The sequence below is a fragment of the Butyrivibrio proteoclasticus genome (assembly GCF_900115735.1).
GTDB classification, from domain to species: Bacteria; Bacillota; Clostridia; order Lachnospirales; family Lachnospiraceae; genus Butyrivibrio; species Butyrivibrio proteoclasticus_B.
Map to the genome: position 1 here is coordinate 230,686 of NZ_FOXO01000002.1, position 43,212 is coordinate 273,897.

Genomic DNA, 43,212 nt, shown 5'->3' on the forward strand with positions numbered 1-43,212 from the left:
TTCTGCAGAATAATTATAGATTAACCATGAGCCAGGCTTTATTTGCCTGGCTTTAATTTTCTTTATTGCGAGGTGTATTTTGGGGAGCAGAGAACTTGAAGAGAGAGTTATAAATTTAAAAGGCATTGGAGAAAAAACTGCAAAGCTTTTTGAAAAATGTGGTGTTTATACATGCGGAGATTTGATCAGGTATTATCCAAGAACATACGATATTTATGGAAATATTGTAAACGCGTGTGATATGAAGCCTGGCGAGGTTAATGCATGTAAACTTACAATTATTGGAAGTATTGTTAAGAGAAGAGTAAGAAATCTTTCAATCATTGCATTTGAAGCTGCTGATCAGACTGCCAGAGTAAAAATGACATATTTTAACGCTCCTTATCTTGCAAGTGTGTTAAAGCCAGGAACAAGTCATGTATTTAGAGGCACGGTTCAAAAAAAAGGAAATTTTCTTGCAATGGATCAGCCTAAAATGTATAAACTTGATGAGTATATGTCTCTTGTGGGACAGATGCAGCCTAGATATCCTTTGGTTAAGGGATTAACAAATAATATTGTAATAAAGGCGATGCATGAAGCTTTCAAAAGTACAGGAAAATTTGAAGAATATCTTCCGGAGGATATAATTAAAAGCCATAATCTTATAAGCTATAGTGAAGCAACGGTAGGCATCCATTTTCCTTCAAATGAGAAAGCACTTGAAAAAGCCAGAAGGCGACTTGCTTATGATGAGTTTTTGCTTTTTGTGCTTAAATTAAGACTGCTAAAAAAATCGCAGGAAATAATTAAGAATGTGTATCCTATGATTGATGTAGCGGACACAAAACGACTCTTAGAAAAACTTCCATATAAGCTTACTAATGCTCAGATGAGCGCCTGGGAAGATATAAAAAGTGATCTTTCGGGCGAAACGGTTATGAACAGGCTTATTCAGGGAGATGTGGGATCGGGAAAAACTATTATTTCTTTACTTGCTCTTTTGACGGCAGCTGCAAATGGATATCAAGGAGCTCTTATGGCACCTACTGAAGTTTTGGCTGCGCAGCATTATGAGAGCTTCATGGATATTATTAACAAATATGGTCTGAAGGCGTTAAAGCCTGTTCTTTTGACGGGAGCACTTTCTGCAAAGGAAAAGAAAGAAGCTCAAAGAAAGATAAGTGAGGGAGAGGTTAACTGCATAATAGGTACAAATGCACTTATTCAGGAGAAGGTGAATTATAAAAATCTTGCTCTTGTGGTTACGGATGAACAGCACAGATTCGGAGTTCGTCAGAGAGAATCACTGGCAGGAAAAGGCGATAAGGTACATGTTCTTTTGATGAGTGCCACTCCTATTCCTCGAACACTTGCAATCATTCTTTATGGTGATCTGCACATTTCAATAGTTAATGAAATGCCGGGTGGAAGAAAGCCAATAAAGAACTGTGTTGTAGGAACAGATTACAGACCTACAGCTTATAAGTTTATAAAAAGCCAGGTTGAAGCAGGACATCAGGCTTATGTGATTTGTCCGATGATTGAAGAGGGTGAACTTGATAACGTTGAAAATGTCACTGATTATACAGAAAAACTTAGGGCGGCTCTGCCATCAGGTATAAGAGTTGACATGCTTCACGGAAAAATGAAGCCGCTTGAAAAAGACAAAATAATGGATGCTTTTGCAAGGAAAGACATCGATGTTCTTGTCTCTACAACTGTTATAGAAGTTGGTATAAATGTTCCAAATGCCACAGTTATGATGATTGAGAATGCTGAGCGATTTGGACTTTCACAGCTTCATCAGCTTCGTGGAAGAGTAGGAAGAGGAGATGCACAGTCTTATTGCATTTTCCTTAACACCTCTGATTCGAAGGAAGCCAGGGAAAGACTTGATATTATGAATAAATCTAATGATGGTTTTAAAATTGCTGAAGAGGATTTAAGGCAAAGAGGTCCTGGCGATTTATTTGGCGTTCGACAAAGCGGTGATCTTAATTTTCGTGTTGGCGATATATATCATGACAGTGATCTTGTTAAAGAATCAGCAATGGATGCTGACAGAATTTTGGCAAAAGATCCAGACCTTGAGATGACACAACATAGTGTATTAAAAGAATTGCTGCGCACAAAATCGGCAAATTCAGTTGACTTTGCAACATTATAAAAGTAATATTATTCTAGTGTAATAGTAAGAAAATAGGAGGATTATCGGCTTTTTTGTCGGTAGAATATCTATATTATGTCTAAAATTGCAGTTGTTACAGATAGTAATAGTGGTGTAACTCAAAGTCAGGCCAATGAATTAGGGCTTTTTGTTGTTCCTATGCCGTTTATGATAAATGATCAGGATTTTTATGAAGATATAAATCTTACGCAGGAGCAATTTTATACCAAACTTGGCGAGGACGCTGCCGTTTCAACAAGCCAGCCAACTCCGGATTCACTTATGACTCTTTGGGATAAGGTTTTGCAGGATTATGACCAGATTATATATATTCCTATGAGCAGCGGACTTTCAGGTTCCTGCCAGAGTGCGTATATGATCGCACAGGAAGAATATGAGGGAAAGGTTTTTGTTGTTGATAACCAGAGAATATCTGTTACTCAAAGACAATCTGCTCTTGATGCACTTGAGATGGCAAAAGCCGGCTTATCAGCAGAAGAGATTGTCAAAAACCTTATGGATAATAAATTTGAGTCAAGTATATATATTATGCTTGATACTCTTTATTATCTAAAAAAAGGCGGAAGGATAACACCTGCTGCGGCAGCTCTTGGAACACTCCTTCGTTTAAAACCTGTTCTCCAGATACAGGGTGAGAAGCTTGATGCATTTGCTAAAGCTCGTACGACCAATCAGGGTAAAAACATAATGATAAATGCCATAAAGGCTGACATCGAAAACAGATTCGGTGGTATGGAGGCAAAAGATTTTTATATTGCATGTGCTTATACTAAGGATTTAGAAGCAGCTACAGCTTGGAAAAAAGAAGTAGAAGAAGCATTCCCTGGATTTGATATCCATATGGATCCGCTTTCTTTATCAGTTGCCTGCCACATTGGACCAGGGGCTTTGGCAGTAACTGTTACCAAAAAATTACATTTTTAGTTTGAATTTATATTATTAGAAAATAGTTTTGAAAAGGGGTTTTGAATGGCTGCATACGAACAATATGACGCTTCTAGTATTACTGTTTTGGAGGGCCTTGAGGCTGTAAGGAAGCGTCCTGGTATGTATATTGGCAGTGTTTCTACAAGAGGTCTTAATCATCTTGTTTATGAAATTGTAGATAACGCTGTCGATGAACATCTTGCAGGTTTCTGCACAAAAATCCATGTTACTTTAGAGGCTGATGGTTCAGCTACAGTTGAAGATAATGGTAGAGGTATTCCTGTAGGAATGCATGCTAAAGGCGTAACTGCTGAGCGTGTCGTTCTTACTACTCTTCATGCCGGTGGAAAATTTGATAATAATGCATATAAGACCAGCGGTGGTCTTCATGGTGTTGGCTCATCTGTTGTAAATGCTTTGTCAACAAGGATGAGCGTCAGAATTAAAAAAGATGGCTATATTTATGAAGACAGTTATGAGAGAGGTATTCCAACAACTAAGCTTGAGAATGGCCTTTTAGTTCCTGTTGGCACAACAAAAGAAAATGGAACTACTATAAACTTTTTGCCAGATGATACTATCTTTGAAAAAACAAGGTTCAAGGAAGATGATATTAAGTCAAGACTACATGAAACTGCTTATCTTAATCCTTCACTTACGATAGTTTTTCAAGATAAGCGACCTGGTGTAGAGGAGTATGTTGAATTCCATGAGCCTGACGGAATCACAGGATTTATCAAGGATATGAACAAGTCAAAAGAGGCTGTTCATGATGTTATATCTTTTTCTGGTGAAAGCGAAGGTGTAGAGGTTGAAGTAGCATTTCAGTATGTTAATGAATTCCATGAGGAAGTTCTTGGATTTTGTAATAATATCTATAATGCAGAAGGCGGTACACATCTAACCGGCTTTAAGACAATGTTTACCAATGTCATAAACCAGTATGCCAGAGAGCTTAACATATTAAAGGACAAAGACAATAACTTCACGGGTACCGATGTAAGAAACGGTATGACTGCTGTTGTTTCAATAAAGCATCCGGATCCAAGATTTGAAGGACAGACAAAGACAAAGCTTGATAATCAGGATGCAGCCAAGATTGTTTCCAAGATTACAGGCGAAGAAGTTACAAGGTTCTTTGACAGAAATATTGAAACATTAAAGGCGATAATTGCTTGCGCTGAAAAAGCTGCCAAAATCAGGAAAACAGAAGAAAAAGCTAAGACTAATATGCTTACAAAGCAGAAGTACTCATTTGATTCAAATGGTAAGCTTGCTAACTGTATCAGCAAGGATGCTTCTAAATGTGAGATATTCATAGTCGAGGGAGATTCTGCCGGTGGCAGCGCTAAAATGGCCCGAGATAGGAACTTCCAGGCAATATTACCTATTAGAGGAAAAATACTTAACGTTGAAAAAGCAAGTATTGATAAAGTCTTGGCTAATGCAGAGATAAAGACAATGATCAATGCCTTTGGCTGCGGATTTTCTGAAGGATACGGCAATGATTTTGATATAAACAAATTAAGATATGACAAAATTATTATCATGGCCGATGCCGATGTCGATGGTGAGCATATTTCTACGCTTCTTTTGACATTATTCTACAGATTTATGCCAGAGCTTATTTTCCAGGGACATGTTTATATTGCTATGCCTCCTCTTTATAAGGCTTTGCCTGCCAGAGGAAAAGAAGAATATCTCTATGATGACAGTGCGCTTGCAAAATACAGGAATACTCATAAGGGTTCTTTTACTCTCCAGAGATATAAAGGTCTTGGTGAGATGGATCCCGCTCAGCTTTGGGAGACAACACTTGATCCGGAAAAGAGATTATTAAAGCTTGTTGAGATTGAGGATGCTAAGATGGCATCTCAGATGACAGAGCTTCTTATGGGAATCGATGTGCCTCCAAGACGTGATTTTATACATCAGCATGCAACTGATGCTGAATTAGATATTTAAGGTTTGTTAGGGGAATAACAGTGGAAGATAGAATTATTAGAACCGAATACTCTGAAGTAATGCAGAAGTCTTTCATAGATTATGCCATGAGTGTCATAATCGCGAGAGCTCTTCCTGATATCAGGGATGGACTTAAGCCGGTTCAGAGAAGAACTTTATACGATATGTATGAACTGGGCATAAGATATGACAGACCATACAGAAAAAGTGCCAGAATTGTCGGCGATACCATGGGTAAGTATCATCCACATGGTGATAGCTCAATTTATGACTGCCTTGTCGTTATGACACAGGATTTCAAAAAGATGATTCCTCTTGTGGATGGTCATGGAAACTTTGGCAATATCGAAGGTGATGGCGCAGCTGCAATGCGTTACACAGAGGCAAGACTTTCGAAGGTTACTCAGGAGAATTTTCTTCAGGACCTTGATAAGGATGTAGTAGATTTTTTACCAAACTTTGATGAGACAGAAAGAGAACCATCAGTTCTTCCTGTAAAGATACCGAATTTTCTTATAAATGGTTCTGAAGGTATTGCGGTAGGTATGGCAACAAGCACACCTCCTCATAATCTTGCAGAAGTAATTGATGCTGAAATCGCATATATTCAGGATGATTCTTTAACTACAAAAGATCTCATGAAATATATCAAAGGACCTGATTTTCCTACCGGTGGTGTTGTAATTAATAAGGATGAACTTAGAAACATATATGAGACCGGTTCAGGTAAGATCAAGATCAGAGGTAAGGTTGAGACTGAGAAGGGCAAAAACGGCCACATAAATCTTGTTATTACAGAGATTCCTTACACAATGATCGGTGCCGGTATTGGTAAGTTTATGGCTGATGTAGCTGAACTTGCTGAAAAGAAAATCACAAATGATATTGTTGATATTTCTAACCAGTCCTCAAAAGAAGGTATCAGAATTGTAATTGAATTAAAAAAAGATACAGATGTAGAAAACTTTACAAATCTTCTTTACAAGAAGACTAAACTTGAAGATACTTTCGGCGTAAATATGCTTGCTATCGATAATGGCAGGCCAGAGACTATGTCACTTAAGGAAATCATGAGAGCATGTACTGATTTCCAGTTTGAAGTAGCAACCAGGAAGTATACAACGCTTCTTAAAAAAGAGCAGGAAAAGAAAGAAATACAGGAAGGTCTCATTAAAGCCTGCAATGTAATTGATCTTGTTATCGAAATTCTCAGAGGATCAAAGGACAGAAGCATGGCTAAGAACTGTCTTGTTAACGGTGTGACAGAGGGAATTAATTTCAAGTCAAGAGAATCAAAAGCAATGGCTTCACAGCTTATGTTTACTGAAGCACAGGCTGATGCAATCCTTGAAATGAGACTATATAAACTCATTGGACTTGAACTTGATGCACTTATTAAAGAGCATGAAGAGACTGTAGCTAATATTTTCAAGTATGAAGATATTCTTGAGAGCCATGATTCAATGTCTCTTGTAATACAAAATGATCTGAACAAGATAAAAAAAGAGTACCAGTCTCCCAGAAAGACTATCATAGATAACAGAGAAACAGCTGTTTATGAAGAAAAACCTGTTGAAGAGACTGATGTTGCATTTATTATGGACAGATTTGGATATGCAAAGACCATAGATGCCAACACCTATGAGAAGAACAAAGAGACAATCCAGGCTGAGTTTAAGTTCTCATTTATTATGAAAAATACAGGTAAGGTATGTTTCTTTACAAATGCTGGTAATTTGCATACTGTAAAGGCAATGGACCTTCCTCAGGGCAAAATGAGAGACAAGGGAATTCCTATTGATAATGTCAGCAATTTTGATACTTCAAAAGAAACCATAATCCTTGCTGCAAGTCAGTCTGAGCTTAATCTATACAGGTTGGTATTTACTACAAAACAGGCTATGATGAAGATTGTTGATGGTGGCGAATTTGATGTTTCAAAGAGAACAGTTGCTGCAACAAAGCTTATGGATGATGACGAAGTTGTAAATGTTGAAGTTATTCATACACAAAAGACTGTTATTCTTAGATCAAACGATGGCTATTTCCTCCGTTTCTATGTTGAAACGATTCCGGAGAAAAAGAAAGCTGCTGTTGGTGTCAGAGGAATGAGACTTGGAAAGAACGACTACATCAGAGATGTTTATTACCTTAACGATATGGAAGAAAAGATGATCGAACACAATGATAAAGAATTGCAGCTCGGACATCTCAAAGTTACAAGTAGAGATACAAAAGGAACAAAGGTGAGATTATGAGAGTAATTGCAGGTTCAGCTAGAAGATTACGATTAATAACTCCTGAAGGAAATGACACAAGACCTACACAGGACAGAATAAAAGAGACACTTTTCAATATGATACAGAATCAGGTTCCAGGAGCCGTATTTGTAGATCTTTTTTCAGGAAGCGGCGGAATTGGCATTGAAGCTCTCTCAAGAGGTGCCTCAAAGGCATACTTCATTGAAAATGCTAATTCAGCATACAAATGCATTATGGAGAACCTGAAAACTACTCATTTTGAGGATGTTTCAACTGTTCTTAAACAGGATGTTGTTCTGGGACTTAGGAATGTTCACGAAAAAGAAGTCGATATTATCTTTATTGATCCTCCTTATCATGAGGATCTTTATGAGAGAACATTATCTCAATTATCGAATATGGACTATGTAACTCCTAATACCATGATCATTGTAGAAAGTGCACTTGATTTGGATTTCTCATTTGCAAGTGATTATGGCTTTGAAGTTAGAAGAGAAAAAGAATACAAAACAAATAAACATGTATTTCTTTATAGAAAGGAGTAACTGTGAAGGTTGCAGTATATCCCGGAAGTTTCGATCCGGTTACTTACGGACATTTAGATATAATAAAGCGTGCATCGCAGATGTTTGATAAGGTTATAGTAGCTGTCATGTGCAATTCCGCTAAAACTCCATTGTTTACGCTGGATGAACGTGTTAAAATGATAATAGAGTCAGTAAGTGAGCTTAATAACGTATATGTAGAGTCTTTTAGTGGCTTACTTATAGACTATTGCAAGAAAGAGAATATTCATATCGTTATTCGTGGCCTTAGAGCTATAACAGATTTTGAGTATGAGCTTCAAATTGCACAGACCAATAAGGAGCTTTCTCATAACGAAGTTGATACTGTTTTCTTAACGACATCACTTCAGTATTCTTACCTTAGCAGCTCTGTTGTAAAAGAAGTTGCAAGCTATAATGGCGATATTACTCCATGTGTTCCGGATTTTGTCGCTGATACATTATATAAAAAGTATGGGTTCAGAAAATAAGTCAGGGGGAATCAAATAATGACTAGCAGAATTGAACAGTTGATTGACGAAATAGAGACTTATATCGACAACTGTAAACCTCAGCCTTTGTCACAGACCAAAATAATTGTTAACAAAGAGGAAATTGACGAGCTCCTTCGAGAACTCAGAAGTAAAACACCTGAGGAAATCAAAAAATATCAGAAAATCATCAGCAACAAAGAAGCTATTTTAAATGATGCAAGAAAAAAAGCTGAAGAAATCGTAAATCAGGCAACAATTAAAACTAATCAGCTTATAAATGAACATGAAATCATGCAGCAGGCTTACGCACAGGCTAATGAGGTCGTATCACAGGCTGCAATGCAGGCAAAAGAGATTCTTGATAACGCCATGATCGAAGCCAATAATATGAAGGGCGCTGCAGTTCAGTATACAGACCAGCTTTTGGCAGGAGTTGAGGATGTTATTGCACAATCTATTGATGCCACAAGTAGAAATAATGATGAGATAATAGATGCTGTTAAAAAACATAGCCTTGAAATTGTTAACTCAGTTTCACAGAGTAATGATAGTATTCTTTCGGCTCTCACACAGTATAGCGAGGTCATCAAGTCAAACAGAGCTGATCTTAAACAACCTGAGGTTTCCGGTAATGCTGGCTATGCGTCTCAGGATACAGTTGCCGGTGAGGCTGGTGATGCCAATTCATCTGAAGCAATCAACCTTGACATGCTTAACTGATAGAATATTATAAGCTGCCGCTTTTTGCGACAGCTTATTTGTTATTTCTATATATGGGGGATTTTATGAAAAAAAGTGTTTTTTCATTTATGTTGGCTAGTATAATTCTTATGGGGGCTATTTTATGTACTTCAACTTTTGAAGTTGAAGCGGCATCAGCACATGAAAAAGTTGTTATTGTTATAGATCCTGGACATGGCGGTACAGGAGAAAAAAACCTTGGTGCGCAGTATAATGGTTTTTCTGAAAAAGAATTAACAATGCAGGTTGCAACTGCTATGAAGGAAGAACTTGAAAAGTACGACAATGTTTCAGTATATTTAACAAGAACAACTGATACTTTTATATCCCTTGAAGATCGTGCTGCTACTGCCAAGAGATTAAATGCAGATTTTATGTTCAGCATACATTTTAATGCTTCATTAGAACATGAATTTTATGGCTCTGAAATCTGGACATCAGCCTTTGGTTCTTTTTACAAAAAAGGTGCTGAATTTGGGCAGATAATGTCTGATGAACTTGGAAATCTTGGCCTTTACCAGAGAGGTGTAAAGACAAAAATTGGCAAAACAGGCAAAGACTATTATGGAATAATAAGGCAAAGCGTTGCAAGAGACATTCCTTGTGTAATAATCGAGCATGCCTACCTTGATCACAGTTATGATCTGCCATTTCTTAATACTGCCGGATTCCTAAAGACACTTGGAGTAACAGATGCAACTGCGGTAGCCAAGTATTTTAAGCTTACTTCCAAGACTACAGGAGCTGACTATTCCAATTATAGTTTCAAAACTGTCAGCATCCCTAAAACTCGTTTGAGTCAGGATTTCACAGAGCCGGATTACTGCAAGGTTTCCTGTGTTTCTTATGACAGTAACAGCAGAAACGCCCTTATAGAGATGAGTACAAAGGATAGTCAGTCACCCGTAATATATTTTTCTTATAGTTATGACGGAGGCAAAACCTTCTCCATATTGCAGATGTGGGACAGGACAAAAGAGACGCAGTCCTTTAACATAAAGATTCCAAAGGGCGTAGTATCACCTACAATCGTGTGCAGAGCATATAATAATTATGAACTTTACAAAGAAAGTGAACCTGTTTTGGTAACAGGATATACCAATTAAAGAGAGAAAAAATTGAGATTAGATAAATTTTTGGGTGACCACAATATTGGTACCCGCAAACAAATTAAAGAATATGTAAAAAACGGAAGATGTTCAGTCAATGGTATACCTGCCAAAAAAGCAGACATTCATATTGACGAGAATGTAGATATTATTGCTTTTGATGGTGTGGAACTTACATTTAGTAAATTCCATTATTACATGCTTTATAAGCCTGAAGGAGTAGTGTCGGCCACAACTGATGGCAGAAATAAAACAGTTCTTGATCTGTTAAAAGATGAAAATGTAAAAGGCTTAAATCCTGCAGGACGTCTGGATATAGATACAGTGGGTCTGCTTCTTTTAACAGACGATGGAGTTCTTATTCACAGGCTTCTTTCCCCTAAAAAGCATGTTGATAAGACCTATGAAGTTCATCTTGAAAAAGAGATAAGTGATGAAGATATTGAGAAGCTTGAAAAAGGCGTAGACATAGGTGATGTAAAGGATAATGGAGAGCCATATCTTACTATGGAAGCAAAGGTCATCAGGAAAGAAACAGATGAAAATGGCAATCCCGTAGTAAACCTTATAATTCATGAAGGCCGTTTTCATCAGGTAAAAAGGATGATGGAAGCAGTAGGGAATAAGGTTGTTTTCTTAAAAAGAGTTACATTTGGCCCGCTTGTTCTTGATGAAACGCTTTTCCCCGGTCAATACAGGCCACTTACAGAAATTGAATTAAAAGAACTTGGAGTAGAATAATACAGGTAACATTATGAAACGTATTGATAAAGGTGAATTTGGTTATATTGAATACAGAAAAAAGGTTGCAATTATAAGAACAGCTATTTTTCTTGCAATTGTACTTATTGTTTTTTTTACAGGATTATTTGTATATCACAGTCAAAAGAGCATATTTAGTATTATTGCAGCAGTTCTTTGTCTTCCTACAGGATGGAGCGGCGTAAATCTCATTATGTTCATTAAAGCCAAAAGCTGCTCCCTTAAAGATTTCAAGATGATCGAGGAAAATAAAGGCGGTCTTTTGATTCATTATGATCAGATAATAACCTCATATGACAAAAATTATTACATAGCAGCTTCTACAGTGCTTGATAAGAATATATGTGCCCTTGCTGCAGATAAGGATATGGAAGAATCAGACTGTGAAAAACATATTAAAAAGATGATGGCAGGAAGCGGATATTCCAGTTACAGCATTAAAGTATTTACAGATACGGATAAGTTCTGTGACAGACTTCATCAGCTTGATAAACTCCGCGAAGAAAAGAAAATTGACCCTATTGCCATAGAGGATTCATGGGAGGCCGGAACTGTTCAGACACCTGCGGCAGTTCTTTTATCCATATCGCTATAATTGATTGTGAAAAATAGGTTTGAATCGGGTTATACAAAAAATAATGAAAGAAATAGTTATTGATAAAAATCAAGAAAGTAAAAGGCTTGATAGCTTTCTAAAGGCTTATCTGTCTGAAGCAACCGGCAGTTTTATTTATAAGATGCTGCGTAAAAAGAATATTACTTTAAATGACAAGAAAGCAGATGGAAAAGAAAAATTAAAAATCGGAGATTCAATAAAGATATACTTTTCGGATGAAACATTTGATAAGTTTGTGGGTAAGAACAAAGCCTCCCTTAATGAAGAAAAAAATTCTCCGTACGAGAAGCTTTTAGTTGAAATTGTTTATGAAGATGACAATGTAATATTTGTAAATAAACCTGCTGGTTTATTGTCTCAAAAAGCGGAAAAGAATGATATTAGCCTTAATGACTGGCTTATCTATTATCTTTTAAATAAAGGCTCTGTTACACAGGAGAGTCTTTTAACCTATAAGCCATCCATATGCAACCGTCTTGACAGGAATACATCAGGTCTTGTTATTTGTGCCAAGTCTTTATCCGGTGCAAGAGAAATGAACCAAATGCTAAAAGACAGAACCCTTGATAAATACTACAGAACGCTTGTATCCGGCAGAATTACTGATGGTATTAGACTAAAAGGATATCTATATAAAGATGAAGTCAAAAATAAAGTCTTTATTAAGGAAAATGATCCTAAAGATGATAAATATTCATACATTGAAACTGAGTATATTCCTTTAAAATATTATGAAAAAAACGATCTGACAATGCTTGAAGTTAAGCTTATCACCGGTAAACCACATCAGATAAGGGCTCATCTGTCAAGTATTGGTCATCCGCTTATCGGGGATATTAAATATGGCGGAAAAAAATATAATGGTATAAATTATCAGCTGCTGCACAGCTATAGGATTCATTTCCCGGATAATATGTCCGGAGAACTTGAATATCTCTCGGGGAGAGAATTTATTGCAAAACTGCCTTCTGTGTTTGAGGGTATCTAGGGGGAGAAACATGCCAACTTGGAAATCAAGGGGACTTCGAGGTTCGACATTAGAGGAACTTATAAACAGATCCAATGAAAGGTATCAGGAACTTGGTCTTGCTCTTATCCAGAAAATTCCTACACCTATCACACCCATTAACATTGATAAACAAACTCGTCACATCACACTGGCATATTTTGACCAGAAAAGTACCGTAGATTATATTGGAGTTGTTCAGGGCATTCCTGTTTGTTTTGATGCAAAGGAATGCGCTACAACTACTTTTGCTTTAGAGAACATTCATCCTCATCAGGTTGCTTTTATGCAGGATTTTGAGAAACAGGATGGTGTTGCTTTCTTTTTGATTTATTTTACAAGTCTAAACGAATTCTATTATTTACCCTATAGAAAATTAAAAGAATTTTGGGAAAGAGCTGAAAATGGTGGTAGGAAAAGCTTTCGCCATGATGAGCTTGATATTTCTTATGCAATACATTCACCAGGTGAATCCGGAATTTTAATTCCTTTTCTTGACACTCTCCAAAAAGATTTAGAGGAAAGGGAATAAATAATTGACATAAGCTAATATTGGATGTTAAACTCTTTACTATATTAGCATGCTAATAGATTAGCACTGCACCACACAAAAGTGAGAAGAATTATGAGCAAAGTTTTGTTACATACTCCTGATGGGGTAAGAGATATCTATGGTGAAGAATGTAGTGACAAGATAATAATTGCTGAGAAAATTCATAGTAAGATGAAGAGCTTTGGGTATCATGACATTGATACGCCTACATTTGAATACTTTGATGTATTTGCTGAAGAGATAAATAATAATGATGCAAAAGAGCTCTATAAGTTTTTTGATAAAGAAGGAAATACACTTGTACTTCGTCCCGACTTTACGCCTTCTATAGCGAGATGTGCCTCAAAAGTACTTCTTGAAAATGGTACTCCTGTAAGAGTTTGTTATGAGGGCAAGACTTTCTTGAATACTTCTAATCTGCAGGGAAAATTAAAAGAGAATTACAACATCGGTGTAGAGCTTATGAATGATGATTCTGTAATGGCTGATGCTGAGATGATAGCTCTTTTAGTGACCTGCCTTAAGAGCGCCGGACTTAGTGATTTTCAAATAAGTGTCGGTGATGCAGGATTTTATAAGGGGCTTTGTATAGAGGCTGGTATTGATCGGGAAACTGAAGAAGCTATCAGAGAACAGATTACTTCAAAGAACTATTTTGCAGCTGAGAGTCTTATGAATGAACGCAATATAGATTCAAAATATATCGATCAGATTCTTAAAGTATCAGAATTTATTGGCTCTGATGATGCTCTTGAGAAGGCAGAAAACATCGCCAATAACGAAATGTCACTGAATGCTGTACAGAGGCTTAAAAAACTCTATAAAGTTCTTACAAGCTATGGAGTTCAGAAATATATTTCTTTTGACCTTAGTGTACTTAGCAAATTTAACTACTATACAGGTGTGATATTTAGTGCTTACACATATGGTGCTCCGGATGCTATAGCAAAAGGCGGACGATATGATAATCTTCTTGGAAAATACGGAAAAGAGGCACCTGCCATCGGATTTGTGATCATACTTGACGATCTTATTTCTGCTTGTAAAAGACAGGGCATAGAATTTGAACATGAAGCATCTGCAATATCAGTTACTTATAACGAGAATAATTTTGATGATGCTCTAAAAAAAGCAACAGATCTTAGACAGCAGGGCAAAAATGTTTGTCTTTTGCATGAATAAATGGAGGCATTATGAGATATTTGACATTTGCCCTTGGGAAGGGAAGACTTGTAGACAGCACAATGGAAATACTGAATAAATGCGGTATTACCTGTGATGAAATCTTGGATAAAAAAACAAGAAAACTTATTTTTACGAATGAAGAATTAAAACTAAAATTCTTTTTGGCAAAAGGTCCTGATGTGCCAACTTACGTAGAATATGGTGCTGCTGATATAGGTATCGTTGGCGCAGATACCATCATGGAAGAAAAGAGAAGAGTTTACGAAGTACTTGATCTTGGCTTTGGAAAATGCAGGATGTGTGTATGCGGACCTGCAGAAGCCAAAAAGCTCCTTGAACACAGGGAACTGATAAGAGTAGCAAGCAAATACCCTGAGATCGCCAAAGACTATTTCTTTAATCAAAAACATCAGACTGTTGATATTATAAAACTCAATGGTTCTGTGGAGTTGGGGCCGATTGTTAATCTTAGTGACGTCATAGTTGATATCGTTGAGACAGGCTCAACTCTTAGAGAAAATGGACTTGAAGTACTTGAAGAAATATGCCCTTTATCAGCAAGAATGATTGTCAATCAGGTTAGCATGCAGATGGAAACCGACAGAATCAGGAAACTTATAAATGATATAAAGGAGAATCTCTGATATATGCGCACAGTAAAACTTACCAAAGAAACAAAGGATGAGCTTTTAGGAAATCTGTTAAAAAGAAATCCGGGAAGTTACACAGAATACGAAAATACAGTAAATGAGATTATCAGTAATGTAAGAGAAAATGGCGATAAAGCTCTTTTTGACTACACACTTAAGTTTGATAAATTTGATGTAAACAAAGAAACAATCAATGTTACAAGACAAGAAATAGAGGAAGCTTATAAAGAGCTTTCAGATGATTTTGTTGAAGTCATGAAAAAAAGCGCTGAAAATATTAGAGTTTTTCATGAAAAGCAAAAGCGAAATACATGGATTGATACAAAAGAAGACGGAAGTATTCTTGGTCAGAGAATTCTTCCGATTGAGATTTCCGGCGTATATGTCCCGGGCGGAAAAGCTGCTTATCCATCAAGCGTTCTAATGAATGTAGTACCTGCTAAAGTTGCCGGAGTTGAAAGAATCGTAATGTGCACTCCGCCTTCAAAGGATGGTAAAGTGAATGCCGGTACCCTTGTTGCAGCTGATATAGCAGGTGTTAATGAAATATATAAGGTTGGCGGTGCACAGGCTATCGCAGCTATGGCTTTTGGAACAGATTCAGTCCCAAAGGTAGATAAAATAACAGGACCGGGTAATATATTTGTAGCGCTTGCAAAAAAAGCATGTTTTGGCCATGTTTCCATTGATTCAATCGCAGGTCCAAGTGAGATTCTTGTATTGACAGATGAGACTGCAAATCCAAGATATGTTGCAGCAGATCTTTTATCGCAGGCCGAGCATGATGAGCTTGCAAGCAGCATACTTATCACAACATCTCAGAATATAGCAGATAAAGTATCAAAGGAAATTGATGAGTTTTTAAAAACACTATCCAGATCTGAAATAATCAAAAAATCTTTAGAAAACTATGGCTATATCTTTGTTGCAGATAATATGGATGATGCAATTGACGCTGCAAACGCTGTTGCATCCGAGCACCTTGAAATAATTACAAAGAATCCATTTGAAACTATGACAAAGATTAAAAATGCGGGTGCTATTTTTCTTGGGGAATACTCATCAGAACCGCTTGGAGACTATTTTGCAGGTCCTAATCACATTTTACCTACAAACAGAACTGCAAGATTTTTCTCCCCATTATCTGTTGATGATTTTATTAAAAAGACAAGCATCATTTCTTACTCAAAAGAAGGATTATATAAAGTTCACAATGGCATTGAGCTTTTTGCCAAAAAGGAAGGCCTTACAGCACATGCAAATTCGATTGCAGTAAGGTTCGAAAATTGCAAGTAAACTTTCTAAAATAAGTGTAAAATGCAAGATTAATAAATTGTTTATAATTAAATAACAATATTTTGTTAACGGTATTTAGGGAGCTACAAGTTATGGGAGAAAGAATTGCAAGTGTTATAAGGAAAACAAAAGAAACTGATATCAGCATAAAACTAAACATTGACGGAACGGGTGAGGCAAAAATAGAAACCGGGATAGGTTTTTTTGATCATATGCTGAAAGCTTTTGCTAAACATGGTCTCTTTGATTTGGAGGTAAAGGTTAAGGGCGATCTTGATGTTGATGGCCATCATACCGTGGAAGATACAGGAATTGCCCTTGGTCAGGCTCTTTTACAGGCTCTCGGAGATAAAAAAGGTATCAGACGTTATGGAAGCGAAATACTTCCAATGGATGAGTCCCTTGTTTTAGCTGCTGTTGACCTTTGTGGAAGACCATATTTGGCTATGGATGCAGCATTTACTGCTCCAATGGTTGGAGATTTCGATACACAGCTTGTAAATGAGTTTTTTTACGCAGTTTCGTATTCAGCAATGATGAATATTCATTTAAGAGTTTTAACCGGTAGTAATGACCATCATAAGATTGAAGCTATATTTAAGGCATTTGCAAAGGCTGTAGATACTGCGACAACAGTAGATCCAAGAATAACTGACGTTCTAAGCACAAAAGGAGCTTTATAATATGTCAAAGATAAGGAAGCTTATACCATGTATTTACCTTTATGATGAAAAAGCCGTAAAAGGCGTATCAGATAAAACTGTATTATTTGGCGATCCACTTGATCTTGTAAGTGTTTATAACGAGAAGGGCGTCAATACCATTTTTCTGTATGACCTTTCAAGAGGGATGGGCGATGAAGCCCATGAAAAGGCCCTTGATATAGTCAAAGCAATATGTAAAAAAGCTGATGGAAATGTGATAGGCGCCGGAAATATCAAGCGTATGGAAGATGTAAAAAAACTTCTTTATGCAGGATGTACAAAGGTTGCCATAAATCTTTCCGAGCAGAGCGAAGTTGAAAGTCTTTCTGAAAGTTCAGAGAAATTTGGCAAAGAGAAATTGTATGCAATATTCTCTGATAATGTGCAGACTAAAGCTAATAAAGAGCTCATTGAAAAATATACAACTGAACTAATATATTTTCCGGATTCAATAAATGATCTGGCTTCATCAGACATAGACTTTACAATATCCTATGTCATTGATGATTATGAAAAGAGCCTTGATGAATATAAAAAAGCTGTGACAAATGAAAATTTTGAGCTTTTTGCCCTTAAAGGAGCTCTTTTGTGGGATGATCTTAAAAAGAACTCTGATGGCATGGTTCCTGTAATTGTTCAGGATTATAAGACTGATCAGGTTCTTATGCTGGCATATATGAACGAAGAAGCTTATAATAAAACTCTCGAGACAGGAAAAATGACATATTTTAGCCGTAATCGAAATGAGTTATGGATTAAAGGAGAAACAAGTTCACATTATCAGTTTGTTAAGGCTTTGTATGCTGACTGTGACAAGGATACGCTTCTTGCAAGCGTTAAGCAGATCGGTGCAGCCTGCCACACAGGAAGCTATTCATGCTTTTTCAATGAAATAGCCAAGACTGATTATGATAAAAAGAATCCTCAAAAAGTCCTGAATGAAGTATTTGACGTAATAAAAGACAGAAAAATCAATCCAAGAGAGGGCTCTTATACGAATTATCTTTTTGATAAGGGTATTGATAAGATTCTTAAAAAAGTTGGCGAGGAGGCCACAGAGATAGTAATTGCAGCAAAAAATCCAAATGATAATGAAATAGTTTACGAAATGTCTGATTTCCTGTATCATATGATGGTCCTCATGGCTGAAAAAAATGTCAGCTGGGAGGATATAACTGACGAGTTGTCAAGAAGATAAGGAAAAGGTATGAACGAAAACTTAGCTCTAAACGATGAGACTTTGCTTGATCTTGAAAAGCCTGAGAGATACATAGGCAATGAAGTTAACAGCGTTTATAAAGACAAAAATGCTGTTGATATCAGGTTTGCAATGTGCTTCCCTGATGTTTACGAGATTGGCATGTCTCATCTTGGAATTCAAATTCTTTATGGAATGTTTAATTCCTATGAAGATGTATGGTGTGAAAGAGTCTATTCTCCATGGGTAGACGCTGACAAAGTCTTCAGGGAAAAGGACATTCCTCTTTTTGCGTTGGAATCACAGGATGAGATCAGAAAATTTGATTTTCTTGGATTTACTATCCAGTATGAAATGTGTTACACAAATATTTTACAGATACTGGATCTGTCAAAGATTCCTCTCCTCGCAAAAAACAGAGACTGGGACTATCCTATAGTGATTGGCGGTGGTCCATGTACTTATAATCCGGAGCCTATTACGGATTTCTTTGATATGTTCTATATAGGTGAAGGCGAAACAAAATACAGAGAGATCTTTGACCTCTATAAGAAGTCAAGAAAAGAGGGTATATCACGTCAGGAATTCTTGAGAAGATGTTCTCATATTTCCGGTATTTATGTGCCTTCTCTTTATGATGTCAAATACAAGGAAGATGGAACAATTCTTTCAATGACGCCTTGTTATGAAGACGTACCTGTACAGATAAACAAAGAGATGTGTCTCGATGTTTCAAATCAGTTCTATCCTACTAAGCCTGTTGTTCCATACATTAAGATAACGCAGGACAGAGTAGTACTAGAGATCATGCGTGGATGTATAAGAGGCTGCAGATTCTGTCAGGCCGGTCAGCTTTATAAACCTCTTCGTGAAAAAGATGTTGATCATTTAAAAGAACTTGCTCTTGAAGCATTAAGGAATACAGGGTATGAAGAAATTTCTCTAAGTTCCTTAAGTTCAAGTGATTATTCAAAGCTCCCTGAACTCATAGACTTTTTGATTAAATACTGTAACGAAAAGAAAGTTAATATATCACTTCCGTCTTTAAGAATTGATGCGTTCTCTCTTGATGTAATGAGTAAAGTTCAGGATGTTAAAAAAAGCAGTCTTACATTTGCGCCTGAAGCAGGAACACAGAGGATGCGTAATGTTATAAATAAAGGTCTTACTGAGGAAGATATATTAAGAGGATCTCACGAGGCATTTCTTGGCGGTTGGAATAAGGTTAAACTTTATTTCATGTTGGGACTTCCAACAGAAACCGATGAAGATATTCTGGGAATAGGTGACATCTGTAATAAAGTCGCTGTAGAGTATTTTGAGACAGTTCCAAAAGAAAACAGAAATGGAAGAACAATTGATATCGTAGCAAGTACATCATTCTTTGTTCCAAAGCCATTTACACCTTTCCAGTGGGCGCCAATGAATACAAAGGAAGAATTCCTTGATAAGGCAAATAAGACAAGAAAAGGTATCATGTCTCAGCTTAACCAGAAACATATCAAATATAACTGGCATGAAGCTGATGCAAGTATGATGGAAGGCGTGCTTGCAAGAGGCGACAGAAGGCTTAACGAAGTAATCTTGAAAGCATATAAAAAAGGCTGTGTTTTCGATGCATGGGGTGAATACTTCAAATTTGATACTTGGATGGAAGTCTTTGATGAGTGCAATATTGATCCATTTTTCTACACTACAAGAGAACGTGCAGAAGATGAAATTTTCCCTTGGGATATCTTAAACTGTGGAGTTTCAAAGGCTTTTCTTTTACGTGAATGGAAAACTGCCCTTGAAAATAAACCTTCATCTAACTGCAGACTTTCCTGCCTTGGCTGCGGAGCTGCATCTTACGGTGTAGGTGTTTGCACGGAGGGTCGATCATGAATAAATTACGTGTAAAATTCACCAAGCATGGTCCTATTAAATTTGTAGGACATCTGGATGTAATGAGATACTTCCAAAAAGCTATAAGAAGAGCTGAAATTGATATAAAGTATTCTGAGGGCTTTAGTCCTCACCAGCTTCTTTCTTTTGCTCAGCCCCTTAGCGTTGGCGTTACAAGCGACGGCGAGTATCTTGATATGACAGTTAACAGCATGGTTTCAGTAACAGATGTTATGGACAGATTAAATGCTGTTATGAATGAGGGAATTAAAATCATAGCTGTAGAAGAACTCGATGAGACTTCAGTTAAGGCCATGACTGACGTCTATGCAGCAAGATATATCGCTAAATTCAGAGAAACTTCAAAACCTGATTTTGATTGGATTTCGGAATTTGAAAAATATCTTTCAAAAGATACGCTTCCTGCAATGAAAAAGACAAAAAGCGGTTTTAAAGAAATCGATATGAAGCCTATGATATTCGATTATAAGTTTGATACTCAAAAGCAGGAAGTTATGCTTCTTCTAAGTATGAGCAGTGCAACCACATTGAAACCGGCTCTTTTATTCGAGGGATTTTTCAAGAGCATGGATAGAGAGTTTTCAGTATCAATGCTCTCACTTCATAGAATTGACATCTACAAGCTTGTTGAAAAAGATAATGAGAAGTATATTGAACCTTTTATCGTAACTGACAGTTCAGAGAGGTTTTATTTAAATGGCTGAAATTGTTATTTCAAAGTATCTTGATACTCCGCTTGTTACAGCATTTATAGATAATAAACTGGAATTCTTGGAATTCATAAGGCAGAGAGAGCTTCATAATATTTATCTTGGAAGAGTTGATCATATCGTAAAAAATATTGATGCAGCTTTTGTAAGATATAAAGATGATGAGATTGGATATCTGCCTTTAAAGAGTATCCTCCCTGTCTGCGTTATTAACAGAAAGCTTGGAGCTACGGATTCAGTAAAAGCCGGCGATGAAGTAATAGTTCAGGTTGAGGTTGAAAAAATAAAAACAAAAAAGCCAAAACTAACTACCTATTTATCTTTGGCAGGAAAGTACTCTGTCTTAACCCTTGGAAGAAAAGGCGTCGGAGCATCTTTAAAGCTCGACGACAAAATAAGAAAAACTCTTATTGATGATGTGAAGGAAGATTTTAACAGATTATCTTTTGACAGTTCTGAGGCATTTTATGATACTTCTTTTGGAATTATTATCAGGACAAATGCGGCCGATATTGATGGTGATAAGAATAAAGCAATATTAGATGATGCTTCTGAATGTATAAAACTAATGTCTCAAATTCTCTCTTTGGGTATGTGCAGAACAAACGGAAGTCTTTTATATTCAAAAGAACAGTCACTTTATGCTGAAAATGAAGATATGACAGTTCCTTTTATTGATAAAGCAAAGGCTTTTCTTAAGACAAGAGGAATCACAGATCCGGTTATTGTTAATGATACAGGAATACATGGAATAAATTCAAAAGTACAAGAATTAAGAAGTAATAAGGTATGGTTGAAAAGTGGCGCTTACCTTATAATTGAGCAGCTTGAAAGCTTCAATGCAATTGACGTTAATACAGGAAAAGCAATTTCAGGAAAAAAAGATATATCCAAAAAAGTAAATATTGAAGCGGCACAGGAAATAATGAGACAGATAAGACTTCGAAATCTTTCGGGCATGATCCTTATTGATTTCATCAATATGAAAGACGATGAAGATTACCATGAACTTATTGAACTTGTGAAAAGGCTTGCACGCCAGGATTATATACATACAGAGTTTATCGATGTTACAGGTCTTGGGATAATGGAATTAACAAGAAATAAAAACGATAAATCATTAAAAGAATTATTACTTGATGTTGAAAAAGCTGTTGACATTAGTAAACATCAATGTTAATATATTATGGTATGCCGCATAACTAGGCAGAAGTGGGTTTATCCCCGCCAAAGTTAGCGAGTTTTTTTGAAGAAGGAGGTAACTTATGTACGCAATTATTGTAACTGGTGGAAAGCAGTACAAAGTTTCCGAGGGCGATGAAATCAGAGTAGAGAAGCTTGATGTAGAGCCCGGAAAAGAAGTAACATTTGATAATGTTATTGCAGTAAACGATGACAAGACTCTTAAGGTTGCTGGCGATGTTAGCGGTGCTAAAGTCAGCGCTACAGTTGTTGAGCAGGGCCGTGGTAAAAAGGTTGTTGTTTACAAGTACAAGAGAAAGACTGGATACCATAAGAAAAATGGTCACAGACAGCCATTCACACTTGTTAAGATTGAAAAAATCTCTATGTAATTATTAAAAATTGGAATAATATGACTACTATTACAATAACCAAGACGTCAAGCGATAAATACAAATCGATCGAATGCAAAGGTCATGCAGGTTTTGCTGATTATGGCAACGATATTGTATGCGCTGCAGTTTCTGTTTTGACAATCAACCTTATCAATTCAATTGATAATTTTACTGAAGATGAGATAAGCGTTGTTCAGGATGAAGACAAAGGACTTATAAGGCTTAGTTTTAAGGATGAACCAAGTAATGATTCTGATTTATTATTAAGATCTTTTGAACTTGGTGTAGACAGCATATTCCAACAGTATGGAAAGAAATTTCTGAACATTAAATTTAGGAGGGAATAAGTCATGATGAATATGAACCTTCAATTTTTTGCTCACAAGAAGGGTGTTGGATCTACTAAGAACGGTAGAGACTCAGAGTCAAAGAGACTTGGAGCAAAAAGAGCTGACGGACAATTCGTAAAGGCCGGTAATATTTTATACAGACAGCGTGGAACACACATTCATCCTGGTGTAAATGTAGGAATCGGTAGCGATGATACATTATATGCACTTGTTGATGGTGTTCTTAGATTTGAGCGCAAGGGCAGAGATAAAAAGCAGGCTAGCGTTCATCCTGTAGAGAATAAGTAATTTTGCTTAAACGGGCTTCAAACAAATTTATGTTTGGAGCCTTCTTTTTGAGTAGAGCACTAAGTGAGGTTTTTTCGAACATAGTGCGAACCATACAAGTCAACTTGGCGAGGTTTTGACGAGCTTAGTTGAGCTTGTTTACCTTTTAAGGAGTTAGATTAATGCCAGTATTTGTAGATAAAGCCAAAATCTTTATACAGAGTGGTAAGGGCGGTGACGGGCATATCTCTTTTAGAAGAGAAAAATATGTACCAAATGGTGGCCCTGATGGCGGTGACGGTGGCAAAGGCGGAGACGTTATCTTTGTCATTGATGAGGGAATTAACACTCTTGCCGATTTCCATTATGGTGGAAAGTATAAGGCAGAGAATGGTCAGGATGGAAATAAGAGACGATGCCATGGTAAAAATGGTCAGGATCTTTATATAAAGGTTCCGGAAGGAACAGTAATAAAAGAAGCAGCTTCAGGAAAAGTTATCGCTGATATGAGTCTTGAAAACAGAGAGGTTGTTGTTCTAAGGGGCGGAAAAGGTGGCAATGGAAACATGCATTATGCTACTTCAACAATGCAGGCGCCTAAGTATGCTCAGCCGGGACAGCCTGCTCTTTCACTTGAAGTGCTTCTTGAGCTTAAGGTAATTGCAGACGTTGGACTTGTTGGCTTTCCAAATGTTGGTAAATCAACATTTTTGTCCAAGGTATCAAATGCAAAGCCTAAAATTGCGAATTATCATTTCACAACACTTTCACCAATGCTTGGTGTTGTTGATCTTAATGATGCAAGAGGTTTTGTGGTTGCGGATATTCCAGGACTTATTGAAGGTGCTTCAGAAGGTGCCGGCCTTGGACATGAGTTTCTCCGTCATATTGAGAGAACAAGAATGATGATTCATGTTGTAGATGCAGCATCAACTGAAGGCAGAGACCCTATCGAGGATATAGAAGCTATAAATGAAGAGCTTAAAAACTATAATGCAGATATAACAAATAAGCCACAGGTTATCGCTGCAAATAAGATAGATATGCTTCCTGATGGAGAACAGGCAGAGATAATCAATAAAATTCGTGAAAAGTACGAGCCTCTTGGTGTTAAAGTGTTTGCCACTTCAACCCTAACTGGAAAAGGAATTCAGGAACTGTTATACTATGTAAGTAGAACCCTTTCTGAGCTTCCTGAAAAATCTGTTGTCTTTGAGCAGGAATTCTTCCCTGAAACAATGATAAGAGATGCTGAGGATGCATTCACAGTATCTTATGATAAAGATACTGCAGAATATGTTATCGAGGGACCTAAGATTGAAAAGATGCTTGGTTATACGAACCTTGAGTCTGAGAAAGGCTTTGCTTTCTTCCAGAAGTTTCTTGCAGATAATGGAATTCTTGATGAACTTGAGAAGCTCCATATCGGTGAAGGCGATACTGTAAGAATGTATGGTTATAGTTTTGAATATTATAGAAATGCAGATACTCAGCCGGTATCTGAAGATGAGGATGAAGAATAATGACATTAACAAGTAAACAAAGAGCTTATTTAAAAAGCCTTGCAGCAGATCTCGATCCTGTTTTTCAGATCGGAAAAGCAACAGTTACTCCTGAAATAACAGATGCAATTGCTGAAACCTTTAATACTCATGAACTGATAAAGGTTACTGTACTTAAAAACTGTACAGAAGAAGTTAGTAATGTTGCTATTATGATCTCAGAGAGAACAAGATCTGAACTTGTTCAGGTTATTGGCAGAAAGTTCGTATTATACAAGCCTTTTAAAGACAATCCAAAGATCATACTTCCTAAAAACAAGAAAGCTTAATATTTCTAAACTTGTCGGAGGTTATTTATGGAAAGCAGAAAAATCGGAATACTTGGTGGTACTTTTGATCCCATTCACAATGCGCACTTGCTTTTAGGCGAGTCAGCAAGAGAGCAATTTGGGCTGGACAGAGTTATCTTTATTCCAAATAATCTTGCTCATTTGCCAAACAGAACTGAGGTCGCAAGCGGTGAGAACCGTTATCAGATGGTAAAAATGGCAATAAAGGATAACCCCTATTTTACCTGTTCAAGAATAGAAATTGATAAAGCTGGTGGTACTTATACGTATAACACCATACAGGAATTAAAACTGATGTATCCTGGGGATGAGCTATTTCTCATCCTTGGTGGCGATTCTGTTATCGGTATCGATAACTGGTATATGGCCAAAGAACTTCTTCAGTCATGTACGATACTTGCTGCTGTCAGAGAAGATGATGACCTGGCTGCTTTAGATAAAAAGCGTAAAGAACTTGGTGATATGTTCGGTGCCGATATAAGACTTCTTAAATTCAACAGAATAGACATTTCAGCAACAGAAATAAGAAATAGAGTTAGAACCGGCAGATCTATAAGATATATGGTTCCTGATGAAGTTATTGAATTCCTATGTATAAAAGGATTATACAAATGAAGACGATTGAAATAACTCAGAAATTAAGAAAAGAACTTTCCAAGGAATTAAAACCGGATAGATTTGATCATACTCTTGGTGTTGCATATACAGCAGCCAATATGGCATTTATCCATGGAGCTGATGTTGATAAAGCCCTGATTGCAGGTATGCTTCACGATTGTGCAAAATGTATGTCTCATGAAGAACAGATTAAAATATGCGAGAAAAATAAGATAGACATAACAGAAGTTGAGCGAAAAAATCATTCTCTATTACACGCCAAAGTAGGTATGTATCTTGCAAGAACAAAATATGATGTTTATGATACAGAAATCCTAAATGCAATTAGATGGCATACTACCGGCAGAGAAGATATGTCACTACTTGAAAAAATCATCTATATTGCCGATTTTATTGAACCAAACAGAAAACCACTGGAAGATATGGATATCATCAGGAAAGAGGCATTTACAGATTTAGACAGATGTCTTGCTCATATTCTTCATAATTCTGTTATATATCTTAAAACAATAGGCAAAGAGTGTGATGATGCCACTTTAAATGCATATCACTACTATAAAAAATATTACAAATGATCAGAGGTAATTATGGCAGATATTGAAATTTCAAAAAATATGGCAAAAATGGCTGTTGAAGCTCTCGAAGACAGAAAGGGAGAGGATGTTCACGTAATAGATATAAGTGAGATCTCAACTCTTGCAGACTACTTCATTATTGCCAGTGGTACAAACATCAATCAGGTACAGGCACTTGCAGACAATGTTCAGGAAGTTCTTGGAAGAGCGGGTTTTGATACCAAGAACGTAGAAGGATACGAATCCGGAAAGTGGATTCTTCTCGATTTTGGCGACATTATTGTTCACGTATTCGACAGTGAGAACCGCCTTTTCTACGACCTTGAGCGCATCTGGCGCGATGGTAAACTCATCGATTCTTCCACTCTCTAAAAATATACTTTTTCGCGAGTGGCATAAAATCCAAAAGTGCCTATAACTTCGTATAGATCTCGGAGTATTCGCAAAGACACAGTAAATATAAAATTATGCGCCTTGTTTTCTTTCATGATTATTCAAAACAGAAAACAAGGCTTTAATTTTATCTTAACTGTCTCTATTGCTCATACTAAATCGATCTATCCAAAGTTATGGGCACTTTTGGATTTTTTACGCAAGTTTAACAAAAGTTTAATTATGAATAAATTTATTATTTATATATATACATGTAAAATATATTTGTATATGAATCTACGTACAATAATGTTTATTAATACATTTATAAATGGAGGGTAAAAATGGGAACAGCTACAACTATTGGAAATAATGGAAAAAACAATTCGAGTGTAAAAAAAAGTATTGGAAAAACATTATTGATGTCTTTACTGCCTGTGATTATCATTGGAGTAGTTGCAATTATTCTTATTCTATCATTCAATGCTAAAGCTACAATTGAAGATGTATCTCTTATGGATCTTCAGGCTGAAACACAGACTAATGCTTACAATATAGGAACCGGATTCAGAATGCTGTTGGCAAAATTTGGTCAATATTGTGATACCATGGAACAGGTTCCTTTTGAAGATAAGGAAGCAATTCTAAAATATATTGAGCCCTCTACAAATTACACAATCATTAACAATACAGGAATTTACATTGGTTTTGAGGATGATACTTATATTTTTGCCAATCATACCATACAGGCTCCTGACTGGAAGCCTACACAAAGAGATTGGTATAAACTTGCACAAGGACATGAGACATTTATTGAATCTGACCCTTATGTTGATTCATCTACCGGGCAGCTTTGTGTCTCTTTTGTAAGACAGAACAGTTTTTATAATGGAATGGAAGGAGTTTGTGCTGTTGACGTTTTCCTTGGTGATATTCAGAATGAAGCATCAAAATATACTCCCATGAAAACAGGTAATTCTATGATACTTGCCGGGGATTACATTATCAGCTATGTTAATCAGGATTTAAATGGTAAAAAAATATCTGAATCAGGAAATGCTTTTCTATCTAGCGTTAAAGCATATATTGATTCCGGTAGTACTGCGGTTACAAAAATAAAAAATCCGTTAAGCGGAATTGAATATTATGTTTGCTACTATAATATTCAGGGTACAAGTTGGAATATGGTTTCTTCTGTTCCTGTAAATGATGTTTTGGCATCATCCAACAGATTTATGATTATTGCAATGGTTGCAATGATTGCATTGATTTTCATAATCACAGTTATTATTTTGATTACAATAAGCAGAGTTATTACTAAGCCTGTTAATAGTCTTTCTAATAGTATACTTAAAATTTCATCAGGGGATTTTACTACGCAGATGCCTCAAGATAAAGGTGATGAAATTGGTCTTATCAGCAAAGAAATGGAAAATTATGTTCAAGTAATGAATGATACAATTTCTAATATACAGGAGAGAGCGGAACAACTACAATTTGACTCAAACTCTTCAAAGGATGCTTCAAGTAAGATGACTGAAGGAGCTAATGAGCAGTCTAGATCGATGGAACAAATCCAGACAACAATGGATGATATTTCAAATGCAGTAGGAGAACTTGCTAATAATGCAACTATGCTTGCACAGTCAGTTGCAGAATTAACCGATAATGGAAATAAGACAAATGAGATAATGCTAAGTCTTGTAGATCAGGCTGAAGTTGGACAGAATGATATGAGCAATGTTCAGAAGAATATGGAAGTAATAACATCTTCCATGAGTGATATGAATGATGTGGTTTCTACAGTAGGAGATTCTGCAGATAAGATTACTGAAATAGTAGGGATGATTGATTCTATTTCTGAACAGACAAACCTTCTGTCACTTAATGCAAGTATTGAAGCTGCAAGAGCCGGAGAAGCCGGAAAAGGCTTTGCTGTTGTTGCTGATGAAATCGGTAAACTTGCTCAAAACAGCCAGGAAGCTGCTAAAGAAATCAGCAATATTATCGCAGAGATCACAAATCTTATTAAAGATCTTGCCGAGAAATCTCAGGCAAATATGGAGGCTATTACCAATAGTAGCGGAGCAGTTTCAAAAGCTGGAGATAGCTTTAGTAAGATCAATCAGGAGCTCAATAGTACAGCAGACACAATGCGCAACATGATTGGAATGATGGCAAATGTAAATGACATAGCATCAAGTGTTGCTGCTATATCTGAGCAACAGTCAGCTAGTTCTGAAGAAATAACAGCTACTGTAGCCAATTTGGCAGTAAGTGCTCAGGAGATTGCTGATGAATCAAAGGGTGTTGAGAATGTTGCAAATTCTGTATCTGATTCAGCTATATCCATAAATGAGCAGCTAAGCAGATTTACCATACGATAAGAAATGCAAAATTAATCGTGATTTAATAATAATTTCACTGATAAAATGTTACTATTAATTTACCTCTATACAGGATGTTTTTCTGTATATCATAAGAACAGAGCCGGAACATTCCCTTTATTGTTCCGGCTCTGATATTTGTGATAATCGTCAAAAAAAATATAATGTATGGTTATTTGTAGAAGCGCATTATTCCGAAGACTTTGCCGAGGATAGTGCAGTCATCTACTATGATGGGATCCATTGTGTCGTTTTCAGGCTGAAGACGAATGTGTCCATTCTCTTTGTAGAAGGTCTTGACTGTTGCAGAATCATCGATGAGAGCAACAACCTGATCACCGTTTTTAGCTGTATTGCAAACCTGAACAAATACCTGGTCACCATTAAAAATGCCGGCATTGATCATTGAATCACCCTTAACATTTAAAATAAAAGCATCTGATCCCTTAGGACACATACTTGCAGGAATAGGGATGTATGAATCAATATTCTCCTCTGCAAGAATTGGAGCACCTGCAGCTACCTGACCTATAACGGGAATGCTGACAATCTCAGTTCTGACCATGTTAAAACCATCATCGCAGATCTCAATTGCACGAGGCTTTGTAGGATCCCTTCTGATATATCCATTTTTTTCAAGTGTTTCCAAATGAGAGTGAACAGAAGAAGTAGACTTAAGATTAACTGCTGCGCAGATATCTCTTACTGAAGGTGGAAAGCCTCTTGAAAGAGTTTGCTCTTTAATATAATCCAGTATTTCCTGCTGTTTCTTTGAAATATTCCCTTTAACCATGTGGACCTCCCAAATTTTTTCTAGATTTAGTATAACAAACTTCATATACAAAAGCAAATGTTTGTTCGGAAAATTTGTTCGATTTTTGTTGACAAACAAATGTTTGGTTGCTACTATGTATTTAGAACAATTGTTCGTAACAAGTGTTCGTAGTGAGAATGGTTAGTAGTGTTGGTAGTGTTTGGGTTATGTATGTGAGGTGTAAAATGAGTGAAGCAATGATGGCTGCAGCAAGTCTTTATAATGATTCAAGATTTTTTAGTCCAAGTGAAGTACGAATCAGAGAAAATAAAAAGCGCAGAGCTAAGATCGTTCGAAGACAGTATATTACCCTTATAACAGTAATTTCTGCAATGATATTTGCATTTTTCTTCTTTACTTTTTCATTATTATCAGATGCTCAGTCAGACACTTTTGTTCCTGAGTACAAGTATTATAAGACTATAACAGTTCATACCGGGGATACTATCAGTGATATTGCTGTTAGATATTTTGACTCAGACAAATATAAAAATCTTGATCAATATATCAGTGAAATAGAAGATATCAACGGTCTTGGCGATACGTCTCTGGTGATGGCAGGAGAACAGCTTATTATTCCATACTATTCAACAGAATATAAATGATTGCGAAATAAAAAATTAAAATCAACAATATCAAATGATATTTATAACGCATTTACATTTTTCTTTTTACATAAAACCTCCAATAGTGTAATATATACTCATTGGGGGCTTTATGAAATTATCAAGTTTACTTTGCTATAATTCAATAGTTATTCAGTGCCATGACAATCCTGATGCAGATGCTATCTGTTCAGGATATGTTCTTTATAGATATTTTTCAGATAAAGGAAAAAATGTAAGATTTATTTATTCAGGTAATTTTGAAATTTCTAAGAGTAATCTTGTATATCTGATAGAAAGACTCCATATTCCAATTGAATATGTTACAAAGCTTAGTTCAAAGCCTGAGCTTCTTCTTATGGCTGATTGCCAGTATGGTGAGGGCAATGTTCATAAATTTTCAGCAAAAAACGTAGCGGTAATCGATCATCATCAGGTATCAACCACACTGCCAAAGCTTAATGAAGTAAGAAGTAATCTTGGTAGTTGTTGCACTGCTATATGGTATCTTCTTAAGCTTGAGGAAGAGGAAGACTTTTTTGATAAAAAGATAAATACAGCCCTTTATTATGGTCTGTACTCAGATACCAACGCATTTTCTGAAATATCTCATCCTTTGGATCGAGACATGATTGAAAGTCTGGACTATGACAAGAGCCTTATTTTAAAGCTTAAAAACATGAATCTTACGCTTCATGAGGCAAAGGTTGCTGGTGTTGCGATGCTTGGCATTGAATATCATGAAAAGGGAAAATATGCCATCTTGAAAAGCGATCCTTGTGATCCTAATATTTTAGGGCTTATAGGTGATTTTATCATTGCTATAGATTCTGTTGATGTTTGCATAGTTTACAGTATCTTATCATTTGGCGTAAAGTTTTCTGTTAGGAGCTGTTCTAAGGAAACAAGAGCAGATGAACTGGCTTCTTTCCTTGCAAATAAAATAGGTTCCGGTGGTGGCCATGTTGAAAAGGCCGGCGGTCTATTAAAAAATGAACTGATAAAAAAGCAGTATCCCGAGTATGTTGAAATAGAAGATATAGCAGCAAGGTATTCTATATCAAATATAATCAAAGAACGTCTTAATACATACTTTGATGATTGTGATATTATCTATGCAAAAAAAGCGTCGCTTGATCATAAAAGAATGAGAAAATATAGCTCTTTAAATCTTGTGGTTGGTGTAATTGATCCAAAAGAATTTGTGGCTCCGGGTTCTATGGCTATCATAAGAACCCTATCAGGGGATAAGAATATTGAAATAAAAAATAAGACAATGCTAGTTATTACTGAAAATGGTGATGTTGTTCCCATAACAAATGACAATTTTCTTAGCAGTTATACAAAAACAAGAAAAAAATTCAAACTGGTTACTGATTATAATCCTACAATAAAAATTGCTGATACCGGAAAAACATATAATTTAATGGATTATGTTAAACCATTTATATCAACCGACAAAATGAATATAAGAGCAAAAAAACTCACGAAAATGACAAAATTATTTACCTGTTGGGATAATGAAAAATATATGCTCGGCCAAAAGGGCGATTATATTGCTATAAGTGAAGATGATAAGCATAATATCTTTATTATTGATAAGAGCCAATTCAAAAAGACATACATTTCTGTGAAATGAAAAATCTTTATGACGTCTACAATACATCGGTATTTCAGCTGGTAAAAATATCGGTGTATTTTTTTGTTATTTTTTTACATTGAAGTAGCAAAGTAAATAATGTTAATATTTAAAAGCTACTATTTTGAATAATTAATTCAAAGAATTAGCAGTCAAACCAATCTGTTTTTGGGAGTTAAAATGGGGAATTACAGAAAAGCACATTACCGAACCAGAGATGGCCAAAGAATGAGCGCTTCTCAATATAAAAAAAGAAGAAAACTTGAAATATATTTTCATATTGCTTCTTTAGTTTTAATACTTGGTCTTGTAACTTCTGGCATTTGTTTTCTAGTATATAAGCTCAAGCATAAACCTGTTGAAAATACAGAAGTAGCGCAGGATGCAGCCACTACAGAGCTGACAATTGTAGACACAGTCGTTGAAGATGTAGAAATAGAAGAAGAGAATCCATATTTGAAAGTCTCAGAAGATGCTGATTCTTTTTTTGACGGATATAATGTTGATATTGATTCAGACACAGCTTATATATCAAGTGAGGAAGTTCAAAGCTCTTATGGTGTTCTGGTAAATCTGGATACAGGAAAAGCCGTTGCATCAAAGGATGGAAATGTTAGGATTAATCCGGCTTCTATGACTAAAATACTAACTATTTTGGTTGCTGCAGAACATATCGATTCCCTTGACGGAACATATACAATGACCCAGGAAATAGGTAACTATGTCTTTAGTAAGGATTGTAGTGCTGTAGGCCTAAAAGTCGGCGATGTACAGACTGTAAAAGACATGATGTATGGAACCATACTTCCATCAGGTGCGGATGCAGCTATGATGCTTGCAGAATATGTGGCAGGATCTCAGGAAGCTTTTGTTGAGCTAATGAATGAGAAACTTGAAGAACTTGGTCTATCAGATACAGCTCATTTTACTAATTGTATTGGTATATATGACGAGAATCATTACTGTACACTTACAGATATGGCAATGATCCTCAAAGCCGCTGAAGAAAATGACCTGTGTCATGAAGTATTAAATGCAAGAACCTATACAACATCGCCAACTTCTGAACATCCTGAGGGAATCACTATATCTAACTGGTTCATGAGAAGGATAGAAGATAAAGACATTCATGGCGAAATAATGGGCGCAAAGACTGGATTTGTCAATCAGTCCGGTTGCTGTGGTGCAAGCTACATGATTTCTAATGATGGCACTCACTATATCTGCGTGACTGCTGATGCATGGAGTTCATGGAGATGCATTTATGATCAGGTAGATATCTATCAAACATATACAAGTTAAAAGAAAGGGACTGTAGCTATAGATGATTAAATCACATCAATTAAATCATCATTAGTGCTACAGCCCCGTTTTTATTTATCATTTACTAAAATTTCATATTAATAGCGTCGTTAAAATGATAATATAGCAATAGGAGAAGTTTGCAATCAAGACTCAAATAAACCGGAGGCGGTATATGAAGGGTGTAAATACTAAAAAGATCATGTCTCTTGCTATCATTGGAAGCATTATAGTGGTTGCAATTATGATTATCGGAACGATTTGGACTGGACGAAGTGCAAGTTCAGGCGCCAGGAAGGCAGTTCGAAACGTAAGTATTTTATATCTTGAGGAGTTGGCTGGCAGAAGAGAACAGGTTTTGGCGTCAACTTTAAATGACTATATTAGTGACCTTGATGTGGCCATAGGACTTATGACTCCGGAGGACCTCTCAAGCACAGCAAATCTCCAGGCATATCAGCTTAGGATGAAACAGCTCTATGACCTTGAAAAATTTGCCTTTGTTGATGAAACAGGACTTATTTATACCTCCAGGGGGACCAGAACAGATATAGATCAGTATCATTTCGACTATCAGACTCTTTCCGGACCTGAAATCTCATTGAAGAATGAGGATGGTGACAACACAAAGGTCGTCATTGCAGTTCCCACGGATCGTCTTCCTTATGAGGGACATAACCTTGTTGCCTGCTTTATGGAGATGGACATGGAGCACATGCTCGCTAATCTTTCTTTTGAGTCAGGCTCCAACAATACCACCTTCTGTAATATTTACACTCCCGACGGATACTCGGTTGCCAATATGGTATTGGGGGGACTTGCCAGTGAGGATAACCTCTTATCCGCTTTTGAAGCCGCTGACATCGAAAATGACAGAACTGTAGAAGATCTCAGGAAAGATTTCGAAAACGGACATACCGGTGTAGTTTCTTTTACCTATAACGGTGTACAGGAGACCTTGTACTATGTTCCCGTACACAGGACAAACTGGATGCTGACATACCTTATCAGGGAGAGCGTTATCAGCCAGCAGATTGATGAGATATCAGAGGGTATCATAAAGAGGAGCCTGGTTCTTGCATTGTTGACTACCATTGTTCTTTCGGCTGTTTTTTTCATGATGCTGGTTCAGACCAGAAAAGCCACCAAGCTAGCCATGGAAAAAGAGACCTCGGAGGTTGTGCAGCAGGAACTTGAGGAGAGGATTGCCCTTCAGGATGAACTTCTTGAGCAGGAAAAGCAGAGGGCAAGGCTTGACAGGATGATCACAGCGCTTGCTTCCGACTACAGGAGCGTGTACTACGTAAATCTCAGCAAGGACAGTGCCACCTGCTTTAGCAATGATGATGCTCATGACAATATCCGCAAGGATGATGTTTTTGCCTTCTCTGAGGGCTTTACCGAGTATGCCAATAAATTCGTATCCGAGGACTATAGAGAGCAGTTCCTTGAGTTTATCAAGCCTGAGAATATCCGTAAAAGCTTAAAGGAAAGCCCTCTTATTGCCTTCAGATATCTGGTCAAAAAGGATGGAGTCGAGAGCTATGAAATGCTCAGAATGGCTGATGCCAGAACCGGCTCTGCGAGAAATGATGACTCAATAAATGCGATAGGTGTAGGATTTTCTGATATAGACGAGGAGATGAGGGACTCTCTTGCCAAGAATCAGGCTCTTTCAGATGCCCTCAAGACTGCTGAAGAGGCATCAAGAGCAAAGACTGTATTCTTATCAAGCATGAGCCATGAGATAAGAACGCCTATGAATGCCATCATAGGCCTTGATTCCCTTGCCCTCAATGAGCCGGATATTTCCGATACAACCAAGGATTATCTCGAAAAGATAGGAACCAGCGCACAGCATCTTCTTAGTCTTATAAACGATATTCTTGATATGTCCAGGATCGAGTCGGGACGTATGTCGCTTAAGAATGAGGAGTTTGCATTCTCCAAACTCATTGAGCAGATAAATGTAATATTCAGCGGACAGTGCCAGGAAAAAGGCCTTGAGTATAACTGCCACATTAAAGGACACTTAAATGACTATTACATCGGTGACAACACCAAGCTCAGACAGGTTCTTATCAATATTCTCGGAAACGCCGTGAAGTTTACCCCTGAGGGCGGAAGCGTTGAGTTTACCGTGGAAAAGACAGGTGGATTTGATGACAGGTCCACGATCCAGTTCAAGATAAAAGATACCGGAATAGGTATGAGCAAGGAATATCTGCCCAAGATATTCGATGCGTTTACTCAGGAAAATGCAGGAACTACCAACAAATATGGCAGTTCCGGCCTTGGAATGGCCATCACCAAGAGAATTGTCGAGATGATGAATGGCGAGATAAGCGTCGAGAGTGAAAAGAATGTTGGAACAACCTTCACTGTAAACGTAACATTAAGGGATTCTGAAAGGGTGCTGGCAGATGATAACGATGATCTCGAGGTTCATCCCGAGGACATGAAGGTTCTTGTCATAGATGATGACCCTCTTGCCTGCGATCAGGCGAGGCTTGTCATGAATCAGGCCGGAATTCATTCAGAGGCTGTCACGTCAGGAAGCGAAGCCATCAAGATGGTGAAACTCTCTCAGGCAAGACAGGAACCCTACAACCTTATAATTGTCGACTGGCAGATGCCTGAGATGGACGGTGTTGAGACAGCCAAAAACATCCGCTCGTTAATAGGTGCAGATACAGCTGTGATCATTCTTACAGCCTATAACTGGGATGATATATACGAAGAAGCCATGGACGCCGGTGTGGACAGCTTTATTGCAAAGCCTCTGTTTACCGAGAATCTCATAAACGAGTTTAAGAACGTACTTAAAAAGAAAAAGATAGCTGCGGAAAGTATCAGGAAAGCTGAGCTTGAAGGCAGGCGTGTGATTCTGGCTGAGGATATTGAGGTCAATGCCCAGATCATGATGAAGGTTCTTTCCATGAGAAAGATTGAGGCAGATCATGCAGTCAACGGAAAAGAGGCTGTTGAACTGTACAAGAACAAGCCAGAGGGCTACTACGATGCAATCCTCATGGATATGAGAATGCCTGAGATGGACGGCCTTACAGCCACCAGAAACATCAGAGCTCTGGGAAGGGAGGACTCTGCTTCTATACCTATTATTGCCCTGACAGCCAATGCCTTTGATGAGGATGTTCAGCTGAGCCTTCAGGCAGGACTCAATGCACATCTGAGTAAACCTGTTGAGCCGGCAGTTTTGTTTGAGACCCTGGAGAAACTTATAAAACCAGCTAGCGGAAATTTGTAATCATCTAAGTCCCTGAAGAAGTGATCTGGAGTCCTTCATTGCTGTATCAGAGGCTTTAGCGTAAATATTTGTTGTCTGAATGCTCTTATGGTTCATTTTTTTCTTAAGAAGCAGAATATTGTTATCACTTGCAGCATAAAAACTCATTGCAAAACTTGATCTTAATTTGTGAGGAGATATAATCCTTGCCTTTTCAGGAAGGCACACAGATACATATTTTTTTACCAAAATCTCTACAGCTCGTACTCCCAGGCGATTACCGGAAGTAGTAGTAAAAGCAGGGAATTTAAGATTATTTAGTCCAAATTTTGCCTTTTGTGATGAAAAATAGATTTCAAGATAATCCCTGCATTCATCAGAAAAATATACAATTTGAGTATCGCCACCTTTTCTGGTAACAATAACGCTGCAATCCTCGAGATTGTAGTCAATAATATCGGTATCAAGCATCTCAGAAACTCGAAGTCCTGTGTCAAGGAGCAAAATAAACATTGCTGAATCCCGATCTGCGTATATATAATGAACCTTAGCAACAGAATCATGTAGCTTGGTTCCATGGCGAACAGTATCGAGTAAAACTCGCTGTTCATCGTTTGTTAAATAAATAACATCCTTTTCAGGAATTTTAATTGTCTTAGTAGCGGCAATTGGATTACGTGAGACCTTGCCTGTAGCCACAAAAAAGCCATACATACTCGAAAGAGATGCACGTTTTCTTTTGACAGTCGATTCCTTATGATTACCGGATAAAGTCGTCAAAAAACGGTTTATATCAAGGATTTCAATATTGGCAATGTCATTTATGGTCAGATCCTTGATTTCTTTGTCACAATATGCTGGAAGGAAATTTACAATATATTCAAGATAAACTTTTATGTCACGACAATATTCAAGCTTGGTAGCATAATTTTCAACGCGGCCGAAGTTGTAAATAAAGTCACTTACAAAATCAGGCATTTCGCTTAACAGTTCATTGATCTTATCCGAATAATTGATCTTATTAGCTGGCATAAAAATAACCCCCGAACAAATAACTATCTAAATATATCTGATATAGCTATTATATCACAAGGTTCGCTTTTCGTAAAACTAGAATTTTGCGAAAAAGTCTATTCCTACCAAATTATCACTCCTCTTTCTCCATTTGATGAAATTACTCTGTTTAATGACTATATGACATGGCTGCAGAGTTTCGAACTTCGCCACCTGTTTTACGGCAAAGGGAAATGCGCATTGTCTGCAGGGATATTTTTGTGTACTTTGTGGGAGATACCATTTCTTTTAAGCTCATCAAGCAGACTCTGAATTATGATATCTTCCTCAAATCTTTGATGTACAGTTAGGAAAATCCTTCCTCCGACTGCTGCAACTTCAGTAAGCAAGGCATTGGCGCTTGGTACGTGAGTCCAGAATTCGGAGATATATTCTTCAACAGCTTTATACTTCCATTTTCCAACATAGCTTACCATATATGTGAAAAGCAAACGTCCTCCTGAGAGAGACCTTGCAAATACATCATATTTTTCAGCAAGAGTTGGAGCTGAATCAAGCATTAGACGGTTTCGGTTAGCAGAAAAAGTCATAGCTCCGGCTACCCGTTCAGAATCGCTCTGAATAAACGTCTTTCCACGGTAAACTGTGCATTGCCTGTCGAATGGCATGTTTCTTATTTTGTCGCTGTAATCAAGAAAAACCGTACTAACACAGTTGTGATGTGTGATTGTAGCTCCAAGCATAGGTCGTGCATTTATTATATATGAGCCCATGATTTTCTTATCCCGGTCAGGGTAAAGCGAATCTATCACTCTGGCATTTAAAAGAGCTATCATCGTTCCCGGGCTCGCATCGTTTGCGGATGTATACTTGAGAAAATCAGCTTCTGAGATCTCAATATCCATAAGGTTAAGATCTGCTGTATGAAACCCTGCATCTTTCTCCAGGGAGAATGCGGGCGTATATGAAGGTGTGGCAACATTTGACAGATCTATCTCGGGAAGGTAATCCATAGGGTCTATTGCTTCTTCAGGACGCACTTCATCCTCAAGTGTGCGAACGCCCCTGTGATCCGTTACACCATACCTTCTTGAGCAATACTCATAAAGCAAGGTTGAAAGGACCATATACATACCGGTCCCGTCAAGAAGGCCGTGATATATGTCAAGATAGATAAAATCGTCCCTATAGCATACAGCCCATACATGATAATTGGACTCTTCGCTGTTCAAGTTGATTCTTTTATTGTCATTTATAAGTGCAATTTCTTTGGGGTTATCCTCATAATATATCCGGTTTTCGTCCCTCTTCATCTGCAAGGATAGATAAGGATAGCGCTTTGAAGTATTTCTCACCGCTTCTGAAAGCATCTCACCGTTTATCTCATCTTTCATTCGCACACACAGTCTTACAGTGTAATCCATATTTAGTCCAAAGCTTCCATATACATGCAATACATCGCCGCGCGTCAATTCTTTCAATCTTTTGTCCTCCTATTCTCGTATTTACAAACTGAAATATGCGTTGTTAGAAAGTACTATCCGGAGTATCCAGCTCTATATATCCAATCTCATATTTGCCATCCCTGTATGTAATATTAAAGCCTAGGCTTGCACCACCTATTGGAAGAGGCTCAAAGCTACGTTATATTCCGATAGAACTATTGCATTTTATTCTGCTTCTGCCACTTTTCTTGAACTTGTTAAAATAGCAGTCGATTTAATAAGGCTGTACTGCCTTTATTGTAGTTTATTTAATAGTGGCAGTATTTTTTAGGCCTGTCTTTCTGCTTCTATCACATTTTTATAAATATAGGCAGTTTATTTTTTCTTAATTATTCTGCCTATATCGCAAACATATCAAAAGAAGCAGAATAACAACTCAAATTTCAACTGCCTATATCAATAAAACTCAAAATATAGGCAGAAATCATCCAGAATAATCAACTACCTATATCAGCATCACTCGGAATATAGGCAGAACCACAACCTAAAATTGAACTGCCACTAAATGAAACCTATTAGATAGAGGCAGTTTTACACCAGCTCAATTTGTACATAATCCTGAAAGTTAAGTGTTATCCTACATCATAGATTATTTTGTTACATTGTTTTCGCTGGAGAACTCTTTTTCATAAACACCTTATAGTCCAAGTAACACATAGCCATACCAATTACTCCCATTAAGACAGCAATTATGTATGGATTTACACCTGGATTTTTCGAAAGATCCGCTGTCATAATACCGACAAACAGTGGCACCCACATTACATTAACTAAAAATGCTCTCTCGTTCTTTTTCATACCCTCTTTTCCTCTACATAAAAACAATGTACATTTTCTCCAAAAATTCTAAAATTTGTCGATCATGAATGCCTTTATATATGATTATACTTCACATTTGCTTCACAACTCATTAAGTTTGTTTTAAGGATAAAAAACTATCATAAACATATCAGGAAGAACAAAACACCTTCCTGAACCCCCTCATAAGAACATAACTTTTTCATAACACACAGGCTGTGCCATATTGTTCACAGCCATCCTCCCTTAGACCCAGCCACCATACGGTGGCTTTTATATATTTGTTTCCGTCATAAATCTTTCCCAGTTATTTAACACACATTTTAGAATATATAGTGTATATTCTAATTATAGATACAAAATGTTGTAGTTTGATAGGCTGTACAAGGAGGTAGCCTATGAATATTGATGTTTTGTCACTTAGAACAAACATGAACGCAGCTGTTAACAACATCGAGCCTTCCACTAAGGATATGACGAGGAGATATACAGGCAGTTCCATCCTCGCTTCAATCTCATTTTCAGATATGCTTGAGAATGCCCTTAGAAATGAACTCTTAAAAGAAAGCTGATGATCAACCGCCTTTAAGAGGACACGGAGGAAATATCATTGCAGAGCGAGACTTATATACCAAGAACTTTTGGAAAGCCTGTTCCCAGGACCTATGATGCACTTCTCATAAATGGACACTACAAAGACCCCAGAGCCGTAAATGAACGGATTAAGAGCATCGTGTCAGCTTCACTAATCGTAATTTCAATAGCCCTGCCGGTGCTGTTGATCAATTAATAAGAGCATACACTTTATTTTAGGAACTGCATTAGTGGGCTAGAATGCATGAATTAATGCAAAGTAAAAAATGCGCCTGACAAAACAAGCGCATTTCTTATCTATAATAAAAATATAATACATATTCTTATTGGTTTCTGGCGTTTTCATCGAATACGTCACTGACTGTTTGAAACCAAGATGTAGGATCGTTTGGATTCATTCGTCCTACTGCTTCTTTTGCCAGTTGTTCAACTTTCTTCTGACGCTTCATCGCTTCAAAATATGCACTTGAATGGTGGGTACCATGTCCTCTACCACCAGTTACATTTTCGAGTTCTTCATCCACTAAATTTTTCTTATTATTTTCTGACATAATGAATCCTCCTTCGACTAAATATCATTTTCATTAACTATAGAAATGAAAAGAATCTGTGATAATAAATAACTGTAATCTACTATATAACCGTGCTACCTTCTTAAAAAATAGATATTCTTATTTTATTCCGCCTCTTTCATCGAACAAATCCACTACTGTTTGGAACCAAGACAAAGGGTCGTTTGGGTTAAGTCGTTTTTTGGCTTCTTCCACAAAGGCTTTCTTTTTTCGTTCTTCCGCTCTTGCCATCTTTGTGAATGGACCAGCACCAGGACGATGTCCTCCACCAGCAACCTCTTCAAGTTCCTCATCTGAAATTTTTTTTATGTTTTTATCAGCAATAACTGCACCTCATAAAGTCTATATCGACACCGAATTTACTTTGGTTAATAATTTATACGAACCAATTAATAAAATGGCAATTGGCGTCTTTAGCCATAAAACTTTTCATATTTGGATATCAAATGATGGCACTGAAGCCTGTGGTGCTGAGATATCCATTCCCATCCCAATCCCCATTCCCTGGGGCATGCTCATGGATGTAGCAGGGGAAATACCGCTGCCACCCATACCGGGCTTGGAGACGTTCTTTCCAAGTTCATGCTTTATCATATCTTTGAGGTATTCCATATTGGCCTTCATGATGGCCTTATCTTCTGAAGCCCTGTGTTTGCGCTTTAGTTCCTCCAGGTCCTCCTTGCTCATGTGAGGATTTACCACTTCCATGGTTTCAAGCATTTCCATAGCTTCTTCGAGCTCTTTAAGCTCTTCCTCACCAAACTCTGAGATCATCTCGTTGAGCTCTTTTAGCTCTTCTTCCGAAAAAGAGGCGCTGCCTTCCTGCATCTGTTCAAAGATACGGATTGTGCCTGTTTATTTACAGTTAATGCCTGTTTTATTGAGCAGAAGTACCCTCTCCTGTAACATCAAAGAAAAAATAAATGGAGAGGAAACTATGAAAAGAAAAATACGAAGCATTTTTGCTGCTGCCTTGTCAGTCATGGTCCTGTCAGGCTGCGGCAACAAAGCCCCAGAGCCTCAGGTCAGTCCTGCGGCCACAGAATACAAGTGGGAATTTGCCATGAAAAACACAGGTATCGATGAATTAAAAACTGAGTGTGACCAGAAGGGTTCAGTCGTATCCCTGGAGTATGACACTCCGGCTTATGCAGTCAATGATCTGCTGGGGCTTAATGAGACAATTCACAAAAAAATGAGTGTATATCTCCCTTACAACTATGACGAGTCACAAACGTACAATGTTCTTTACCTGCTCCACGGAACGGAAGGCGACGCAGATGGACCCATGGAAGATTTCTGGCTTGTACAGTGGGGTTCAGAAACCTTAAACGTACTGGACAACATGATAAAAAACGGACTTTGCGATCCCCTCATTGTTGTATGTCCCACCTACTATTCAATGGTAGACGGTCATGAACTTGGAGATAACGAAGCAAAGGCACTTGCTGAAAAGAGAAGCGACAGCTATATTTATACTTCCGAAGCTGAAGACGGCGGCGAAGTCGACAACTCTCAGAACATTTGGCCTGTATACTTCGGCCAGGAACTCAGAAACAATATCATCCCCACTGTAGAGAGCACATATAGTACTTATGCAAGGAAAGATGTATCGGAATCGAATCTTGTGGCAACAAGAGATCACAGAGCATTCGCAGGATTGTCAAGAGGTTCCATGACAGTTGCCCGTTCTGGCCTTACCGATAATGCTGATATCTTCGCATATTTTGGCAACTATTCCGGAATATGGCAGGAGTTTGAAACATTCAGGACAGCTCTTACACAAGATTATAAAGACTATCCTATTAAGTTCTGGTACAACGGAAACGGTAAGATGGACTTCGCAAAACCAAACCACGATGAATTCATGGATAAGGTAAAAGCTGAAATGCCCGATACCTTCACAGACGGAGAAAACTTCGCATATGTGGTTCTCAAGGATGGCGCGCACATATATAAGAGCTGGTTAGTGGATTTGTATAACTCACTACTGGTATTCTATAAATAATCACATATAAAAGATAAAAAGGGGCTGTCGCACTAAGTAATTAGTGCTCAGCTCCCTTTTTATGCCCAAAACACAAAAACCAGGCTTCGAAAAGCCTGGTTTTTGCTGTAAAATATGTTTATGCGACTAAACCAAATCTTACAAGGAGATTATACAGTATCTTCCTTGTATCATCAAATCAAACTTCCGCTAGACATAGAAATATCTATTCCATCTGATGATCCGGTACGCCTGGTTAGTGCATTTGTGGAGGAGATGAATCTTTCTGATCTTTATGAGACTTATGACAGAATCAGAAAGAGTCAGGCCTCACCGCGTC

At 37.3% G+C, this 43,212-nt stretch carries 44 protein-coding genes and 1 pseudogene (1 of these 45 only partly in view); 38 read left to right on the plus strand and 7 right to left on the minus strand.

The features are described 5' to 3' along the window. The 30 genes from BM146_RS02235 to BM146_RS02380 all read left to right on the plus strand — a co-directional run. A protein-coding gene (locus tag BM146_RS02235) for a DAK2 domain-containing protein (RefSeq protein WP_074883706.1) crosses the window boundary here: on the plus strand, window positions 1-13 show its end. The gene continues 1,772 nt to the left of window position 1, outside the view; the window shows 13 of its 1,785 coding nt (coding positions 1,773-1,785); its start codon lies beyond the left edge, outside the window; its stop codon occupies window positions 11-13. 66 nt (window positions 14-79) lie between these two features. Next, window positions 80-2,149 (plus strand): ATP-dependent DNA helicase RecG, encoded by a 2,070-nt coding sequence (gene recG / locus BM146_RS02240; RefSeq protein ID WP_074883709.1) that lies wholly within the window; start codon window positions 80-82, stop codon window positions 2,147-2,149. 75 nt (window positions 2,150-2,224) lie between these two features. Then, window positions 2,225-3,094 carry a DegV family protein gene (locus tag BM146_RS02245; RefSeq protein ID WP_074883712.1) on the plus strand — a complete coding sequence of 290 codons (870 nt, stop codon included), beginning with the start codon at window positions 2,225-2,227 and terminating at the stop codon, window positions 3,092-3,094. Window positions 3,095-3,139: 45 nt separating this feature from the next. Continuing rightward, entirely contained in the window at window positions 3,140-5,062 is a 1,923-nt protein-coding gene (locus BM146_RS02250) for a DNA gyrase/topoisomerase IV subunit B (protein WP_074883714.1), read from the plus strand. Window positions 5,063-5,121: 59 nt separating this feature from the next. Further along, window positions 5,122-7,320 (plus strand): DNA gyrase/topoisomerase IV subunit A, encoded by a 2,199-nt coding sequence (locus BM146_RS02255; RefSeq protein ID WP_074883882.1) that lies wholly within the window; start codon window positions 5,122-5,124, stop codon window positions 7,318-7,320. After that, window positions 7,317-7,868: a 16S rRNA (guanine(966)-N(2))-methyltransferase RsmD gene (rsmD, locus tag BM146_RS02260; RefSeq protein WP_074883717.1), complete on the plus strand. Its 552-nt coding sequence runs from the start codon at window positions 7,317-7,319 to the stop codon at window positions 7,866-7,868. Before BM146_RS02255 ends, rsmD begins: the two co-directional genes overlap by 4 nt. Window positions 7,869-7,870: 2 nt before the next feature. Continuing rightward, window positions 7,871-8,359 (plus strand): pantetheine-phosphate adenylyltransferase, encoded by a 489-nt coding sequence (gene coaD, locus BM146_RS02265; RefSeq protein ID WP_074883720.1) that lies wholly within the window; start codon window positions 7,871-7,873, stop codon window positions 8,357-8,359. Between the two features lie 18 nt (window positions 8,360-8,377). Continuing rightward, on the plus strand, window positions 8,378-9,082 hold the full coding sequence (locus tag BM146_RS02270) for an ATPase (protein WP_074883723.1): 705 nt from the start codon (window positions 8,378-8,380) through the stop codon (window positions 9,080-9,082). A gap of 65 nt (window positions 9,083-9,147) precedes the next feature. Then, window positions 9,148-10,209, plus strand: a complete 1,062-nt coding sequence (locus BM146_RS02275) for an N-acetylmuramoyl-L-alanine amidase family protein (RefSeq protein WP_074883726.1) — start codon at window positions 9,148-9,150, stop codon at window positions 10,207-10,209. A 12-nt stretch (window positions 10,210-10,221) separates the two neighbouring features. Next, a complete protein-coding gene (locus tag BM146_RS02280; RefSeq protein WP_074883729.1) occupies window positions 10,222-10,953 on the plus strand; it encodes a pseudouridine synthase in 732 nt (243 codons plus the stop codon). A gap of 13 nt (window positions 10,954-10,966) precedes the next feature. Continuing rightward, window positions 10,967-11,569, plus strand: coding sequence for a hypothetical protein (locus BM146_RS02285; RefSeq protein ID WP_074883732.1), 603 nt, complete (start codon window positions 10,967-10,969; stop codon window positions 11,567-11,569). A 43-nt stretch (window positions 11,570-11,612) separates the two neighbouring features. Then, window positions 11,613-12,578, plus strand: a complete 966-nt coding sequence (locus BM146_RS02290) for an RluA family pseudouridine synthase (protein WP_074883735.1) — start codon at window positions 11,613-11,615, stop codon at window positions 12,576-12,578. 10 nt (window positions 12,579-12,588) lie between these two features. Beyond that, on the plus strand, window positions 12,589-13,128 hold the full coding sequence (locus BM146_RS02295; protein ID WP_074883738.1) for a Holliday junction resolvase RecU: 540 nt from the start codon (window positions 12,589-12,591) through the stop codon (window positions 13,126-13,128). Window positions 13,129-13,221: 93 nt separating this feature from the next. Continuing rightward, window positions 13,222-14,331, plus strand: coding sequence for an ATP phosphoribosyltransferase regulatory subunit (gene hisZ, locus BM146_RS02300; RefSeq protein ID WP_074883741.1), 1,110 nt, complete (start codon window positions 13,222-13,224; stop codon window positions 14,329-14,331). Between the two features lie 11 nt (window positions 14,332-14,342). Beyond that, window positions 14,343-14,978 carry an ATP phosphoribosyltransferase gene (gene hisG / locus BM146_RS02305; protein WP_074883744.1) on the plus strand — a complete coding sequence of 212 codons (636 nt, stop codon included), beginning with the start codon at window positions 14,343-14,345 and terminating at the stop codon, window positions 14,976-14,978. 3 nt (window positions 14,979-14,981) lie between these two features. After that, a complete protein-coding gene (gene hisD, locus BM146_RS02310; RefSeq protein ID WP_074883748.1) occupies window positions 14,982-16,280 on the plus strand; it encodes a histidinol dehydrogenase in 1,299 nt (432 codons plus the stop codon). A 92-nt stretch (window positions 16,281-16,372) separates the two neighbouring features. Further along, complete coding sequence (gene hisB / locus BM146_RS02315) at window positions 16,373-16,963, plus strand: imidazoleglycerol-phosphate dehydratase HisB (RefSeq protein ID WP_074883751.1); 591 nt, start codon at window positions 16,373-16,375, stop codon at window positions 16,961-16,963. Window position 16,964: 1 nt separating this feature from the next. Further along, window positions 16,965-18,182 carry a bifunctional phosphoribosyl-AMP cyclohydrolase/phosphoribosyl-ATP diphosphatase HisIE gene (gene hisIE / locus BM146_RS02320; RefSeq protein ID WP_074883755.1) on the plus strand — a complete coding sequence of 406 codons (1,218 nt, stop codon included), beginning with the start codon at window positions 16,965-16,967 and terminating at the stop codon, window positions 18,180-18,182. A 9-nt stretch (window positions 18,183-18,191) separates the two neighbouring features. After that, window positions 18,192-20,066, plus strand: a complete 1,875-nt coding sequence (locus BM146_RS02325; protein WP_074883757.1) for a TIGR03960 family B12-binding radical SAM protein — start codon at window positions 18,192-18,194, stop codon at window positions 20,064-20,066. Further along, window positions 20,063-20,791 carry a TIGR03936 family radical SAM-associated protein gene (locus tag BM146_RS02330; RefSeq protein ID WP_074883760.1) on the plus strand — a complete coding sequence of 243 codons (729 nt, stop codon included), beginning with the start codon at window positions 20,063-20,065 and terminating at the stop codon, window positions 20,789-20,791. Before BM146_RS02325 ends, BM146_RS02330 begins: the two co-directional genes overlap by 4 nt. Next, window positions 20,784-21,977 (plus strand): ribonuclease E/G, encoded by a 1,194-nt coding sequence (locus BM146_RS02335; RefSeq protein ID WP_074883763.1) that lies wholly within the window; start codon window positions 20,784-20,786, stop codon window positions 21,975-21,977. The genes BM146_RS02330 and BM146_RS02335 overlap by 8 nt, the downstream gene beginning before the upstream one ends. Before the next feature lie 85 nt (window positions 21,978-22,062). Continuing rightward, window positions 22,063-22,371, plus strand: coding sequence for a 50S ribosomal protein L21 (rplU, locus tag BM146_RS02340; RefSeq protein ID WP_022773999.1), 309 nt, complete (start codon window positions 22,063-22,065; stop codon window positions 22,369-22,371). A 20-nt stretch (window positions 22,372-22,391) separates the two neighbouring features. Beyond that, complete coding sequence (locus BM146_RS02345; protein ID WP_074883765.1) at window positions 22,392-22,721, plus strand: ribosomal-processing cysteine protease Prp; 330 nt, start codon at window positions 22,392-22,394, stop codon at window positions 22,719-22,721. Window positions 22,722-22,724: 3 nt separating this feature from the next. Next, window positions 22,725-23,012 carry a 50S ribosomal protein L27 gene (rpmA, locus tag BM146_RS02350; protein WP_022774002.1) on the plus strand — a complete coding sequence of 96 codons (288 nt, stop codon included), beginning with the start codon at window positions 22,725-22,727 and terminating at the stop codon, window positions 23,010-23,012. A gap of 161 nt (window positions 23,013-23,173) precedes the next feature. Then, window positions 23,174-24,514, plus strand: coding sequence for a GTPase ObgE (obgE, locus tag BM146_RS02355; RefSeq protein ID WP_074883768.1), 1,341 nt, complete (start codon window positions 23,174-23,176; stop codon window positions 24,512-24,514). Further along, window positions 24,514-24,822, plus strand: coding sequence for a ribosome assembly RNA-binding protein YhbY (gene yhbY / locus BM146_RS02360; RefSeq protein ID WP_074883771.1), 309 nt, complete (start codon window positions 24,514-24,516; stop codon window positions 24,820-24,822). The genes obgE and yhbY overlap by 1 nt, the downstream gene beginning before the upstream one ends. A 27-nt stretch (window positions 24,823-24,849) precedes the next feature. Then, the gene (gene nadD / locus BM146_RS02365) at window positions 24,850-25,458 is read left to right on the plus strand and encodes a nicotinate-nucleotide adenylyltransferase (protein ID WP_074883774.1); all 609 of its coding nucleotides are present in this window, start codon (window positions 24,850-24,852) and stop codon (window positions 25,456-25,458) included. Next, window positions 25,455-26,036 (plus strand): bis(5'-nucleosyl)-tetraphosphatase (symmetrical) YqeK, encoded by a 582-nt coding sequence (gene yqeK / locus BM146_RS02370; protein WP_074883777.1) that lies wholly within the window; start codon window positions 25,455-25,457, stop codon window positions 26,034-26,036. The genes nadD and yqeK overlap by 4 nt, the downstream gene beginning before the upstream one ends. Before the next feature lie 12 nt (window positions 26,037-26,048). After that, window positions 26,049-26,408: a ribosome silencing factor gene (gene rsfS, locus BM146_RS02375; RefSeq protein WP_074883780.1), complete on the plus strand. Its 360-nt coding sequence runs from the start codon at window positions 26,049-26,051 to the stop codon at window positions 26,406-26,408. A 344-nt stretch (window positions 26,409-26,752) separates the two neighbouring features. Then, on the plus strand, window positions 26,753-28,795 hold the full coding sequence (locus BM146_RS02380) for a methyl-accepting chemotaxis protein (protein WP_074883783.1): 2,043 nt from the start codon (window positions 26,753-26,755) through the stop codon (window positions 28,793-28,795). Window positions 28,796-28,967: 172 nt separating this feature from the next. Here the strand turns inward: BM146_RS02380 and lexA are convergent, their stop codons facing one another. Beyond that, window positions 28,968-29,588, minus strand: coding sequence for a transcriptional repressor LexA (lexA, locus tag BM146_RS02385; RefSeq protein WP_022774010.1), 621 nt, complete (start codon window positions 29,586-29,588; stop codon window positions 28,968-28,970). Between the two features lie 206 nt (window positions 29,589-29,794). Between lexA and BM146_RS18980 the strand changes: the two genes are divergently transcribed. The 4 genes from BM146_RS18980 (at window position 29,795) to BM146_RS02405 (ending at window position 36,423) form a co-directional block, all read left to right on the plus strand. After that, window positions 29,795-30,214: a LysM peptidoglycan-binding domain-containing protein gene (locus BM146_RS18980; protein ID WP_022774012.1), complete on the plus strand. Its 420-nt coding sequence runs from the start codon at window positions 29,795-29,797 to the stop codon at window positions 30,212-30,214. Between the two features lie 112 nt (window positions 30,215-30,326). After that, window positions 30,327-31,853 carry a DHH family phosphoesterase gene (locus BM146_RS02395; RefSeq protein ID WP_074883786.1) on the plus strand — a complete coding sequence of 509 codons (1,527 nt, stop codon included), beginning with the start codon at window positions 30,327-30,329 and terminating at the stop codon, window positions 31,851-31,853. 180 nt (window positions 31,854-32,033) lie between these two features. Continuing rightward, a complete protein-coding gene (locus tag BM146_RS02400) occupies window positions 32,034-33,155 on the plus strand; it encodes a D-alanyl-D-alanine carboxypeptidase family protein (protein ID WP_074883789.1) in 1,122 nt (373 codons plus the stop codon). Window positions 33,156-33,330: 175 nt separating this feature from the next. Next, window positions 33,331-36,423 carry a response regulator gene (locus BM146_RS02405; protein ID WP_074883791.1) on the plus strand — a complete coding sequence of 1,031 codons (3,093 nt, stop codon included), beginning with the start codon at window positions 33,331-33,333 and terminating at the stop codon, window positions 36,421-36,423. On the opposite strand, the gene BM146_RS02410 is transcribed toward BM146_RS02405, so the two are convergent. The 3 genes from BM146_RS02410 to BM146_RS02420 form a co-directional block, all read right to left on the minus strand. Then, on the minus strand, window positions 36,424-37,434 hold the full coding sequence (locus BM146_RS02410) for a tyrosine-type recombinase/integrase (protein ID WP_074883794.1): 1,011 nt from the start codon (window positions 37,432-37,434) through the stop codon (window positions 36,424-36,426). Window positions 37,435-37,634: 200 nt separating this feature from the next. After that, the gene (locus BM146_RS02415; protein ID WP_074883798.1) at window positions 37,635-38,897 is read right to left on the minus strand and encodes a hypothetical protein; all 1,263 of its coding nucleotides are present in this window, start codon (window positions 38,895-38,897) and stop codon (window positions 37,635-37,637) included. Between the two features lie 621 nt (window positions 38,898-39,518). Further along, window positions 39,519-39,719, minus strand: coding sequence for a hypothetical protein (locus BM146_RS02420; protein ID WP_074883801.1), 201 nt, complete (start codon window positions 39,717-39,719; stop codon window positions 39,519-39,521). A 398-nt stretch (window positions 39,720-40,117) separates the two neighbouring features. Here BM146_RS02420 and BM146_RS19315 point away from each other — a divergent pair, with 398 nt between their 5' ends. Together BM146_RS19315 and BM146_RS02425 are read left to right on the plus strand one after the other, a co-directional pair. Continuing rightward, window positions 40,118-40,291, plus strand: a complete 174-nt coding sequence (locus BM146_RS19315; RefSeq protein WP_177201566.1) for a hypothetical protein — start codon at window positions 40,118-40,120, stop codon at window positions 40,289-40,291. Between the two features lie 38 nt (window positions 40,292-40,329). Continuing rightward, on the plus strand, window positions 40,330-40,509 hold the full coding sequence (locus BM146_RS02425) for a hypothetical protein (RefSeq protein WP_074883803.1): 180 nt from the start codon (window positions 40,330-40,332) through the stop codon (window positions 40,507-40,509). A gap of 127 nt (window positions 40,510-40,636) precedes the next feature. Here BM146_RS02425 and BM146_RS02430 read toward each other — a convergent pair whose 3' ends face one another. The 3 genes from BM146_RS02430 to BM146_RS02435 form a co-directional block, all read right to left on the minus strand. Next, on the minus strand, window positions 40,637-40,864 hold the full coding sequence (locus tag BM146_RS02430) for a hypothetical protein (RefSeq protein ID WP_074883806.1): 228 nt from the start codon (window positions 40,862-40,864) through the stop codon (window positions 40,637-40,639). Window positions 40,865-40,984: 120 nt separating this feature from the next. Further along, complete coding sequence (locus BM146_RS20140) at window positions 40,985-41,116, minus strand: hypothetical protein (RefSeq protein ID WP_278308487.1); 132 nt, start codon at window positions 41,114-41,116, stop codon at window positions 40,985-40,987. A gap of 198 nt (window positions 41,117-41,314) precedes the next feature. Further along, the gene (locus BM146_RS02435; RefSeq protein ID WP_074883810.1) at window positions 41,315-41,713 is read right to left on the minus strand and encodes a hypothetical protein; all 399 of its coding nucleotides are present in this window, start codon (window positions 41,711-41,713) and stop codon (window positions 41,315-41,317) included. A gap of 109 nt (window positions 41,714-41,822) precedes the next feature. On the opposite strand from BM146_RS02435, the gene BM146_RS02440 reads away from it, so the two are divergent. Together BM146_RS02440 and BM146_RS02445 are read left to right on the plus strand one after the other, a co-directional pair. Further along, window positions 41,823-42,893, plus strand: coding sequence for an alpha/beta hydrolase-fold protein (locus BM146_RS02440; protein WP_074883813.1), 1,071 nt, complete (start codon window positions 41,823-41,825; stop codon window positions 42,891-42,893). A gap of 120 nt (window positions 42,894-43,013) precedes the next feature. Continuing rightward, window positions 43,014-43,212: pseudogene (locus BM146_RS02445) on the plus strand (IS5/IS1182 family transposase); the annotation flags it as partial.

What these genes read in the sequence shown, in the direction of transcription:
- BM146_RS02245 (WP_074883712.1), top strand. Translation starts at nt 2,225, where the DNA reads ATGTCTAAAATTGCAGTTGTTACAGATAGTAATAGTGGTGTAACTCAA.
- BM146_RS02250 (WP_074883714.1), top strand. Translation starts at nt 3,140, where the DNA reads ATGGCTGCATACGAACAATATGACGCTTCTAGTATTACTGTTTTGGAG.
- BM146_RS02255 (WP_074883882.1), top strand. Translation starts at nt 5,122, where the DNA reads ATGCAGAAGTCTTTCATAGATTATGCCATGAGTGTCATAATCGCGAGA.
- rsmD (WP_074883717.1), top strand. Translation starts at nt 7,317, where the DNA reads ATGAGAGTAATTGCAGGTTCAGCTAGAAGATTACGATTAATAACTCCT.
- BM146_RS02270 (WP_074883723.1), top strand. Translation starts at nt 8,378, where the DNA reads ATGACTAGCAGAATTGAACAGTTGATTGACGAAATAGAGACTTATATC.
- BM146_RS02275 (WP_074883726.1), top strand. Translation starts at nt 9,148, where the DNA reads ATGAAAAAAAGTGTTTTTTCATTTATGTTGGCTAGTATAATTCTTATG.
- BM146_RS02285 (WP_074883732.1), top strand. Translation starts at nt 10,967, where the DNA reads ATGAAACGTATTGATAAAGGTGAATTTGGTTATATTGAATACAGAAAA.
- BM146_RS02290 (WP_074883735.1), top strand. Translation starts at nt 11,613, where the DNA reads ATGAAAGAAATAGTTATTGATAAAAATCAAGAAAGTAAAAGGCTTGAT.
- BM146_RS02295 (WP_074883738.1), top strand. Translation starts at nt 12,589, where the DNA reads ATGCCAACTTGGAAATCAAGGGGACTTCGAGGTTCGACATTAGAGGAA.
- hisZ (WP_074883741.1), top strand. Translation starts at nt 13,222, where the DNA reads ATGAGCAAAGTTTTGTTACATACTCCTGATGGGGTAAGAGATATCTAT.
- hisG (WP_074883744.1), top strand. Translation starts at nt 14,343, where the DNA reads ATGAGATATTTGACATTTGCCCTTGGGAAGGGAAGACTTGTAGACAGC.
- hisD (WP_074883748.1), top strand. Translation starts at nt 14,982, where the DNA reads ATGCGCACAGTAAAACTTACCAAAGAAACAAAGGATGAGCTTTTAGGA.
- hisB (WP_074883751.1), top strand. Translation starts at nt 16,373, where the DNA reads ATGGGAGAAAGAATTGCAAGTGTTATAAGGAAAACAAAAGAAACTGAT.
- hisIE (WP_074883755.1), top strand. Translation starts at nt 16,965, where the DNA reads ATGTCAAAGATAAGGAAGCTTATACCATGTATTTACCTTTATGATGAA.
- BM146_RS02325 (WP_074883757.1), top strand. Translation starts at nt 18,192, where the DNA reads ATGAACGAAAACTTAGCTCTAAACGATGAGACTTTGCTTGATCTTGAA.
- BM146_RS02330 (WP_074883760.1), top strand. Translation starts at nt 20,063, where the DNA reads ATGAATAAATTACGTGTAAAATTCACCAAGCATGGTCCTATTAAATTT.
- BM146_RS02335 (WP_074883763.1), top strand. Translation starts at nt 20,784, where the DNA reads ATGGCTGAAATTGTTATTTCAAAGTATCTTGATACTCCGCTTGTTACA.
- rplU (WP_022773999.1), top strand. Translation starts at nt 22,063, where the DNA reads ATGTACGCAATTATTGTAACTGGTGGAAAGCAGTACAAAGTTTCCGAG.
- BM146_RS02345 (WP_074883765.1), top strand. Translation starts at nt 22,392, where the DNA reads ATGACTACTATTACAATAACCAAGACGTCAAGCGATAAATACAAATCG.
- rpmA (WP_022774002.1), top strand. Translation starts at nt 22,725, where the DNA reads ATGATGAATATGAACCTTCAATTTTTTGCTCACAAGAAGGGTGTTGGA.
- obgE (WP_074883768.1), top strand. Translation starts at nt 23,174, where the DNA reads ATGCCAGTATTTGTAGATAAAGCCAAAATCTTTATACAGAGTGGTAAG.
- yhbY (WP_074883771.1), top strand. Translation starts at nt 24,514, where the DNA reads ATGACATTAACAAGTAAACAAAGAGCTTATTTAAAAAGCCTTGCAGCA.
- nadD (WP_074883774.1), top strand. Translation starts at nt 24,850, where the DNA reads ATGGAAAGCAGAAAAATCGGAATACTTGGTGGTACTTTTGATCCCATT.
- yqeK (WP_074883777.1), top strand. Translation starts at nt 25,455, where the DNA reads ATGAAGACGATTGAAATAACTCAGAAATTAAGAAAAGAACTTTCCAAG.
- rsfS (WP_074883780.1), top strand. Translation starts at nt 26,049, where the DNA reads ATGGCAGATATTGAAATTTCAAAAAATATGGCAAAAATGGCTGTTGAA.
- BM146_RS02380 (WP_074883783.1), top strand. Translation starts at nt 26,753, where the DNA reads ATGGGAACAGCTACAACTATTGGAAATAATGGAAAAAACAATTCGAGT.
- lexA (WP_022774010.1), bottom strand. Translation starts at nt 29,588, where the DNA reads ATGGTTAAAGGGAATATTTCAAAGAAACAGCAGGAAATACTGGATTAT.
- BM146_RS18980 (WP_022774012.1), top strand. Translation starts at nt 29,795, where the DNA reads ATGAGTGAAGCAATGATGGCTGCAGCAAGTCTTTATAATGATTCAAGA.
- BM146_RS02395 (WP_074883786.1), top strand. Translation starts at nt 30,327, where the DNA reads ATGAAATTATCAAGTTTACTTTGCTATAATTCAATAGTTATTCAGTGC.
- BM146_RS02400 (WP_074883789.1), top strand. Translation starts at nt 32,034, where the DNA reads ATGGGGAATTACAGAAAAGCACATTACCGAACCAGAGATGGCCAAAGA.
- BM146_RS02405 (WP_074883791.1), top strand. Translation starts at nt 33,331, where the DNA reads ATGAAGGGTGTAAATACTAAAAAGATCATGTCTCTTGCTATCATTGGA.
- BM146_RS02410 (WP_074883794.1), bottom strand. Translation starts at nt 37,434, where the DNA reads ATGCCAGCTAATAAGATCAATTATTCGGATAAGATCAATGAACTGTTA.
- BM146_RS02420 (WP_074883801.1), bottom strand. Translation starts at nt 39,719, where the DNA reads ATGAAAAAGAACGAGAGAGCATTTTTAGTTAATGTAATGTGGGTGCCA.
- BM146_RS19315 (WP_177201566.1), top strand. Translation starts at nt 40,118, where the DNA reads ATGAATATTGATGTTTTGTCACTTAGAACAAACATGAACGCAGCTGTT.
- BM146_RS02430 (WP_074883806.1), bottom strand. Translation starts at nt 40,864, where the DNA reads ATGTCAGAAAATAATAAGAAAAATTTAGTGGATGAAGAACTCGAAAAT.
- BM146_RS20140 (WP_278308487.1), bottom strand. Translation starts at nt 41,116, where the DNA reads ATGGCAAGAGCGGAAGAACGAAAAAAGAAAGCCTTTGTGGAAGAAGCC.
- BM146_RS02435 (WP_074883810.1), bottom strand. Translation starts at nt 41,713, where the DNA reads ATGCAGGAAGGCAGCGCCTCTTTTTCGGAAGAAGAGCTAAAAGAGCTC.
- BM146_RS02440 (WP_074883813.1), top strand. Translation starts at nt 41,823, where the DNA reads ATGAAAAGAAAAATACGAAGCATTTTTGCTGCTGCCTTGTCAGTCATG.